The following is a 56,902-nucleotide window of genomic DNA, read 5'->3' as shown; positions in this document are numbered from 1 at the left end:
CGACGGCCTGACCCGAGTCGACGAGTTCGAGGAACGCCACGTGAAAGAGACGCTCGCACAACTCGTCGCGCGTTCCTCGGCCATCGCCGAGCGGGTGGCCGCGGGCACGGTGGGCATCGCGGGCGTCACCTATCACCTCGCTGACGGCAAGGCGGCGCTGGTCGACCATGTCGGGGATATCGGCGAATAACCGCCGGATTCGAGACCGCCGGCGTTTAGTGTGCGCTGGCGCTGAAGTGCCTCGGCGTGTCGTCGCCCCGGCCGCATGCGCAAGGCCCAGGGCGCACGCTGAAAGGCGCCCACTAGCACGGCGGTCGGCCAGCAAACATCGCGACACGCCGGGCCGGATATAACAAATCGGCGTGACCTGGGCCTACGGTGTGATCGTGCTGGATCTGGAACCGCGTGGCCCGCTACCCACCGAGATCTATTGGCGGCGCAGGGGCCTGGCCCTGGGCATCGCGGTCGTCGTGATCGGGGTCGTGGTCGCCACGATCATCGCCTTCATGAGCCACAGCACCGGCGCCAAACCCGCCAGCGTGGGCAAGCCCGGCACCGCCGAGAGCAAGCCGGCCGCGCCGCCGGCCCAGGCCCCTCCGCCGGCGGGGCAGGAGGGCGTCACCCCGGTGGCGCCGCCGGGACAGAACCCCGAGTCGCCGACGCCCACCGCCGCGGTCCAGCCGCCGCCGGTGCTGAAGGAGGGCGATGACTGCCCCGACTCGACGCTGGCCGTTAAGGGCCTGACCAACGCGCCCCAGTACTTCATCGGCGACCAGCCGAAGTTCACCATGGTCGTCACCAACATCGGCCTGGTCGCCTGCAAGCGTGACGTCGGGGCCGCGGTGCTGGCGGCCTACGTGTACTCGCTGGACAACAAGCGGCTGTGGTCGAACCTCGACTGTGCGCCGTCCAACGAGACCCTGGTGAAGACCTTCACGCCGGGCGAGCAGGTGACGACGGCGGTGACGTGGACGGGCATGGGGTCGGCGCCGCACTGCCCGCTGCCGCGACCCGCGATCGGGGCGGGCACCTACAACCTCGTCGTGCAGCTGGGCAACCTGCGCTCGATGCCGGTGCCGTTCATCCTGAATCAGCCGCCACCGCCGCCGGGGCCGGTGCCGGGTCAGCCGGGTCAGCCGGCCATGGCGCCGCCGCCGGAGGGACCGCCGGGGGCCGCCCCGGGCCCGTCTCCCGCGGGCTGACCGAGCTCAGGTGAGCGGGTCGGCGATCGTCGACTCCGCCAGTTGCGACAACCCCTCCCGCACGTGGCGGGCCCACATCGTGCCGATGCCGTCGACCGATTGCAGGTCGTTGGCGCTGGCCGCCAGCAGGCCCTGCAGCGTTCCGAAGGTCCGGACCAGCAAGTCCGCGTGGGCGAACTGCAGCCGCGGGATCCCCGCCATGGCGCGGTACCCGCGCGGGCTGAGCGCCGAGTCCTGCGCCTCGGTCGTCGTCGGGTAGCCGAAAACCTTTGCCAGCGAAGTGAAGTCGAGCAGTTCGGTATCCGACAGCGCGTCCAGCTCATCCAGGGTCGCGGTCATCTGCGCCTCGGAAAGCGGCTCGGGGCTGGCGTGGTAGTCGCGCACGATCAGCTCACGGGCCAGGTCGTTGCCGCCCAACAGCTCCTCGAGCTGCAGCCGCAGTTGGCGCCCGTCGGTGCCGAGCTCGACGCAGTCGTAGTCGATCACCAGCCCGATGCGCCGGACCAACTCGAGCCGCTGCACCACCGTCATCACGTCGCGCAGGGTGACGAAGTCCTCGATCTCCATCCGGGACAGCTGCCTGCTGACCTCGTCGAGCCGGGTCTTGTACCGCTCCAGCGTCGCGATGGCCTGGTTGGCCCGCGACAGGATGGTCGCCGAATCGGCCACCACGTGGCGCTCGCCGTCGACGTAGACGGTGACGATGTTCATCGAGTGGCTGACCGAGATCACCGGGTAGCCGGTCTGGATCGCGGCCCGCTCCGCCGAGCGGTGCCGGGTTCCCGATTCGTCGGTCGGTATCGACGGGTCCGGAACCAGCTGCACGTTGGCCCGGACGATGCGGCTGCCGTCGGTGGACAGCACGACGGCGCCGTCCATCTTGGACAGCTCGCGCAGCCGCGTCGGCGCGTACCGGACGTCGAGGGCGAAGCCGCCGTCGCAGATGGCCTCGACGTTGTCGTCGTTGCCCAGCACGATCAGCGCGCCGGTGCGGCCGCGCAGGATGCGCTCCAGGCCGTCGCGCAGCCCGGTGCCCGGCGCCAGGCGGGCGACGGTCTCACGCAGTGTCGGACGGGTCACAGCGTGTCATTGTGCGGCCCCACTGCGTTATGCGTCCAGCCAGTGCCGCGCTCGGCGATGGCTTTCATGTGTCGCAGCGCCGCGTCGATGGTGGGTGCCCGCAGCGCTCGCATCCCGCCCGGCACTATCTCGCGGCGCGGATCGTCGCCGTCGGGGATGAGCGCGATGCTGAATCCCTGACGCACGGCCTCACTTAGCCGTCGCTCCATGCCGCTGACCCGCCGCAGGTCGCCCGCCAGCCCCACCTCACCGATCATCACCGCCGTCGTCGGCAAGGGCAGGTCGGAATACGCCGAGGCCAGCGCCATCGCGACGGCGAGATCCGAGGACGGGTCGGTCAACCGCATGCCGCCCACGGTGGACAGGTAGATGTCGTTCATGGCGACGGCCAACCTGCCGTGCTTCTCCAGCACGGCGGTGATCATCGCGGCGCGGGAGTGGTCGATGCCGCTGACGGCTCGGCGCGGCGAGCCGCCGCCGGGCGTCGCCAGCAGCGCCTGGACCTCGCCGATCAGCGGCCGCTTGCCGTCCAGCGTCACCGTGATCGCGGTGCCGGCGACCGGCGCCGGCCGCTGATCCAAAAAGAGGTGCGACGGGTCGGCGACGCCCTCGATTCCGTTGTCGTGCAGCGTGAAGCAGCCCACCTCGTCGGCCGCGCCGAACCGGTTCTTGATGCCCCGGATCATCCGCAGCGTGCCGCTGCGGTCGCCCTCGAAGTGCAGCACCACGTCGACGAGGTGTTCCAGGGAGCGCGGCCCGGCGATGGCGCCGTCCTTGGTGACGTGGCCGACCAGGATCATCGCGACGCCGTTGGCCTTGGCGGCCGCGGTGAGCGCCGCGGTCACCGCGCGCACCTGCGTGACCCCGCCGGGGACGCCATCGGCCTCGGTGGTGGACATGGTCTGCACCGAGTCCACGATCACCAGCGCGGGCCGGACCGTGGCGATGTGTTCGAGCACCGTGTGCACGTCGGACTCGGCGGCCAGGTATACCTCGTCACCGCCGCAGTCGATCCGGTCGGCGCGCAGCCGGATCTGGCCGGCGGACTCCTCACCGGAGATGTACAGCGCGCGCCGGCCCGACTGGGCCCAGCGGTGGGCGACCTTGAGCAACAGCGTCGACTTGCCCACGCCGGGATCACCGGCCAGCAGCGTGACGGAGCCGGGCACCACGCCGCCGCCGAGCACGCGGTCGAGTTCTCCTATGCCGGTCGAGCGGTGGTGGCTGGCGGTCGGCTCGATGGAACTGATCGGAACGGCCCGCGAAGCCGCCCCCGCGGGACGCCGGGCGCGTCCACCCACCGCGGCGAGCGCGGGCACCTCGTCGACGGTGCCCCAGGTGCCGCACTCGAGGCAGCGGCCCACCCATTTGGCGGTGACGTGCTGGCATTCCGAGCAGCGATATTGGGAGCGCGCATGTGCCACGTCATGACGGTATCGGGCCGGTGTGACAAGCCCCGGAAAGACAGGCCGAGTCAGGCGGGTTGTGCGCCCACTCCCGCCGAAATCGGGACCAGCAAGGTGGCCGGCCCGGCCTTCTCGAAGTTGAAGGTGAAGCTGTAGGTCAGGCCGTTGCTGATGGGCTTGGCCAGGGCCACCGTCGCCTTGACCGCGTTGTTGATGGGGCCCGGCGCCACCTTCGGGCCGTCGGGCGTGCCGATGAACAGCGTGCCGCCCGCGGGCAGCCGGCCGTCGCCGCCGATCGTCACGGCGCCGACGTCACTGGTGATGCTGACCAGCCGGTCCGGGACGTCGGGCGACTGGTTGACGGCGACCGCCACCAGGTCCACCGTCTTGCCCGGCTGCAGGAAGTCGCCGGTCTGGACGGCTTGCATCCGGACGTCGCGCAGCGCCACGTTGTTGACCGTGACCTTGTTGCCGTTGACCGCCGGTTCCTGGGTGGCCATTTGGGAGATCTGACCGGCTCCGCAACCGCTGAGCAGGGCGGCGACCAGGGCGACCAGACCGACGACGGCGAAGCGGTTCACTCAAAGCCTCCTGCTCGGCTGACCCACCATGTCAGTGGTTCGACTATGCAACTATGCACAGTAGTAGGAAGGTCTTCGCGACGGTAGCGCAGGGCACCGGACCAGCGCGGCAGGGCCCCGCAGGGGTGGCTGCTCGGGCCCGATCGGGACCGGCGTAGTGTGACCCCTTGCACGTCCCGCTCCGCCTGTCAACCCCTAATCCGCCCGTGTTGTGCCCCTGACCTGCACCGTTGTTCCGCACGCCTAGGGCCGCCGTGCTAGCATGAAGTAACGAAAGGGGCTCGAATCAGATGATCTTCAAGGTCGGCGACACCGTTGTCTATCCACATCACGGTGCTGCGTTAGTCGAGGCGATTGAAACCCGGACCATCAAAGGGGAGCAAAAAGAGTATCTCGTCTTGAAAGTCGCGCAGGGTGACCTGACCGTTCGAGTACCCGCCGAAAACGCCGAGTACGTCGGTGTTCGCGACGTTGTTGGCCAGGAGGGCCTGGACAAGGTCTTCCAGGTTTTGCGCGCTCCCCACACGGAAGAGCCCACCAACTGGTCCCGCCGCTATAAGGCCAACCTGGAAAAGCTCGCCTCCGGCGACGTGAACAAGGTGGCCGAGGTGGTGCGCGACCTGTGGCGCCGCGACCAGGAGCGCGGACTGTCCGCGGGCGAGAAGCGCATGCTGGCCAAGGCCCGCCAGATTCTGGTCGGTGAGCTGGCGCTAGCCGAGAGCACCGACGACGCCAAGGCGGAGACCATCCTCGACGAGGTTCTGGCCGCCGCTTCCTGAAGGCCCTGACGCTCTGGTGGCCGACGAAACCGGCGTCCCGGGCAAAGTAGTTGCAATCGTCCCGGCCGCCGGGTCGGGTCAGCGGCTGGCCGCCGGCATCCCGAAAGCGTTCTGTGAACTCGACGGGCGCACCCTGCTGGAGTGCGCCGTCTCCGGGCTGCTGGATTCCGGCGCCGTCGACCACGTCGTGGTGGCCGTGCCCGCCGACCGTATCGACCAGGCCGGGCAGCTGCTGGGTGACCGGGCCGCCGTCGTCGCCGGCGGCGCCGACCGCACCGAATCGGTGCGCCTGGCGCTGTCCGCCCTGCCCACGTCCGCGGAGTTCGTCCTCGTGCACGACGCCGCCCGGGCGTTGACGCCGCCCGGGCTGATCGTGCGGGTGGTCGACGCGTTGCGGTCCGGCCACGCGGCCGTCGTGCCCGCGCTGCCGTTGTCTGACACCATCAAGGCCGTGGATGCCAACGGGGTGGTCCTGGGCACGCCGGAGCGGGCCGGCCTGCGCACCGTGCAGACGCCGCAGGGCTTCGCCACCGATCTGCTGCTGCGCGCCTACGAGCGCGCGGGGACCGCCGATTTCACCGACGACGCGTCGCTGGTCGAACACGTCGGCGGCCAGGTGCAGGTGGTCGACGGCGACCCGCTCGCCTTCAAGATCACCACCCGGCTGGATCTGTTGTTGGCGCAAACGGTCGTGCGGCGGTGACCGAGCTGCCGCGGGTCGGCGTGGGCACCGACGTGCACCCGATCGAACCCGGGCGGCCGTGCTGGCTGCTGGGGCTGCTGTTTCCCGACGACGACGGCTGCGCCGGCCACTCCGACGGCGACGTCGGCGCGCACGCGCTGTGCGACGCGCTGTTGTCGGCCGCCGGGTTGGGCGATGTAGGGGCGGTGTTCGGCGTCGATGACCCGCGCGTCAAAGGCATCACCGGCGCCGACATGCTGCGGCACGTCGTCGCGCTCGTCTCCCGCCAGGGCTATCGGGTCGGCAACGCCGCCGTGCAGGTGATCGGCAACCGCCCCAAGGTAGGCCCGCGGCGCGCCGAGGCGCAGGAGGTCCTGTCGCGTTTGGTGGGGGCGCCGGTCTCGGTGTCGGCGACGACGACGGACGGGCTGGGTCTGACGGGGCGCGGCGAAGGCTTGGCCGCGATCGCGACCGCGCTCGTCGTGCGCAATCGAGTGAGCGTCCTGTAGGCCACGCGCTCGGCCGGGCGCCCCGAAGTACCCGGTAAGCTGGCACGTCGTGACCGATCGCCCCAATTTGCGGCTTCACGACACGGCAGCCGGTGCCGTGCGTGATTTCGTTCCGCTGCGCGACGGGCACGTCTCCATCTACCTCTGCGGCGCAACGGTTCAGGGCCTGCCGCACATCGGGCACGTCCGCAGCGGGGTGGCCTTCGACATCCTGCGCCGCTGGCTGATCGCCCGCGGCTACGACGTGGCGTTCATCCGCAACGTGACCGACATCGAGGACAAGATCCTGGCCAAGGCCGCCGCGGCCGGCCGGCCGTGGTGGGAGTGGGCGGCCACCTACGAACGGGCCTTTAGCGCCGCCTACGACGCCCTGGACGTCATGCCGCCGTCGGCGGAGCCGCGGGCCACCGGGCACATCACCCAGATGGTCGAATTAATGGAACGCCTGATCGAAACCGGCCACGCGTACGCGGCCTGCGGGGACGTGTACTTCGACGTGCTCAGCTACCCGGAGTACGGCGCGTTGTCCGGGCACCGGGTCGACGACGTCCACCAGGGCGAGGGCGTCGCGACCGGCAAGCGCGACCAGCGCGACTTCACCCTGTGGAAGGGCGAAAAGCCCGGCGAGCCGTCCTGGCCCTCGCCGTGGGGCCGGGGGCGTCCCGGCTGGCATTTGGAATGCTCGGCGATGGCGCGTACCTACCTCGGGCCGGAATTCGACATCCACTGCGGCGGGATGGACCTGATCTTCCCGCACCACGAGAACGAGATCGCACAGAGCCGCGCCGCCGGGGACGGCTTCGCTCGCTACTGGCTGCACAACGGCTGGGTGACCATGGGCGGCGAGAAGATGAGCAAATCGCTGGGCAACGTGCTGGCCATCCCGGCGATGTTGCAGCGGGTGCGCCCGGCCGAACTGCGTTACTACCTGGGCAGCGCCCACTACCGGTCGATGCTGGAATTTTCCGAAACCGCCCTGCAGGACGCCGTGAAAGCCTATGTGGGAGTGGAGGAGTTCCTGCACCGAGTGCGCAGCCGCGTCGGCGCCTTCGAGCCGGGCGAGTGGACGCCCAAGTTCGCCGCGGCCCTCGACGACGACCTGGCGGTGCCGATCGCGCTGGCCGAGGTGCACCACGCCCGCGCCGAAGGCAACCGGGCGCTGGATTCGGGCGATCACGAGGGCGCGCTCAAGCACGCCGGCGCCATCCGCGCGATGATGGGCATCCTGGGTTGCGACCCCCTCGACGAACGCTGGGAGACTCGCGACGAGACGTCGGCCGCGCTGGCCGCCGTCGACGTGCTGGTGGCGGCCGAGATCGAAAACCGGGAAAAGGCTCGCCAGCAACGCAATTGGGCGCTCGCCGACGAGATCCGGGATCGGCTCAAGAACGCCGGCATCGAGGTCACCGACACCGCCGACGGCCCGCAGTGGGAACTGCAGGGCGGTCCAGAAAAGTGACAGTCAAGTAGATGGCCGGCAACTCGCGGCGCCGCGGGGCGGTACGCAAATCCGGCACCAAGAAGGGCGCAGTCGTCGGCTCGGGCGGCCAGCGCCGCCGGGGGCTGGAGGGCCGGGGTCCCACCCCGCCGGCGCACCTGCGCCCCAACCACCCCGCCGCCAGGCGCGCCCAATCGGCGCCCCGCCGGCCCGCCAAGCGCACCGACGAGACCGAAACGGTGCTGGGCCGCAACCCGGTGCTGGAGTGTCTGCGCGCCGGCGTCCCCGCGACCGCGCTCTACGTGGCGCTGGGCACCGAGGCCGACGAGCGGCTCACCGAATCCGTTTCCCGCGCAGCGGATTTGGGGATCGCGATCCTCGAGGTGCCGCGCACCGACCTGGACCGGATGACCACGAATCACCTGCATCAGGGCATCGCGCTGCAGGTGCCGCCGTACGACTACGCCCACCCCGACGACCTGCTCGCGGCCGCGGCCGGATCGCCGCCCGCGCTGCTGGTCGCGCTGGACAACATCTCCGATCCCCGCAACCTCGGCGCCATCGTCCGTTCGGTCGCGGCGTTCGGCGGTCACGGCGTGCTGATCCCGCAGCGGCGATCGGCGTCGGTGACGGCGGTGGCCTGGCGTACCAGCGCCGGGGCGGCGGCGCGGTTGCGGGTGGCGCGGGCACCGAATCTGACTCGGGCGCTTAAGGGTTGGGCCGACAGCGGGTTGCGCGTCATCGGGCTGGACGCCGACGGTGACACCGCGCTCGACGATCTGGACGGCACCGACCCGCTGGTGGTGGTCGTCGGCTCGGAGGGCAAGGGGCTGTCCCGGTTGGTGCGGCAGACCTGCGACGAGGTGGTCTCGATTCCCATGGCGGGCCGAACCGAATCGCTGAATGCCTCGGTGGCCGCCGGGGTGGTGTTGGCCGAAATCGCCCGCCAGCGCAGGGGCTGAGTCCTCTGGCCGAGCAGACAGAAAAGCCCCCGACACGCCGAAGAGTTGGGGGCTTTTGTGTCTGCTCGCGGATGTGGGCCGTGGCGCTGCTGGTGTTGGCGGTGCTGCTTTCCGGGCCGGCGTCCGCGGAAACTCCCGAATTCGACCTGCAGGCCCACCGCGGCGGGCGGGGCGAGACGACCGAGGAATCGCTGCGGGCATTCGCCAAATCGCTCGAACTCGGCGTCAGCACACTGGAACTCGACATCGTCCTATCGAAGGACAGCCAGCCGCTGGTGTGGCACGACCCGACGATCCAGGCGGACAAGTGCGCCGACACCGCGCCGGCGTTCGCCGGCGACCCGGCCTACCCCTACGTCGGTAAGTTGGTGCACGAGCTCACCCTGGTGCAGATTCGCACGCTCGATTGCGGCAAGCGGCTCGCCGAGTTCCCTGACGCGGAGGTGGTGCGCGGCAACAAGATCGCGACGCTGCCGGAGGTCTTCGCGCTCGCCGACTCGTACCGGGCCGGCGTGCGCTACAACGTCGAAACCAAGGTGGAGGCCGACCACCCGGGAGCGTCGGCCGAACCGCAGGAATTCGTCGACGTGATACTGGCCGCGGTTCGGGCGGGCGGCAAGGTCGATCGCGTGGAAATTCAGAGCTTCGACTGGCGAACCCTGCCCATGGTGCACCGGGCCGAGCCGTCAATCCCGTTGGTGGCCTTGTATAACGAGGAGACCTGGTCCCCGGGCTCGCCATGGCTGAACGGCATCGACGCCGGTGCCGTCGGCGACCCGACGCTCGGGGCGCTGCTGGTCGGCGCCAACGCCGTCTCGCCAAACTATGCGCTGGTCACCGGAAAGCCCTACGTCGATCGCGCGCATTCGTTGGGGCTCAAGGTGATTCCGTGGACGGTCAACGACGCCGACGCCATGCGCCAGCAGATCGCCTACGGCGTGGACGGCATCATCACCGACTTCCCGACCCGGGCCCGCGCCGTCATGGCCGCGCTCGGCATGCCGCTGCCGCCGGCCTACCGCCGGGGCTAGTGCGCCACGCTGTTTGCCAAAACCCCGGCTGCCGTGTCCATCTCGTCGCTGCCCTGGCGGCGGGCACGGACGGCTCGCCAGATCATCCCCGGGCGCAGCAGCTTGGTCGCGGGGTCGACCAGCGAGGTCACCCGGACGAACTGATCCACCACGGCGACGTCGGTTTCGGCCGCCTTGAGAACGCGATCCAGGTACCCGTTCAGCAGCCGCGCGGACAGCGGCGCGGTGCCCTCGATCTCGGGCAGCGCAAGGTCGGGGTTGGTTGACAGCTGCCAGGCCTGGCGGATCGGCACCGCCGCCGCGCGGAAGAACCGCCGCGCCAAATCGTCTGTGCCGCTTGACAAGCAGTCGTGCAGCGCCAGCGCCTCGAGTGCGGCCACGGTCATGCCCTGGCCATAGACCGGGTTGAAGCTGCACACTGCGTCGCCGGTGACCAGCAGGCCCTCCGGGAAGCGGCGCAATTTGTCGTAACGGCGCCATTGGCTGCACGGCATCTTGTGGCGCACCGGCTCGCCGATCGGTTCGGCACGCCGCACCGCGTCCAGCAGGTGGCCGGGCGCGCAATCGGCCACGAAATCGCACATCGCCGCAAGGTCGCCACCCTCGGGCTCGTGACCGGCGATGCCGATCACCGTGAAGATCCACGTGTCGTTCTCGCAGTGCAGCAAGCCGACGCCTCTGGGGGTGCCCGGCACGATGCCGACCAGGAAACCCAGTTCGTGCGGCGTATCCGCGGCCATGCGCAGGCGCTGGCTCGCGTAGGTCAAGTGCACCACCACACGGTCCTCGGACGGGCGGTCGTATCCCAGACCCTCCAGCCACCCCGGGGTGTGCGCGGCACGGCCGGTGGCGTCGACCACCAAATCGGCCTTCAGCACGGCGCATTCGCCGGTGCGGCGGCTGACCACCCGCGCCCCCGTGACGCGACGGCGATCGGGGGTCGCGGTCAGGCCGACGATGTTGTGCTCGTCCAGCACCACGACGTTGGGGATCTCGCGCACCCGCCGACGGACGTGACCCTCCACGAAGGGCCGCGTCGCGCAGTAGGCCGTAAAAGACGTGGCGCTGCCGCTTTGCGCCAACAGGTGCCCGCCGACGTTGTAGTGGAGCCGCGACAGATCGCGCCCGTCGAAGTACTGCGCGCCGTCGAGAACCAACTCGTCGAGCACGCCGGGGAAGAATTCCTCGATCACCTGGGCGCCGCGGGGCAACAGGGCGTGCAGGTGCCGCCCCTGGGGAACGCCCCGTCGACCGGCGTGGTCGTCGGGCAGCGGGTCGCGCTCCACCACCGTCACCGTGTCGAAGAAATCGGCGAGCGACCGCGCGGTCAGCAGACCGGCCATGCTCGCTCCCAGTACCACCGCGTTACTGCCGATCTTGATCATGCTTACCGCCTTCGCCGAGCCGCCAGCTGACAAAAGCGATGCTCACAGCAAACCGTGGGCGCCGATAGCGTAGTCGGCTACGCCACTTCGCCGCCGGCGTCGCCGATCCGGCACCGAAACGCGGATGAAATGGCCTGTTAGGCGCGGAGACAACCGGTTATAGTCGCCGAGTGATCAGCGGTAAACCGCTGACCGGGCGGGACAGCGAACTGGCGCTCGTCCGTCGCGCCCTGGGCGGGGCTGGCAACCACTCCGGCGTATTGATCGCCGGAGCGGCCGGTGTGGGCAAAACCTGGTTGGCCCGCGAAGCGCTGCGGCGCGCCGAGGCTTCCGGTGAGCGCACGCAGTGGATCGTCGGCACCGAATCCGCACGTGCGCTGCCGCTCGGGGCGTTCATCGGCCTGCTGGGCGAGGCGATGTCGGACCCGCTGACCAACGTGCGGCGGGTGATCAATTCGTTTGTCGCACAACAGCGACGCGGTCGCGTCGTGGTCGGGGTTGACGACGCGCACCTGCTGGACGGCTTGTCCGCCCTCGTCGTCCACGAGCTGGCCCAGTCGGGCGGGGTGCGGCTGGTGGTCACGATCCGCACCGGCAGTGACGAACCGGATGCCGTGACGGCGTTGTGGAAGGAGGGATTGCTCGCTCGCCTGGACCTCGAACCGCTTTCGGCCGCGGCCACGCGCGAGGTGATCGAGAGCACGCTGGGCGGTCCCATCGACGCGCGTTGCGCGACCCGGTTCCGGAAGCTGACCGGCGGAAACACGCTGTTCCTCCGGCAGTTGCTGTCCGATCAGGTCGCGGCGGGCCAGATGCGGCAGGTCGCCGGGGTGTGGATATGGGACGGCGATGTCGCGGTGTCGCCGAGCCTGTCCGACACGGTGGGCCGCCAGCTGGGTCGGCTGAGCCCAAAGCCGGCGCTGGTGATCGACATGCTGTCGCAGTGCGAGCCGCTCGCCGTCGATGTGCTGTGCGACTTGGTGCCCCGCCGGGATTTGGCGGTCGCCGAAAGCATGGGCCTGGTGAGCGTCGAACGCACCGCCGGCGGGTTGATGGCCCGGCTGGCACATCCCCTGTTCGGCGAGCTGCGCCGCGCGAGCGCCGGCGAGATGTACTTGTCGTCGCTCCGGGGCAAGCTCGCTTGCCGACTGGCCAAAAACGCCGACACCGACATGCAGGCCACCGTTCGCCGCGCGCTGCTGCACCTCGAATCGGATCTCGAGCCCGAACCCGACCTGTATCTGGAAGCGGCGCGGCATGCCATGACGCTGCTGGATCTGGACCTGGCCGACCGGTTCGCGACGGCCGCCGCGCGGGCCGGGGCGCCCGGGGCGGCCGGCGTGCGGGCGATGAACCTGGTGCTGCTCGGACGCGGCGAGCAGGCCGAGGCGGCGCTGCGCGATTTGGTCGACGGCCCCGACGGTCACCACTGGGCGACGATCCGGGCGATCAACCTGATGTGGATCCTCAGCAAGCCCGCCGATGCGGGCGTGATCTTGGACGGACTTGCTGCGGGTGCCGAGACCGAGGCGCAGGTCGCCGAACGCCTGGCGGTGCAGGCGTGCCTGGACGCGATATCGGCGCGCTGTGAGCCGGCGGCCGAAAGGGCGCGGAGCGCCTTGGCCTTCGCTGCGCTGCCGGATCTGCACGCGTTGCTGGCCGCGCTCGCGTTGATCATGGCGATGGGCGCACTCGGTGAGGTTGACGGCCTCTCTGGCGTCGCCGAGCAGGCGCTGCGGCGCGCGACCACGTCGTTTCAGGCGTCGCAGTTGCGGTTCTGGTTCGGCGCGGTGTACGGCCGGGCCTGTCGACTGACCGGACGCATCGACGAATTCGTCGGCACCGCAAAGCAATTGGCCGATTCGGCCCGGGACGTCCCCGGCCTGGCCTACGCGAACCTGGCCCTGTTGCTCGGCAACGCCGACCTGGTCCGCGGCGCCGTCACCGACGCGGCCCGATTGCTGCACGAGGCGGTTGCCAGAGTGCAAATGCACTCCGTCACGACGGGTTTGCGCGCGGCCAGCTACTTTGCGCTGGCCGAGGCGCACGCCAAACTCGGCCAGGCCGCCGAAGCGAACGACGCGGCGGCCGGGGCGCGCGCGGCGGTGCCGGCCGACTACCTGTTCATGCACACCGGCTTGTCGCTGGCCGACGGGTGGGCGATGGCGGCGAGCGGTCGCCTCGGCGAGGCCGTCGCCGCCGTGCGGGAAGCGGCACAACTTGCCCGCGACCGCGGCCAGCCCACCCACGAGTTGGCGTGCATCCAGGCCGCGGCGCAGTGGGGCGACGCGTTTGGGGCGGCCCGCGCGGCGGAGCTGGCCGAGGCGTTGTCACTGCCGCTGGCAGACGCGATCGCGCTGCATGCGAAGGCTCTGCTCGGCGGCGACGGCGACGGCCTGCTAGCCGCCTCGGCGGCCTACCGGTCAATCGGTGACAAGGCCGTGGCCGCCGACGCCGCGGCGCAGGCCTCCGTCGCATTCGCCGGAAGCCAGCAGCACAAGCGCGCGCTGTACGCCGCCGCGCTGGCGAGGGAACTGGCTGACGAGTGCGGCGGCCTTTGCACACCGGCCCTGCGAACCCCGGAGGGAATCAAGCTGTCGGGTCGCCAGCGCGACGTCGTCGAACTCGTCGTCGCCGGTCTGTCCAACCGCCAGATCGCCGAGAAGCTGGTGATGTCGGTGCGCACCGTGGAGGGCCACATCTACCGGGCCTGCCAGCGGGTGGGCGCCCAATCGCGCGAGGAGCTGGCCTCGATCGTGCGATCGGGACCGGGCGGCGGGTAGCCGCGGCGGGCCGCGACTGAAATTCGAGTACTCGGCTACTCGTTCGCGCGCCTCAGGTCGGCCGTAGCGTGCCTGCAGAGCCCAGTTGGCCCGACCAGAAAAGGAGTGAGCGATGAAGTACGTAGTGTCTTGGACTTACCGCCTGAACGGCACGGCCGCGGAGAACGACGAAAGCTTGCGACGGGGGTTGGCCGCCTACTCGAAGTGGTCGCCGCCGCAGAGCACCACGTATCACCAGTTTGTCGGGCGCGTCGACGGCGGTGGCGGATTCGCCGTGGTCGAGACCGACAATCCGGCCGACTTGGTCGAGACCACAAGCCAATTCGCCACCATCCTGGATTACCAGATCTATCCCGTCCTCGACATCGCCGACTCCGTGCAGGCGCTGCAGCAGGGCGTGGCGTTCAGGGAGGCGGTCGGCTGAACCACGCGCCTCACACGCCCAGCAACCGCGTGGACGCCCACAGCGCGACCACGGCGACCACCAGCGCGGGGGGCACCGTGCACAACCCGAGGCGGGTGTACTCGCCGACGCCGGCATCGACTTCGTGCCTGCGAAGCACGCGGCGCCACAACAGGTTCGACAGCGAACCCACATAGGTCAGGTTGGGGCCGACGTTCACCCCGATCAGCACCGCCAGAATCGCCACCGGACCGCTGGGCGCGACCAGGGGGAGCAGCACCAGCGTGGCGGGCAGGTTGTTGACGACGTTGGCCAGCACGGCGGCGATCGCGGCGATTGCGAGCAGCGCGGGCAGTGTCGAACCGGACGGGAGCACGGCGGACATGGCCTTGTCCATGCCGTTGAGCATGACCGCCCGGACCACGACTCCCAGTGCCAGCACGAACACCAGGAACGAGACGTGCGCCGAACGCGCGATCTCGGCCACGGACGTGCGCCGGCGGCTCAGGCTGCGCACCGCGAGCACCGCCGCACCCGCGAGCGCCACCCACGCCGGGGCGACCCCGACGGACTGGCCGACCGCGAACCCGGCCAGGGTCAGTCCCACGACCACCAACACGAACACCGGCGGCCGCGGCGCCGGGCCGATCTCCTCGGCGTCGGGCTGGACGCGCAGGTCGCCGGCGAAAAACCAGCGAAAGATCGCGTAGATCACCGCGATCGCGCCCAGCCACGGCAACGCCATCAGCACGGTGAACCGGGTGAACGAGAGGTTCGCGGTGTGGAACGCCAGCAGGTTGGTCAGGTTCGACACCGGCAGCAGCAGGGAGGCGCCGTTGGCCAGGTGAGCGGTGGCATAGGCGTAGGGCCGCGGTGGGGTGCGCAGCCGGCGGACGGCGGCCAGGACCACCGGGGTCAGGAGCACCACGGCGGCGTCCAGGCTCAGCACGGCGGTGATCAGGGAGGCGACGACGAACACCCGCCGCAGCAGGCCGCCCGACGAGACGCGCCCCCGCGCTATCGCCGCGCCCGCCGCTTCGAACAGCCCCTCGTCGTCGCACAGCTTGGCCAGCACCAGGACCGCGCCGAGGAAGGCGACCACTCCCGAGAGCCCGGCCACCTCCTGGGCCGCCTGACGCACCGATATCGCGCCGACCGCGATCACGATGAGCGCCGCCGGAACCGCCGCCACCGCCTCCGGCCAACCCCTCGGGCGGACGACCGCGAACACGAGCACGGCAGCAAGCAACAACAGCGCGGCGGTCAGTCCCATCAAGTTGCTGGCCTAAACCGCTTCACGCCCAGGGGTTTTCGCGTCGCCACACGGTCGGCATGTGCAGCGCGACACCGTCGCTCGCCGCCAGCTCGTCCAGGACCCCGATCGACACGTCCAGGTCGTCGCCCGCATACGGCAAGGCCCGCAACGGCTTTGACAGCGGGCTGAAGAAGTCGTCCCAATGGATCAGGATCACCCGGCGCGCCCCCACGGCGCGCACGGTCTCGGCCCAGTAGTCGAGGATGTAGGACCGTGGCCGCAGGCCCAGCTGTCCGACGGACAGATAGACGGCTTCGGCGCGCCGGCCGTCCAGCGCACCCTTGACGAAACCGGCGCTGCCCTGGATCAGCAGCCGCCGGTCCGACGCGCGATGGTGCACCAGCGTCGACCAGGCCTCACCGCAGCGGTAGGCTGACGCCCGTACCGGTGGGGTCAGCGGCTCGTCGATGGTCCCGGGAAACCGGTCCGGCGGGCAGTGATGGGATTGCACCAGCGTTACGTCGAAGGCGCCCAGGCGAATCGGCTCACCTGGCGTCGCGACGACGATGCGGTCCTCGGGCAGCCCGTATCCGCGGCCGACGTTGGCGGCCGACTCTCCGCCGACCAGCCGCGCGCCGGTGCGGTCGGCGACCAGCGCGGAGTCCAGCACGTGGTCGATGTGGGTGTGCACCGGGATGACCGCCTCCAGCCGGGAGACCTTGGCGCGGGCCAGGCAGCCGTCCACGCGCGCCGGTGACGGCGACACCTTGCCGGCGGCCACCCGCGCCAGGCTGGGGCGCGAGAAGTAGCCGTCGGTCAGTAGCGCCGACGACCCGTCGTCGAGCAGCAGCGTCGCCACACCCATCCAGGTCGCCGCGAGCGCCGCATCGGGTCCCGCCAATGGCACGTCGAACCGGTCCGCGTACCGCGCCAGGTCGGGGCGGCCGAGCTTGGCCCGCATCAGCAGAACGCCCCGATCTCGGCGCCGGCCGCCTCCAGCCGATCGCGCACCACGGTCGCGATCCGCACCGCGCCGGGCGAATCACCATGCACGCAAACCGATTCCACGCTGATGCCGACCTGCGTGCCGTCGGTCGCGGTTACCCGCCCCGAGGCCACCATGGCCAGCACGCGCTCGGCGATCGCCGCCGGATCGTGCAGCACCGCGCCGGGTTCGCGACGCGAGACCAATTGGCCGTCGGGCCGGTACGCGCGGTCCGCGAACGCCTCGCCCACCGTGCGTAAGCCAAGGCGGCCGGCCTCCTCGAAAAACGCCGAACCCGCCATGCCCAGCACCGGCAGCGCCGCGTCCACCAGGTGCACCGCCGCCGCGACAGCCGCCGCCTGTTCTCGGTTGGTCACGATCGTGTTGTACAGCGCGCCATGGGGTTTGACGTAGGACACCGCCGAGCCGGACGCCCGCGCGATCGCCTGCAACGCGCCGATCTGATACACCACGTCGGCGACTAGGTCGTCGGGGGCGACGTCGATGAAGCGTCGGCCGAACCCGGCCAGGTCGCGGTAGCTCACCTGAGCGCCGATGCGCACGCCGCGCTCGGCGGCCGACCGGCACACCCGCAACAGGCCGGCGGGGTCCCCGGCATGGAATCCGCACGCCACGTTGGCGCTGCTGACGATCCCGAGCATGGCGTCGTCGTCGCCGAGGCGCCAGACGCCGAAGCCCTCGCCCAGGTCGGCGTTGAGGTCGATAGCGGCCACCCGCCCAGCTTATGGGGGACGTCAGGCGGGGACCTCGCGGCGTCGCCCGAGGAGCCAACAAAACAGGTAGATGACAAAGGAAATCGCCGCGACGAACACCGACACCGGCACGCCCGGGGCCAGCGAAAGCACGATGCCCCCGACGGCCGCGACCTCGGCGAAGGCCACCGAGGCCACGATCGCCGCCGCCGGCGACGCGATCACCCGCGCCGCAGCGGCCGCCGGTGTGATGAGCAACGACATCACCAGCAGCGCCCCGACGATCTGCACGGCCTGGGCGGCAACCACGCCGACCAGCGCGGCGAACACGATGCCCAGCACGCGGACCGGGACACCGCGCGCGGCCGCGACGTCGGGGTCGACGGTGGCGAACAACAGCGGGCGGTAGCACGTGCCGAGCACGGCGACGACGAGCAGGCAGACCAGCGCCAGCATGGTCAGGCCGGTGTAGCCGACGCCGACGATCTGGCCGGTCAGCAGCGCGAAAGCGGTCCCGGTCCGCCCGGGATAGAGGTGGATGAACAGCACCGCCAGGCCCATCCCGAAGGCCAGGACCACGCCGATCACCGAGTCGCGCTCGCGGGCCCGCTGGCCGAGAACCCCGAACAGCGCCGCCGCCAGGGCGCTGCCGATCAGCGCCCCGGCCCCCACCTCGAACCCGACCAGCAACGCGAAAGCCGCTCCCGTCAGCGACAATTCGCTGGACCCGTGCACCGCGAACGACATCTGGCGCATCACGATGAACGGCCCGATCAGCCCGGCCACCAGACCCAGCAGCGCGCCCGCGGCCACCGCCTGCTGGACGAAGTCGTGGCGGAGCAGGTCGGCGGTGAGGTCAAAGGAGAACAGGTGGTGCAGCATGTCGGCGAGCCGGCGGTTCATCCACCGCACCCGTCGTCCGGCTCACCGACCACCACGTAGCGGTCCCGCACCTTCACCACCTGAATGTCGGCGCGGTACAGCGCCGAGAGCGTCTCGCTGGTCATCACCTGCTCGACGGTGCCGACCTCGAAGCGGCCGTTGACGAGATAGAGCACGCGGTCCACGTACGGCAGGATCGTGTTGATCTCGTGGGTGACGACGATGACGGTGGTTCCGGCCTCGCGGCGGCGCCGGTCGATCAGCGCCGACACCAGCTTCGCGTTCGCCGGGTCCAGGGTCAGCAGCGGTTCGTCGCACAGCAGCAGCATCGGGTCGCTCACCAGCGCCTGGGCGATCCGCACCCGCTGCAGCTCGCCGCCCGACATGACGCCCACCCGGACGCCGGCCAGCTGTTCGCCGTTGACCTGACGCAGCGCCTCGGACACGGCCGCACGGCGGCGGCCCCGCTCGGCGGATCGCAGCGGCGCCGCGCCCCACCGCTGCCCGTCGATGCCCAGCCGCACCAGGTCGCGCCCGCGCAGCATCACCTCGCGGTCGATCGGGCGGTGTTGCGGGACATAGCCGATGCTGCCGCGGCCGGAGGTGATCGGCCGGCCGTCGACCAACGCGACGCCCCCGCTCAGGGGCAGCTGCCCGAGCAGGACCTTGAGCAGCGACGTCTTGCCGCTGCCGTTGGGTCCCAGCACGGCGATGAACTCGCCGGGCCGCACCGACAGGTCGAGGTGGTCCCACAGGACCCGGTCGCCGAACGCCAGCCGGGCGCCGGACAGCGAGACGGTGTGGGCATGGCCGTGGACGGCGGGGACCGCTTCGACAGTCACGGCGGTGCTTATCGGCTCGACCGCAGCGCGGCCAGCAGTTGGTTGACGGTGTCGCGCTGCCAGGTCAGGTAGTCGGTGCCGTCGGGCAGCGTCTCGCTCACCTGGGTGACCGGCACCCCCGCGCGCCGCGCGGCGTCCTGAAGCCCGTTCACCGCGGAGCTGGACGTCTGCGGGTTGATCAGCAGCGCGGCGACCTGCCGGCGTTTGATCATGTCGAGCACCTTGGCCATGTCGGCCGGCGACGGGTCGGTTTCGTTCTCGCTGGCGGCGGCGAACGCGGCCGGGGTGCGGTTCACCAGGCCCGACGCGGCCAGCAGGTACTCCACGTCTGGCTCGGTCGCGATCACTCCGGCGTCGGGATACGCGCCCGCGATGGCGTGCTCGGAGTTCGCGATCGCGTCGGCGGCGCGGCAGAACGCGGCGGCGTTGGCCCGGTAGTCGGCGGCGTTGGCCGGGTCGATGACGGCCATCCGGTCGGCGATCGAGGAGGCGACCGACTTGGCGACGCCCAGGTCGTAAAAGACGTGCTCGTTCGGCGGCTCCCCGTCGGCCGCGGCATGGACGAACGAGTAGGCGTCGACCGATTTGACCCGCGGATGCCTGGTGAGGACCTGGTCCACCCAGGGGTCGTAACCGCCGCCGTTGTAGACGACCAGGGCGGCGTCGGTGAGCGCGGCGGCGTCCGACGGGCTGGCGGTGTACGAGTGCGGATCGGTATCGGAGCCGGTCAGGATGGACTTGACCGCGACGTGGTGGCCGGTGACGGCGCTGGCCACGCTGCCCCACACGTCGGTGGACGCCACCACGGTGGCCGCCTGCGCGCGCGTCGAACCGGCGCAGCCGGTGAGTGCAATCAAGCCGGTCAGGGCAATCAGGACGGCCGAAAGCCGACGCCCCATATTGACTGCCATCCCTGTCCTCTCGCGCCCGCGGCCGACCCATAATACTAATGAAAATCGTTTCCATTAGAAAGTGGCGCAGCGCCGCCTCGTGTGCGCCGACAGCGAACCGCTGTAGCGTCACCGAGCGTGAGTCCCACTCCGCGTCGGCGTGCGACTCTGGCGTCTTTGGCCGACGAACTGAAGGTTTCGCGCACGACGATCTCGAACGCCTTCAACCGGCCGGATCAGCTGTCCGCCGACCTACGTGAACGGGTCCTCGCGACGGCCAAGCGGCTGGGTTATGCGGGACCCGACCCGGTGGCGCGATCGCTACGGACCCGCAAGGCCGGCGCGGTGGGCCTGGTGATGGCCGAACCGTTGACCTATTTCTTCTCCGACCCGGCGGCGCGGGATTTCGTGGCGGGGGTCGCGCAGTCGTGCGAGGAACTCGGTCAGGGCCTGCTGCTGGTCGCCGTCGGCGCGAGCCGCAGCCTCGAGGACGGCACGGCTGCGGTGCTGGGGGCCGGGGTCGACGGCTTCGTGGTGTATTCGGCCTGCAACGACGACCCCTACCTGGAGGTGGTGCTGCAGCGGCGCGTGCCCGTCGTGGTGGTCGACCAGCCCAAGGGCCTAGCCGGAGTGTCCCGGGTGGGCATCGACGACCGGGCGGCCATGCGTGAGCTGGCCGACTACGTGCTCGGGCTCGGACACCGCGAGATCGGTTTGCTGACCATGCGGCTGGGCCGGGAGCGCCGGCAGGGCCTGGTGGACGCCGACCGGTTGCGGTCACCGGCCTTCGACGTGCAACGCGAACGCATCGTCGGCGTGTGGGAGGCGATGACCGCCGCCGGCGTCGACCCGGATTCGCTGACCGTCGTGGAAAGCTACGAGCACCTACCCGAATCGGGAGGCGCCGCCGCCAAGGCGGCGCTGGAGGCCAACCCGCGGATCACGGCGCTGATGTGTACCGCTGACATACTCGCGCTTTCGGCGATGGATTATCTTCGCGCCCATGGCATTTACGTGCCCGGCCAGATGAGCGTCACCGGTTTCGACGGCGTGCCCGAGGCGATCGGGCGCGGCTTGACCACCGTTGCGCAGCCCAGCTTGCAGAAGGGCCATCGGGCGGGCGAACTGCTGATGAGGCCGCCACGCACGGGCCTGCCGGTCGTCGAACTCCTGGACACCGAGCTGATCCGGGGCCGCACCGCCGGACCGCCGGCCTAGCTGGGCTGGTGTTCGCCCAGCAGCAACCGCACGGCCAGGTCCAGCCGTTTGCTGACGTCGGTTGCCGAGGCGCGGCGGGTAAGCCACGCGAGCAGGTTGGACAGCCACACGTCCGAGATCACCCGGGCGATGTGGTACTGGTCCTCGGTCGGTTCGCCGTCGGACATCGCCCGCGCGAACATGCTGTCGATGAGCTTCTCGACCTGGTCGACCTCGCTAGCCGCCGAGGCGTCGGCGAACACGTAGGCCCGCGTCATGGCCTCGGTGAGCAGCGGGTTGCGCTGCATCGCGCGGTTCAGCTTGCCGACCATGAAGTTCAGCCGCTGAAACGGGGTGCCCCCGGCGACCGCGGAGCGGTCGGTTTTCGCATCGATGCGGCTGAACTCCCGGCCCAGCGCCGACACCAGCAAGTGCACCTTCGACGGGAAATACCGGTACAGCGTGCCCACCGCAACGTCGGCCCGGTCGGCGACGGCGCGCATCTGGACCGCCTCGTAGCCGCCCTTGGACGCGATGGCCATGGTGGCGTCCAGGATGCGCTTGCGGCGTTCCCGTTGCGCCTCCGAGCCGAGCTCGGACTCGGCGAGGACCGCCACGTTCATGACCTCGCGTGGCTGCGAGTCAGGCACGTCGGCCGCGTTCGGGTTGGCTGACGACATTTGAGGGCGTGCTCCTTCTCGAGGTGGCTCGTTCGCAAACGATACGCATGCTGGGCGTAAATTTCCCACCTCCCCGCAGCAGGGACAACGACGTGTACTGCTGTAATGGCGTTCGACTTGACGCTCGATCGCTGGCACTATTAGAACACGTTCTAGTGGGCTTTCAAGTAGTCAGAGTGCCCCGTCATCCCAAACCAAGCGCGCGGAGGACCAGAGGGTGGTAGCGACCGTCACCGACGAGCAGTTCGCCGCGCGTGCGCTGGTGCGCGACTGGGCGCGAAGCTCATCAACGAGTGAGGCCGTACGCGAGGTCGAGCAGGGCAACCCCGACGCGTGGCGGCCGGTCTTCGCGGGCCTGGCCGACCTGGGGCTGTTCGGGGTCGCGATCCCGGAGGACCGCGGCGGGGCGGGCGGCAGCATCGAGGATCTGTGCGCGATGGTCGAGGAAGCGGCAAAGGCGCTGGTCGCCGGGCCGGTTGCCACCACCGCCCTGGCCACCCTTGTCGTCGAGGAGCCCGAATTGCTGGCCGCCCTGGCCGCCGGGGAACGCTTCGCCGGGTTGGCGCTGGAAGGCGAGGTGCGGTTCGACAGCCAGACCTCACGCGCGTCGGGCACGCTGCCGTGGGCGCTGGGCGCGGCGGAAGGCGCCGTCGTGCTCCTGCCCGCCGACGGGAAGTGGCTGCTCGTCGACAGCGGCGGCGAGGGTGTGGAGCTCGAGCCGCTGCCGGCCGCCGACTTCTCCCGGCCGCTGGCCCGGGTGGTGCTGACGTCGGCGCCGGTCACGGTCGTCGCGGATTCGGCGCAACGGGTCGAGGAGCTGGCCGCGACCGTCCTGGCGGCCGAGGCCGCCGGCATCACCCGGTGGTCGCTGGACACCGCGGTCGCGTACGCCAAGGTGCGCGAGCAGTTCGGCAAGCCGATCGGCAGCTTCCAGGCCGTCAAGCACCTGTGTGCGGAGATGCTGTGCCGCGCCGAGCAGGCCGGGGTGGCGGCCGCCGACGCCGCCCGGGCCGCGGCCGAGGCCGATCCGGCCCAGTTCTCGATCGCCGCGGCCCTGGCCGCGAGCACAGGCATCGCCGCCGCGAAGGCCAACGTGAAGGACTGCATTCAGGTGCTCGGCGGCATCGGCTGCACCTGGGAGCACGACGCGCACCTGTACCTGCGCCGGGCGCATGCCATCGGGCGGTTCTTGGGTGGCGCCGAGCGTTGGTTGCGCCGCATCACCGAGCTGACGCAGGCGGGGGTGCGACGCCGCCTGGGAATCGACCTCTCCGAGGTCGAGGGGCTGCGACCCGAGATCGCGGCGGCCGTCGCCGAGGTCGCTGCGCTGCCCGAAGAAAAGCGGCAGGTGGCGTTGGCCGAGGCCGGCCTGCAGGCGCCGCACTGGCCGCCGCCGTACGGGCGCGGCGCCTCCCCGGCCGAGCAGCTGTTGATCGACCAGGAGATGGCGGCGGCCGGCGTGGTGCGCCCCGACCTGGTGATCGGCTGGTGGGCGGCGCCCACCATCCTCGAGCACGGCACGCCCGAACAGGTCGAGCGCTTCGTCCCGGCCACCCTGCGCGGCGAATTCCTTTGGTGCCAACTGTTTTCCGAGCCGGGGGCCGGCTCCGACCTGGCGTCGCTGCGCACCAAGGCGGTCCGTGGCGAGGGCGGCTGGCTGCTCACCGGGCAGAAGGTGTGGACGTCCGCCGCCCACAAGGCGCGGTGGGGCGTGTGCCTGGCGCGCACCGACCCCGACGCCCCGAAGCACAAGGGCATCACCTACTTCCTGGTGGACATGAAATCGCCGGGCCTCGAGATCCGGCCGCTGCGTGAGATCACCGGCGACTCGCTGTTCAACGAGGTTTTCCTGGACAACGTGTTCGTCCCCGACGAAATGGTGGTCGGCGCGGTGAACGACGGCTGGCGGCTGGCCCGCACCACCCTGGCCAACGAGCGGATCGCGATGGCCTCCGGAACCGCGCTGGGCAACCCGATGGAAGAACTGCTCAGGGTGCTGGCGGAGATCGACCTGGACGTGTCTCAGCAAGACAAGCTTGGCCGTTTACTCGCCACTGCCGCGGTCGGCGCGCTGCTGGACCAGCGCATCGCCCAGCTCGCCGTCGGCGGCCGGGACCCGGGCGCGCAGTCCAGCGTGCGCAAGCTCATCGGCGTCCGCTACCGGCAGGCGTTGGCCGAATACGCGATGGACGTCGCGGAGGGCGGCGGCCTGGTCCGCAACCAAGCGGTCTTCGACTTCCTCAACACCCGCTGCCTCACCATCGCCGGCGGGACCGAGCAGATCCTGCTCACCGTCGCCGCGGAGCGGCTTCTCGGCCTGCCGCGGTAGGCGCCCGCTTCGCCGAGCCTGTAATTCTGCAGGCCGCTACTCGGGCTTTGTCTGCAGATTTACAGGCTCGGCGATGGGGAACCTACGAAAACGTCGTCTGCGCGCAGGTGCTGGGCGAGGTGATGTTGACCCCGCCGTAGACCACCTGGATGTGGGTGCAGAGGATCACGCTGATATCGGTCTTGGACTGGCCCGTCTGCCAGTCGGCGGAGTCGATGCGGCCGGACGTCTGGTACTTGTCCGGCGGCCCCTCCCCGAAGTAGACGGTGGTGATCTCGTCGGAGCCCATCGCCTTGTGAACCCTTTCGAATTGGCCGTTGGCGTGGGTGTCCAGGTAGGCCAGCCGGTTCGGTGACCGAACCTCGGTGGTCTGGCGGGCCCACAGGCCCGGCGGGAAGCCGGTCACGCCGTCGGGCGTGCGGGTATCCGCGCCGACGGTGAAGTCGCAGTGGCCGTCGGCCCTGATGCAGTTGAGGAAGGCGTGCGTCTCGAGCTGGTTGGGCCCGTCCAGCGGGAACAGGCTGGTGGCCTCGTTGCTCGCGGCGAACGCAACGGGACTGGGCAGCAACGCCAGCATGGCCCCGACGACCGCAAAGCCCGGTAATAGCCGCTTCATCGGCGCCCCCTTCCGGTTCGCTACGCGCCTATTCGTCGTAGGTGACTTCCACCGAATCAGATTCGGGGCGAGATTGACAGGCCAAAATCAGGCCGTCGTCGAGGTCCTGTTGCTCCAGGACGTCGTTGACCTCCATGTTGACCTTGCCGCTGCGCAGGGTGCAGGCGCACGCGCCGCAGTGCCCCTCCCGGCACGAAAAAGGGGCGTCGAGACCCTTGGCGAGCAGGACGTCGAGCAGCTTGGCGTGGCGCGGCCACGACACGGTGTGCGTCTCGCCGTCCAGCTCCACCACCGCGGTGGCCGGGGGCTGGTCGCCTTCGGCGGTGTCGGAGATCTTGACCGCCGCGAACGGATCGGACTCCAGCGACTTGAACACCTCGATATGCACCTGCGCCGCAGGCACTTTCAGCCCCTCCAGCGCGACGCGCGCCGCATCCATGAAAGGGCCTGGCCCACAGATGAATACGGGCCGGTCGGTGTAGGGCGCGGCCAGCTTCGCGAGCGACGTCGCACCGGGCAGGCCCTGCAACGATTCCAACCAGTGCAGAACGGTGAGCCGCTCGGGGTACTTCGCCGACAGCTCGCGCAGCGCCTCGGCGAAGATCACCGAGCGGTCGTCGCGGTTGGCGTAGAGCAGCGTCACCTGACCGCTGCCCTCGGCGAGCGCCGACTTGCAGATCGAGATGATCGGGGTGATCCCGCTGCCGGCGGCCATCAGCAGGAAGTCGTCGTCGAGCGTCTTGGGCACGAAGTTGCCCGACGGCGCCAGCACGTGGATGCGCATGCCCGCCTGCGCGTGCTCGCACAGCCAGTTCGACGCGTACCCGTCCGCGGTGCGCTTGACCGTGACCGTGAGCGCGTCGTCGGTGAACGGCGAGCTGCACAGCGAGTAGCAACGCGCCACCGACCCGGTGCGCTCGCTCGGAACCCGCAGCGTCAGGAACTGGCCCGGCGCGTAGCGCAGCCGCTCCGGCGGGATGCCCGGATCGCCGGGTGCGTCCGGCACGGCGAACACCAGCGACCGCGCCTCGTCGGTCTCCGCGATCACCTCGGCGATCTGCAGTTCGAGGACGTGGTCACCCAGCGGTTCGTCGGGAATCGCTTCCGTCAAGCCCCGTCCCTTCCTTTCGACACAACTAGAACATGTTACAGAAAAGCGGATATATACCGCTACCAGCCGCAGGAATACCCTGCTCGACACGAATCGGAACGTGTTCTAGTCTTCTGTGTTAAGTCCGTACTCTCGGGAGGCAACGTAAGTGACGTCCATTCAACAGCGTGACGCGCAGTCGGTGTTAACGGCCATCGATGATCTGCTGCCGCGGATTCGGGAGCGCGCCCAGGCGACGGAGGACCTGCGCCGGCTGCCCGACGAGACGGTCCAGGAGCTCGAGGACATCGGTTTCTTCACCCTGTTGCAGCCCGAGCAGTGGGGTGGTCTGCAGTGCGACCCCACGCTCTTCTACGAGGCCGTGCGCCGGCTCGCGAGCGCGTGTGGGTCGACCGGCTGGGTGAGCTCGATCATCGGCGTGCACAACTGGCACCTGGCGCTGTTCGACCAGCAGGCCCAGGAGGAGGTCTGGGGCGAGGACACCAAGACGCGGATCTCGTCGTCTTACGCCCCGATGGGCGCCGGCGTCGTCACCGACGGCGGCTACCTGGTGAACGGCTCGTGGAACTGGTCGTCGGGCTGCGATCACGCGACGTGGACGTTCGTCGGTGGGCCGGTCATCAAGGACGGCCGGCCGGTGGACTTCGGCAGCTTCCTCATCCCGCGCAGCGAGTACCGCATCGACGACGTGTGGCACGTCGTCGGGCTGAAGGGCACCGGCAGCAACACCCTGGTGGTCAAGGACGTCTTCGTGCCCCGGCACCGGTTCCTGTCCTACAAGGCGATGAACGACGGCACCGCAGGGGGATATGCGACCAACACCGCCCCTGTTTACAAGATGCCTTGGGGCACAATGCATCCCACCACCATCTCGGCGCCGATCGTCGGCATGGCCTATGGCGCGTACGACGCGCACGTCGAGCACCAGGGCAAGCGGGTGCGCGCGGCGTTCGCCGGGGAGAAGGCCAAGGACGACCCGTTCGCCAAGGTCCGCATCGCCGAGGCGGCAAGCGACATCGACGCGGCGTGGCGCCAGCTGTCCGGCAACGTCGCCGACGAGTACGCGCTGCTGGCCGCGGGCAAGGAGATCCCGTTCGAGCTGCGGGCCCGCGCCCGCCGCGACCAGGTGCGCGCCACCGGGCGCTCGATCGCCGCGATCGACCGGCTGTTCGAGGCGTCCGGCGCCACCGCGCTGGCCAACGACCAACCGGTGCAACGATTCTGGCGCGACGCGCACGCCGGCCGGGTGCACGCCGCCAACGACCCCGAGCGCGCCTACGTGATCTTCGGGAACAACGAGTTCGGGTTGCCGCCCGGCGACACGATGGTCTGATGACCACTGCCACGGGGGAGCTCACGTTCGAGTCCACCTCGCGCTTCGCCGAGGTGGACGTCGACGGGCCGCTGAAGCTGCACTACCACGAGGCCGGAACCGGCAACGATCAGACGGTGGTGCTGCTACACGGCGGCGGTCCGGGCGCGTCGAGCTGGACCAACTTCGCACGCAACATCGCGGTGCTGGCCGAGCATTTCCACGTGCTGGCCGTTGATCAGCCCGGCTACGGGCACTCCGACAAACGCGCCGAGCACGGGCAGTTCAACCGTTACGCCGCGCGGGCGCTCAACGGGCTCTTCGACCAGCTGGGCCTGGGACGCGTTCCGCTGGTGGGCAATTCGCTGGGCGGCGGCACCGCGGTACGGTTCGCCCTCGACTACCCCGACCGCGCCGGGCGGCTGGTGCTGATGGGCCCCGGCGGGTTGAGCGTGAACCTGTTCGCGCCCGACCCCACCGAGGGAGTCAAACGGCTGGGCAAGTTCTCCGTCGAACCCACCCGGGAGAACCTGGAGGCCTTCCTGCGGGTGATGGTCTACGACCAGAAGCTGATCACCCCCGAGCTGATCGATCAGCGCTTCGCGTTGGCCAGCACGCCGGAATCGCTGACCGCGACCCGCGCGATGGGAATGTCTTTCGCCGGGGCCGACTTTGAGCTCGGCATGATGTGGCGCGAGGTGTATCAGCTGCGCCAGCCGGTGCTGCTGATCTGGGGGCGCGAGGACCGGGTCAACCCGCTGGACGGCGCGCTGGTCGCGCTGAAGACGATTCCGCGTGCGCAGCTCCACGTTTTCGGGCAATGTGGGCACTGGGCGCAGGTGGAGAAGTTCGACGAATTCAACAAGCTGACCATTGATTTCCTGGGAGGCGGACGATGAGTATCCGGTCGTTGGGCTATCTGCGCATCGAGGCCACCGACATGGCCGCCTGGCGCGAGTATGGCCTGAAGGTGCTGGGCATGCTCGAGGGGAAGGGCAGCACCGAGGGCGCGCTCTACCTGCGCATGGACGATTTCCCGGCGCGGCTGGTCATCGTGCCCGGGGAGCACGACCGGCTCTCGGAGGCCGGCTGGGAATGCGCCAACGCCGAAGGGCTGCAAGAGATCCGGAACCGGCTCGACGTGGAGGGCACGCCGTATAAGGAGGCCACAGCTGCCGAACTCGCGGACCGCCGGGTGGACGAGATGATCCGCTTCTCCGACCCGTCGGGCAACTGCCTCGAGGTGTTCCACGGAGCCGCGCTGGAACACCGCCGCGTGGTCAGCCCATACGGGCACAAGTTCGTCACCGGGGAGCAGGGCCTGGGGCACGTGGTGCTGACCACCCGCGACGACGACGAGACGTTGCACTTCTACCGCGACGTGCTGGGTTTCAAGCTGCGCGACTCCATGCGCCTGCCGCCGCAGGTGGTCGGCCGGCCCGCGGACGGGGCGCCGGTCTGGCTGCGGTTCTTGGGCTGCAACCCGCGCCACCACAGCCTCGCCTTCATGCCCGGGCAGACCCCCAGCGGCATCGTGCACCTGATGGTGGAGGTGGAAAACGCCGACGACGTGGGCCTGTGCCTGGACCGGGCGCTACGCCGCAAGGTGCCGATGTCGGCCACGCTGGGCCGCCACGTCAACGACCTGATGTTGTCGTTCTACATGAAGACGCCCGGCGGGTTCGACGTCGAATTCGGCTGCGAGGGGCGGCAAGTGGCGGACGACGACTGGATCGCCCGGGAGAGCACCGCCGTGAGCCTGTGGGGCCACGACTTCACGGTTGGCTTCCGAGCCTAGCCCGAGGCAACCATGTCGGCACAGATCGATCCGCGGGCCTTCCGGCAGGTGCTGGGTCAGTTCTGCACCGGGATCACCATCATCACCACCGTGCATGACGACGTGCCGATCGGCTTCGCCTGCCAGTCCTTCGCGGCGCTGTCCCTGGACCCGCCGCTGGTGCTGTTCTGCCCGACGAAGGTGTCGCGGTCCTGGAAGGCCATCGAGGCCAGCGGCCGGTTCTGCGTCAACGTGCTGACCGAAAAGCAGAAGGACGTCTCGGCCCGGTTCGGCTCGAAGGAGCCCGACAAGTTCGCCGGGATCGACTGGCACCCTTCGGAATTGGGTTCGCCGATCATCGACCGGTCGCTGGCCTACATCGATTGCACGGTGGCGTCCGTGCACGACGGCGGGGACCACTTCGTGGTGTTCGGTGCCGTGCAGTCGCTCTCGGAGGCTCCCAAGATCAAGCCGCGGCCGCTGCTGTTCTATCGCGGTGACTACACCGGCATCGAACCGGACAAGACGACGCCCGCCCAATGGCGCGACGACCTGGAAGCGTTCCTCACCACGACCACCCAGGACACCTGGCTCTAGTTCTTTCGCCGCGACCCTAACCACACTGCGAAATTTCGGCCGCGTTTGCGCAGTGTGGTTAGGCTCGCGAACCGACAAACCGCATGTTTGGCGCCCGCCGCCTTGCGGGCATCCGGTGGGGTATGCGCTCATCAGCCACCCGAGCGTTGACCGATTATCTCAACGCCCAAATCGACGAGATAGAAAACGGCGACGAGGAGTTGCGTCACGGCGGTGGCGAAGACCCCGTGCACGACACCCGCGTGGCGATCCGGCGGTTGCGGAGCACCCTGCGCGTCTTCGCCAAACTGCTGGACCGCCAAAGGGTCGGCGACGCCGACGGCGAACTCAAATGGTTCGCGGCGCTAGTCGGCGACGTTCGCGATTGCGAGGTCCAGGAGCGCCGATTCGCCAAGGCGCTGGATCGCATACCCGACGAGCTGATCCTCGGTCCCGTCCGGTCGCGAATCCGCAACGACCTGCGAGCGATCGAGCTCCCCGCCCGCGCCAGGCTGGACGAGGCCATGGATTCCGACCGTTACCGCGCGCTGCTGACCGTGCTGCGCGACTGGCGCTACGAACCGCCCGTCGCACAACAGATCTCGGCCGCGGCACTGCGCAAGCGAGCCCGGCGAGCGGAGCGCAAGGCGGATCGGCGGCTTGCCGAAGCGCTCGGATCCGACGACAACGAACTGCTGCATCGAGCGCGCAAGGCCGCCAAGCGCGCCCGCTACGCCGCCGAACTGCGCAATCCCCTGGACAAGCGAGCCAAGCGGACTGTCAAGCACTACAAGCGGATTCAAAGCCTGCTCGGCGACCACCAAGACACCGTCGTCGCGACTCAGAGACTTCGGCAGATGGCGTTGGCCGCGGGAACGGCCTTGGGGGAGAACGGCTTCAGCTACGGCATGCTGTACGCGCGCGAACAGCAACTCGCCGGCCAATGCCGGGAAGACGCCCTACAACTGGTGTAGACGACCGCGCCCGGTGGCCCGCTGAGGGGGCGGGCCACCGGGACTGGCCGGCCGGCCCGGGGCTTAGGCGCGGTGTTGCCTGGTCGCTTCCGCGTTGGTCTCCCGTGACGTGTCATGCCGCGCTTCGTCGCGGCCGTCGGCGGGCGTCTCACGCGTGTCGGTGCGCGTCTGCGGGTCGATCTTCTCGGCGCGCTTCAACTGGTCCTCGAGTTCCTCGCGCGACGTCGCCGCGTCGTTCTGATGGCTGGCGGCGCGTTCCTGCAACCTGGCGGCTTCGGCGGCCTTGGCTTCGGCCTCCGCCTGCGCGGCCCGCGCCTTGGCGGCCGTTTCATCGGCAAGGGCTTGCCGCCGCTCGGCCCTGCTCGTCGTGACCCTGGCCTGTTCGCGAATCTCCTCGGCCTGCCGCACCCGCCGGCGGCGCGCCGCCGCCCTCGCGGCAAAGATCGCGGCGGCGATCACGAGAACCGCCGCGACCACGGCGATCACAATCCACATGGTGCTCGTATTCATAGGGGGCTCCGTCGGTTCGTCTGGGTAGCTGCTGCAGCCCGTCCGTACCGGGGTCCCCATATTTGACAGGAATAAAACAACCGGGCGTTTGGCCAGGCAGGCGTCGTGGCTACCGGAAGTCGAGCGCCTCGACCGTCGCGATGGGGCCCTCGTGGGTCGGCCGATTCGCCCCGCCGATGCAGTAGACGGTGTTGCTGACCGTCGCCACCACCTCGGCGTGACGCGGCGTCGGCATGGGGGCCAACGTGGTCCATTTGCCGTCGGCAATCTCGTACATCTCGACCACGTTCAGCACCATCGTCGGTTCCTCGCCACCGACCACCACGATGCGCCCGTCGATGTACGTGGCGCCGTAGCTTCCGCGCGGCGTCGGCATGCCCACCAATCTCTTCCACGACCCGGATACCGGATCGAAGCGTTCCAGCGCCGCGGAGTTCTTGTCGGAGGAAAGGAACCTGCCCCCGATGGCGTACACGTAGGTGCCGTCCGACACCGCGGCCAGGTGTTCGCGCGCGGTGGGCATGTCGGGGGCATCGGTCCACGAACTTCCGTCGAAGACCTCGGTTTGCGGGACCAGCTGTTTGGCGTTCTGCCCGCCGACGACGACGAGCTTGTCGCCGGCCACCGCCGCGGCCGGCGCGGCCCGGGCGTGCGTGAGGCTGGGCAGTTCCACCCAGTTGCCGCCGCGCAGCGCGAAGACCCGGTTGGACCCGTCCGCGATGTTGTCGCTGGCACCTCCGAGCACCACAACCTCACCGCGGTAGGTCGCCGCGGCCGCGTGGTGCAGCGGGATGGGCAACGGGGGCCCGGTCTCCCAGGCGCCGGTGCGCGGCTCGTAGCTCTCGACGGTCGTGAGGGCGACGCCGTCCCGCAGGCCGCCCATGATCCAGATCTTGTCGCCCAGCACGGTCCACGCCATCATCAGCCGCGGGGTCGGCGCGTCGGGCAGGGAACGCCATTGAGACGCGGGCTGGATCTCGCGGGGCGGCAGCTTCAGCGCTTCGGCCTCCGAAATCACCTGGCTGTCCCCAACGGCCGTCGACCCGCCGATCGCGTACACGGACTTCTCCACCGCGGCGACGGCCATCCCGTGTCGCGCCGTCGCCATGTCCGGCAGGGCGTCCCAGTGCCTCGTCATGAGGTCGAACACCGAGACGCTCTTGAGAACCCGTCCTCCCGACACGCCCCCGACGGCGACCAGCCGCCCGTCGGCGATGGCCACGCCGAGGTCGCTGCGGGATTGGGGAAGCGCCGGCATCGTCGTCCAGGTTTTCGCGGCCGGGTCGTATGCCTCGACCATCGTCAGGTCGGAGTCGCCGGTGGTTCCCCCGACCGCATACACCAGCCTTCCGTCCGACGCCGCGGCCAGCATCTGGCGCGGGGTCGGTATGGGGGCGCCCAGGCTCCAGGTGTTGCCGTCGAAGACCTCGGTGGTGCTCAGCAGGGCCCCGCCGGCGTCGACTCCGCCGGTGACGACGAGGCGGTCTCCGACCACCGCCGCGGCCGCGGCGGCCCTGGGCGCCAACAGGTGTGGCAGTTCGACCCAGCGGCTGTTGACCACCCGCCAAACCTGGTCGCTGGCAACCTTTTTGCCGTTGACGGTCTTCCAGCCGCCGAGGACGACCGGGTTGCCCTGCCAGGTGACGGCCGACGCGTGTTGCAGCGCCACCGGCAGGTCGTCGCCGCCCTTCCATTCGTCGATGGCGGGGTCGTAGCCCTCGTGCTTGGTCGTGGGGTTGCCGTCGCCTCGGATGCCGCCGAAGACCCAGATCGTGCCGTCGGCCTGGGTGGTGGCGACCGCATCGCGCGCGACGCGGGCGTTGGTGATCGGCTTCCAGGCGAGGGGCGCCTGGGTCGGTGGGCCGGCGGTCTTGTGCGTGCCGTCGTCGGGCCGCAGCCACAGGAACACGGCGCCCACGACCAACAGCACCACGACGGCCGCCGCCAGGGCGATGCGACTGCGCCTCTTGCCCGGTTGGGCGAACCACTCCCGGATGCGCAGCGCTACGGGCTTGCGCCAGGGGGGCGGCGCCGGAGGCTGTTCGGGACCGCTCGGCGCGCTCGGCGGGCCGCCGGACGACGCCTGCGGCTGCGTTTCCGCGGCGTGCCCGCTGCGCAGGACGCTGGCCGCGGCGGAAAACTCATCATGACCGGAGGGGCCCGACGGGGTGGGGGGCGTGGCCGCGATTGCGTCGTCCCGGGCGACCGGCGCCCCGATCGGCGAAGTCGGCCGCGTTTCCCCGCCGTTGGAGGAGGGGGCGGCGTCGACGGCCGCTCGACCCAGCCCGCCGATCGCCATCGCGTCGGGTTTGAGGCCGTTGACGCGCTGCGCGGCCTGCAACTCGCGGCCGAATTCTTCGGCCGAGGCGGGCCGGTCGGCCGGGTCGAGCGACATCGCCCTCTCGATCGCCGAGCACACGGCGTCCGGGATGCCCTCGGGGCGCAGGTCCGGGACCCCGGTTGTGCTGATCCGCAGGTACTGCGCGATCAGGTCCTCGCCCTTCCGGCGCTCGTGGGGCGCGTTGCCGACGATGAGCGCATAGATGGTGGCGCCCAGCGAGTACATGTCGGCCGCGACCGTCGCCGGGCTGCCGGTCATCACCTCCGGCGCCGTGTAGTCGATGGTGCCGGAGAAGAACCCGGTCGCCGTCTCGTAACCGCCTTCGATGTGGGCGATGCCGAAATCGCTCAACTGCGGCTCGCCGTAGTCGTTGATCAATATGTTGGCCGGCTTGATGTCGCGGTGCAGCGTTCCGGTCCGGTGCGCGGTTTCCAGTGCGCCGCAGAGCTTTACACCGATGCGCAGGGCGTCGGGCCAGGATAGCGGTCCCTCGCGGCGCAACCGGACCGCCAGCGAATCCGCGGCGTGGTAGGGCATGACGATGTACGGCCGGTTGCTGGTGGTCACCCCGACCCGCAGGATGTTGACTATGTTCGGGTGCCCGGACAGCCCGCCCATCGCGTAGCCCTCGCGCAGGAACCGTTCCCGGCTCTCCTCGTCCATGTGCGACGGCAGCAGCTTCACCGCGACGTTTCGGCCCAGCGCCGTCTCGTAACAGCGGTAGATCACCCCGGCCCCACCCCGCGCGACCTGCTGCGCATCCTCGAATCCGGCGGCCGCCAGCTCCGCGGCGATCCCGCCGGATACCGACGCCACGCCGTCGGACTTGGGTTCTTCGGGCATTCCTGGGCGCTTAACCTCCCGTACATACAGCTCAGAGAGCTCAAGAGTATCGCCCGTGACCTCGCGGGAGTATCTTTCGGCGACCATCGTTATCAAGCCAAAACGTGGCGGCCGACCGCCCGAGGATGCAACGGGTTTGGCACGAGCCTTCGAGGGGATGCTCGGGCCAGAATGGCGATATGACGTTGGATCTGAAGGAATATTTCGAACGCATCGATTTTCACGGCGTTGCCGAGCCGACGCTCGACGCGCTGCAGGCGCTGGTGAGCGCTCACACGCGCGCGATCCCGTTCGAGAACCTCGATCCGCTGATGGGAACGCCAGTCGATGACCTCTCCCCAGATGCCCTGACGGACAAGCTGGTTCACCGCCGCCGCGGCGGCTATTGCTACGAGCAGAACGGGCTGATGGGTTATGTGCTCTCGGAGCTCGGCTTTCGGGTGCGGCGACTGGCGGGTCGGGTGATCTGGATGCTCCCGCCCGACGCCCCGTTTCCGGCGCAGACCCATACCGTGCTGGCGGTGACGTTCCCCGGCTCCCAGGGGTCTTACCTCGTCGACGTCGGCTTCGGCGGGCAGACACCGACCTCCCCGATCCGGATCGAGACCGGCAACGTCCAACAAACCACGCTCGAGCCGTACCGACTGGAGGACCGCGGCGACGGGCTGGTGCTGCAGGCGCAGATCCGCGGCGAATGGGCGCCGCTGTATGAGTTCGCGACCCGCACCGCACCGGCGATCGACCTGAAGGTCGGCAGCTGGTTCGTCTCGACCCACCCGTCGTCACATTTCGTGACCGGCCTGACGGCCGCGCGGGTCACCGACGACGCACGATGGAACCTGGCCGGGCGCCACCTGACCGTCCACCGCGCCGACGGCAGCGAGAAAACCCTGCTGGCCGACGCCGCCGCCGTCGTCGAAATCCTCGGCGAGCGGTTCGGTATAAATGTTGCCGATCTGGGTGATCGTGGCGCGCTCGAGGCCCGCCTCGACAAGGTCCTCGGGCCCTGACGTCGATTTCCAAGTGATCCGCGGCGCGCCCATTGTTCGACGTGACGACCGCCATACCCCCGCAAATGCGGCGAATAATAAGAGCGTCTATTAACCTGTCCCAACGTGAGTCGGGATCACGGGTCGGCCGGTGTTGTCGGGGCTGCCTCGGGCAGTGTCGGCGCTGACGCTGTCCCGGGCGGCGGGATTGTGGTGCCCGAGGGTGTCACCTTGACCTCGAATTTCGACCATAACCGAGCCTTGTTGGGTGACAGTCCGGCCTACCGCTTCATCGACTATTCGCAGGACCAGGACGGGCGAATCCAGGAACTCAGCTGGAACGAGCTGTGGTCGCGCGTCTGCGCCATTGGCGCCCGGTTGCAGCAGGTCACCCAGCCCGGGGACCGGGTGGCAATCCTGGCGCCCCAGGGCCTGGACTACGTGGCGGGTTTCTTCGCCGCCGTCCACGCGGGCAATGTCGCGATTCCCCTCTTCGCGCCGACGTTGGCGGGGCACGGCGAGCGGTTGGCCGCGGTGCTGGCCGACGGCCGGCCCGCCGCGGTCCTGACCACCACCGCGGCCGCCGAATCGGTGCGGACGTTTATCCGGACTCTGCCCGCGAACGAGCGGCCGCGGATGATCGCGGTCGACGCGGTACCCGCCAGCCTCGCCGAGACCTTCACCGATCCAGTTCGGGATACCGACGACCTCGCCTATCTGCAGTACACGTCGGGTTCGACCCGCACGCCGGCCGGGGTGGAGATCACCCACCGCGCCGTCTACACCAACGCGATGCAGATGATCCTGCACGGCGGGCTGAACACCGACGTCCAATGCGTGAGCTGGCTACCGCTGTATCACGACATGGGACTGATGATGATCGTGTTCACGGCGTATTTCGGGGCGCACGTCGCGCTGATGGATCCGATGGCTTTCCTTCGCCGGCCCTACCGCTGGATCAAGCAACTGGGCATCGCGGCGACGCGCGGCCGGACGATGGCGGCGGCACCGAACTTCGCCTTCGAGTTGACGGCCCAGCGGGGACTGCCCCCGGAGGGTGAAGACCTCGACCTCAGCAACGTGGTGTGCCTGCTCAACGGGTCCGAGCCCGTGAGCATGTCGGCCATCGAGCAGTTCACCAACGCCTTCGCCCCGTACGGCCTGCCCGCGTCGGTGGTCAAGCCGTCCTACGGGATGGCGGAAGCGACCCTGTCGGTCGCCAGCATCGCCCCGGACGCCGCGGCCAGCGCCGTCTTCCTGGACCGCGAGCAGCTCGGCGCCGGCCGCGCGGTGGTCGTCGACCCGACGGCATCCGATGCGCTTTCCCTTGTCTCCTGCGGCCAGCCGATCCTCGATGAGTGGGCGGTGATCGCCGACCCGGACGGCGCCGAGGTACCCGACGGCACCGTGGGCGAAATCTGGCTGCACGGCAACAACGTCGGCCGCGGATATTTCGGCCGGGAAGAAGAAACGCGACGAGTGTTCGGCAACAAGCTGCAGTCCCGGCTCGAGGTGGGCAGCCACGCCGAGGGCGCTCCGGACAACGGGTCCTGGCTGGCCACCGGAGATCTCGGCGTCTACATCGACGGCGAGCTGTACCTGACGGGCCGGATCAAGGACCTCATCATCATCGACGGCCGCAACCACTACCCGCACGACATCGAAACCACCGTGAGCGAAGCTTCGCCGGCGATCCGCACCGGCTACGTCGCCGCGTTTTCCGTTCCGGCCGAGGCGGTTTCAACTCTCACCGGAAGCGGCGGATCGGGCGAGCAGGTGGTCGTCGTCGCCGAGCGCGCTCCCGGCGCGGGCCGCGATTTGGGGCCCATCGCCGACACGGTGCGGGCGGCGATCTCGCGGCATCACCAGATTCGCGTCGCCGACGTGCGCCTCGTGGCCGCCGGGGGCATCCCACGCACGACGAGCGGCAAGCTCGCCCGTAACGCCTGCCGGGCCGAATACCTCGCCGGGCGGTTCAACCGCTGACGGGCAGCCAGGGGCCGATTCGGTTGAGGGCCTCTTCGATGTCGCTGGTGGGTCCGGCGAACGACAACCGGACGAACGAATTCCCGCGCGCGGTGTCGAAGTCGATGCCCGGCGCGATCGCAACGCCGGTGTCGGCCAACAGCTTTGAGCAGAAACCGAGCGAGTCGTCGGTGAAGTCCGAGACGTCGGCGTACACGTAGAACGCGCCGTCGGTGGGCGCCAACCGGTCGACGCCGATTCGGCGCAGGCCGTCGAGCAGCAGCGAGCGGTTGATCGCGTAGTGCGCCAGGTTGCCGTCGGCTTCGGCCGTCGCCTCCGGGGTGAACGCGGCAACCGCGGCGAGCTGCGACAGCACCGGCGGGCAGATGGTGAAGTTTCCGGTCAGGCAGTCCACCGCGCGTCGCAGCTCCGTCGGCAGCAGCAGCCACCCCAGTCGCCAGCCGGTCATCGCGTAGTACTTGGAAAAGCTGTTGACCACCACCGCGTCTCGTGAGGTCTGCCAGGCGCAGCTGGTCTGCGGCGCCCCCTCGTAGACCAGCCCGTGGTAGACCTCGTCGCTGATCAGCCGCACCCCGGAGGCCTCGCACCACGACGCGATGGCGGCGAGCTCGGCCGGCGGGATGACCGTGCCGGTGGGATTGGCAGGGCTGGCGACGATCACGCCCTTGATCGGCGGGTCGAGTTCGGCGAGGATCTGCGCGGTCGGCTGAAACCGCGTCTCCGGCCCGCAGGCGATGTCCACGACCTCACATCCCAACGCGGACAGGATGTTTCGATAGCAGGGATAGCCGGGGCTGGCCAGCGCCACCCGATCTCCCACGTCGAAGCACACCAAAAATGCCAGCAGGAAGCCACCGGAGGAGCCCGTGGTCACGACGACCGCGTCGGCCTCGACGTCGAGCCCGTATTTGCGTTGGTAGTCCGCCGCTATCGCGGCGCGCAGCTCCGGAATGCCCAGCGCGACGGTGTAACCCAGCTGGTTGAGGTGCAGCGCCGACGCCGCGGCCGCGCGCACCGGCTCGGGAGCGCCGACGCTCGGCTGGCCCGCAGACAGGTTGACCAGGTCGCCGTGGCTGCGCTGGCGCTCCGCGGCGGCCAGCCAGACATCCATCACGTAGAACGGCGGGATGCCGGCGCGCAGCGCGACGTGGTCAATCACGTTGGCAGGACTTCAGATTCCAGCTTGCGCAGCAGCTCTCGCGGCGAGTCGAGCAGGTGCGCGCTGCCATGGGCGCGTTTGAAGTACAGGTGCATGTCGTGCTCCCAGGTGATCGCGATGCCCCCGTGCAGCTGAATCCCTTCAGCCGCAACGGCTTTCAGGGCTTCCGTCGCGGCCAGGCGAGCGGTGGCCGCGTTGCTGGGATTGGGGTCGTCACACGCGTCGGACACGACGGCCTTCGCCGCGGCGACGGTGACATATAGGTCGGCCATCCGATGCTTGAGCGCCTGGAAGCTGCCGATCGGGCGGCCGAATTGCACCCGGTTCTTGGTGTATTCGACCGTCAGTTCCAGGCAGCGCTCGGCGGCGCCGATCTGCTCGGCCGCCAGCAGGATGGCGGCGATGTCCGCGATGCCCGGGTCGTCGCCGATGGTTTCGCTCTCCTCCGGTTGCACTCGGGCCAGGCGTCGGGTGGGGTCCATGGTGGCGACGGGCTGCGCGCTGAAGCGGGTCCACCTGCTCAGCCCGCCCTCGGCGGCCGCGACGACGACGTCGGCGACGTCCCCATTGACCACGAAGTCGGGATCAAGCACCAGCGCGCCGATCGAACTGCCCTCGGCGAGGCCTTCGAGTGTCTTCGCGTCCGGTTCGGCCGCCGCGAGCAACGCCAGCTCCGCCAGCGTCGTGCCCAGCAGGGGAGAGGGAACCAGGCCCCGGCCCAGCTCCTGCAGAACGACTGCGGCGTCGGCCAATTCGCCGCCCGCGCCACCCAGCTCCTCGGGGATCACCAGCGCCGCGGCGCCGACCTGTTCACACAACAGTTGCCACAGCGCCTCGTCGTAGCCGCGGTCCGACTCCGTCGCGGCCCGCACCGCCGCCGGGTCCGCGTGCTTGGCGACCAGGGCGGCCACGGTCTCCCGCAGCAGCTGCCGTTCTTCAGTCATGCTCATAGCGCCTCCAGCACTCTGCGGCGATGTGCCTCGGGAGTACCCCAGGCCGAGCGTAGTGCCTGCACCCGCAGCAGCCACAGCGACAGGTCGTGCTCCTGGGTGAACCCGATGGCGCCGTGGGTTTGCAACGACGCGCGCGCCGCGAGCAGGGCCGCGTCGGATGCGGCCGCCTTCGCCGCACTGACGTCGCGTGGTTCCAGGGTGAGCGCCGCGCCGTACAGCAGGGGTCGGGCCAGTTCGATCGCGATGTGCACGTCGGCCAGCTTGTGCTTGATCGCCTGATACGAACCGATCACCCGCCCGAACTGGCTGCGTTGCTTGGCGTAGTCGACGGCGCCGTTCAGCAACGCCTCGGCGGCGCCGACCAGCTGCGCCGCGGTGGCCAGCGCCCCGAACTCATAGGCGCGCTTGACATCCGCGTGCCAGGTATCGCCGCTCGGCGTGACGTCATAGAGGCGACGGCTGGGGTCGACGGACTGATGCGCCTTTCCCGCTTGGGCTGCGGTGACTCCCTCGCCGGTGGCGAGCAGAACCAGCCCGGCGGTATCGGCGTCGACCGCGCGCGGCGCGTCGGGGGGGAGCGCGACGGTGGCGATGAGTTCACCGGAAGCCAGGCCCGCGCAGCGCTCGTCGACCGCGAGCAGAATCGGTGCGACCGCGATGGATTCGGTTACCGGGCCGGGCACGCACCAACGCCCGAGGCGTTCGATCGCGACCACCAGGTCGACGGGATGGGCCTCGATGCCGTCGAATTTCTCCGGCACGGCCAGCGCGGTGACGCCGAGGTTGGCCAGCTGCTCCCACACCTTGCGGCCGGGCGCGGTGTCGCCGGCCGACCATGCGCGGATTGCGCCCGGCAGGTCCGCGGCGCCCAGCGCCGCGTCGATGCTGGCGGCGAAGTCGCGCTGCTGTTCGTCTAGTGCGAAGTCCATTACCTTTTCTCCCGGGGTAGACCCAGCAGACGTTCGGAGATGATGTTGCGCTGAATCTCGTTGGTGCCGGCGTAGATCGGGCCGCCCAGCGCGAACAGCAGCCCGTCGGTCCAGGGTCCGGCCAGCTCGCCGTCGGCGCCGAGGATGTCGAGCGCGGTCTGATGTATCGCCACGTCGAGGTCCGACCAGAACACCTTGGTCACTGACGACTCGGCGCCGAGCTCACCGCCGGCGGCCAGCCTGGTCACGGTGCCGAAGGTCTGCAGGCGGTAGGCCTGCGCGTTGATCCACGCTTGGGCGACCCGGTCGGCGAAGCCCGGAGGACTGCCGCGGTCCTTCCACAGCTGCACCAATCGCTCCGCCGCCGCAAGGAAGCGGGCCGGGCTGCGCAGCGACATGCCGCGCTCGTTGCTTGACGTGCTCATGGCCGCGCGCCAGCCGTCGTTCGGGGTGCCGATCACGTCCTCGTCGGGAACGAAGACGTCGTCGAGGAAGATCTCCCCGAAGCCGGTGTCGCCCCCGAGCTGGACGATGGGGCGCACGGTGACGCCCTGGGACTTCAGGTCGAACATGAGGTAGGTGAGGCCGTTGTGCCGCTCGGCCGCCGGGTCGGAGCGGAACAGGCCGAATCCCATCTCGGCGAACGGTGCCCGCGAGCTCCAGATCTTTTGGCCGTTGAGCAGCCAGCCGCCGTCGGTCTTGGTGGCGGTGGACCGCAACGAGGCCAGGTCACTGCCGGACTCGGGCTCCGACCAGGCCTGTGCCCAGATCTGTTCGCCGCTGGCCATTTTCGGCAGGATGCGGTCGAGTTGCTCCTCGGTGCCGTGGGTGAACAGCGTCGGGGCCAGCATCGAGGTTCCGTTGGCGCTGGCCCGGCCCGGCGCCCCGGCGCGGAAGTATTCCTCCTCGAACACCACCCAATGCAGCAGCGGCGCGTCGCGGCCCCCGTACTTCTCCGGCCAGGTGATCACCGACAGGCCGGCGTCGAAGAGCACGCGATCCCAAAGCCGGTGCTGCGCGAAGCCTTCGGCGTTGTCGTAGGACTTCGTCGGGATCTTCTCGGCGTTGGCCACCAGGAAGTCCCGCACCTCGGCTTGGAAGGCCAGCGTCTCGTCGTCTAATTGCAGATCCAATTCAGGCCAACTCTCGCAGTTGTGGTTTGAGCACCTTGCCGCCCGCGTTGCGCGGTAACTCGTCGACGAACCGCACCGACCGCGGCGCCTTGAAGTTGGCCAAATGCTCACGGGTGTAAGCGATCACCGATTGCTCGTCCAGGTCGGAATCGGGCCGCGGCACCAGGAACGCGCGCCCCACCTCGCCCAGCCGCTCGTCGGGAACCCCGATCACCGCGGCGTCGGCCACCCCGTCCATCCGGGCCAAGACCTGCTCGACCTCGGCGGGGTAGACGTTGAACCCGCCACAGATATACATGTCCTTGAGCCGGTCGGTGATGCGCAGGTTGCCCGCGTCGTCGACCGCGCCGATGTCGCCGGTGTGCAGCCAGCCGTCGTCGTCGATTGCCGCGGCCGTCGCCGCGGGGTCGTCGAGGTAGCCGAGCATCACGTTGGGCCCGCGCAGCAGGACTTCGCCTGTTTCGCCGCCGTCCGGCGCGCTGATGCGTATTCGAAGTCGGCGAACGGACGCCCGCAGGTGGTGGCGACGGTGACCGCGTCGTCGTCGGCGCTCGGCGGACGTGAAGGACCGCTCCTCGGTGATCAGCGCGTCGTGGTCGGGCAGTTGGTGTGCCAAGCGATCCAGCGCCGCGGGCACGGTGCGGGGATCGGTGGACACTGGAACTCCTTAACAAAGCAAGTGCTTGGTAGGTTAGCCTACAGGGCATGCAGGACGTCGAGGAGTTCCGGGCGGAGGTCCGCCAGTGGCTCGCCGACAATCTGGTCGGCGAATTCGCAGCTCTCAAGGGCCTTGGCGGCCCCGGGCGCGAGCACGAGGCGTTCGAAGAACGCCGGGCCTGGAACCAGCACCTCGCCGAGGCCGGGCTGACCTGCCTGGGCTGGCCGGTGGAGCACGGCGGCCGAGGGCTTTCGACCGCGCACCGGGTGGCCTTCTACGAGGAGTACGCCAAGGCGGATGCGCCGGACAAGGTCAACCACTTCGGCGAGGAGCTGTTGGGTCCGACGCTGATCGCGTTCGGCACCGCCGAGCAACAGCAGCGCTTCCTGCCGCGCATCCTGGACGTCACCGAGCTGTGGTGCCAGGGCTACTCCGAACCCGGCGCCGGCAGCGACCTGGCCAACGTCTCGACCACCGCCGAACTCGACGGCGACCAGTGGGTGATCAACGGCCAGAAGGTGTGGACGTCGCTGGCGCACTGGGCGCAGTGGTGCTTCGTGGTGGCGCGTACCGAGAAGGGCTCGAAGCGGCACGCCGGGTTGTCGTACCTGCTGGTGCCGCTGGACCAACCGGGGGTACAGGTCCGCCCAATCATTCAGTTGACGGGCGACTCGGAATTCAACGAGGTGTTCTTCGACGACGCCCGCACCGACGCGTCGTTGGTGGTGGGCCAGCCAGGCGACGGGTGGCGCGTCGCGATGGGAACGCTGACCTTCGAGCGCGGCGTCTCCACCCTTGGGCAGCAAATCCGCTATGCCCGTGAGCTTTCCAACCTGGCCGAGCTCGCGCAGCGCAACGGTGCCGCCGACGACCCGTTCATCCGCGAGCGGCTGACGCGCGCCTGGACGGGCCTGCGGGCCATGCGGTCGTACGCATTGGCCACCATGGATGTCGAGCAGCCCGGCCAGGACAACGTGTCGAAGTTGTTGTGGGCCAACTGGCATCGCGATCTGGGCGAGCTGGCGATGGACGTGATCGGCCGGACTTCAATGGCGTTGTCCGACGGGGAATTCGACGAGTGGCAGCGGCTGTTTCTGTTTACCCGCGCCGACACCATCTATGGCGGGTCCAACGAGATCCAGCGCAACATCATCGCCGAGCGGGTGCTCGGCCTACCGCGAGAGGTTAAGGGATGACGCTCTCCGAAGCGCCCAAAGAGATCGCCGGACACGGGCTTCTGCAAGGGAAGGTGGTCGTGGTGACCGCGGCCGCCGGAACCGGCATCGGCTCGGCGACCGCCCGCCGTGCGCTGGCCGAAGGGGCCGACGTGGTGGTGTCGGACCACCACGAACGGCGGCTGGGGGAGACCGCCGACGAGCTCGCCGCGCTAGGGCTGGGCCGGGTGGAGAAGGTTGTGTGCGACGTGACGTCCACGGCCCAGGTCGACGCCCTGATCGACTCGACCACCGCGCGCATGGGCCGCCTCGACGTTCTGGTCAACAACGCCGGGCTGGGCGGGCAGACCCCGGTGGTCGACATGACCGACGACGAATGGGACCGCGTCCTGGACGTGACGCTGACGTCGGTGTTCCGGGCCACCCGCGCGGCGCTGCGGTATTTCCGCGAGGCGTCGCACGGCGGTGTGATCGTGAACAACGCCAGTGTGCTGGGCTGGCGCGCCCAGCACTCGCAGTCGCACTACGCCGCCGCCAAGGCCGGCGTGATGGCGTTAACCCGTTGCAGCGCAATCGAAGCCGCCGAGTACGACGTCCGCATCAACGCCGTCTCGCCCAGCATCGCCCGGCACAAGTTCCTGGACAAGACGACCTCGGCCCAGTTGCTCGACCGGCTGTCGGCGCAGGAGGCGTTCGGCCGTGCGGCTGAGCCGTGGGAAATCGCTTCCACCATAGCCTTTTTGGCCAGTGATTACTCGAGTTACCTGACCGGAGAAGTGATTTCGGTATCCAACCAGCACGCGTGATCGGGCGATGACAGATGGCCTGAATCAACTGCCCGGGCTGAACTCGGGTGACCACAATACTGCCCAAATCCGGGCTTTAACGCTGGCATGGGCAGTTTCGACCATGCACTCTGTCTGGCGACTAGTCGAGCTGCCTGACCGAAGAAGTGATTTGGTCTCAAGCCAGCGCCTGCAAATTACGGCAACCGGCTGAGGTCAAACAAGCCCGAAACCGCTGTGCCGACATTGAAGAAGCCCGAGTCGTAGCCGCTGACGGCGGACAAGAAGATGTTTTGGCTGTCCGGGATGGCGTGGTTCCCGATGCCCGAAACGTGGTAGCTGGCGAAAGCGCCGCCCGTGGCCGAGTTGAAAAAGCCCGAGATGAAACCGTTGAAGCCTGGGCCGCTTGCCGTATTGAAGAAGCCCGAGACATCGTCACCGGTGTTACCGAAGCCCGAGGTGCTCAGGCCGGTGTTGGTGGTGATCCCGAAGCCCGTGTTCGCATCGCCCGAGTTCCAGTAGCCGGTGTTGACGAAGCCCGAGTTCCCATCGCCCGTGTTGAGGTTCCCGGAATTCGAGCTGCCAGTGTTGTCGGTGCCCGCGTTACCGAAGCCGGTGTTCTGGGCGCCGGAGTTCCCGAAGCCGGTGTTGGACTCCCACGCATTCCCGATGCCGGTGTTGCCGATGCCCGAGTTACCCAAGCCGACGTTGTTGCTGCCTGAGTTCCCGAAGCCGAAGTTGTTGAAGTGGTTTAGCGGCGTCAGTGTGTTGCTTCCCGTATTGAAGGCCCCGATGTTGCCGTCGCCGGAGTTGAAGAAGCCGATGTTGTTGGTGCCGGAGTTTCCGAATCCGATGTTGCCGGTGCCCGAGTTCAGCCCGCCGAAGCTGAACTGGTTGGTCGCGGTATTGAAATAAGTGTTCCCGATACCGATCTCATTGTTGCCGGTGAGGCCGAAGCCGATGTCATTGTTGCCGGTGTTACCCCCGCCGATGTTCCCCTTGCCGATGTTTCCGCCACCGTAGTTCCCGTTGCCGGCGTTGCCGAAGCCGAAGTTGTTGTTGCCGATATTGCCCATGCCGATGTTCTGGCCGGAGGTGCTGCTGGCGCCGGTGTTTCCAAAGCCGATGTTGCCGACGCCCGCGTTCCCGGAGCCGAAGTTGTTGTTTCCGGTGTTCCCCGCGCCGACGTTGGAGTTGCCGATGTTGCCGCCGCCCAGGTTTTGGTTGCCCGTGTTGCCGGTGCCGGCGTTCTGGCTGCCTGTGTTGCCGGTGCCGAGGTTGGCGTTGCCGAGGTTGCCGATCCCGAGGTTGGGGAGGTTGGCCAGCAGGTCTTGCAGCGTCGCCGCGGGCGCCAACTGCGCGGCCGCCACCGACGCCCCGCCGTGGTAGCTCACCATCGCGGAGACGTCCTGGGCCCACATCTCCTCGTACTCGCCCTCGAGCTGGGCGATCGCCGGTGCGTTGAGGCCTAGCCAGTTCGACATCACCAGCTGCACAAACGAATTGCGGTTGAGCTCGACCATCAGCGGGTGCACCGTCGCAGCCTGCGCCGCCTCGAAGACGCTGGCCACCGCGCGGGCCTGAGCCGCCGCGCCTGACGCTTGCGTCGCCGCCTGACCGAGCCACCCCGCGTACGGTGTCGCCGCGGCCGCCATCGCCTGGGATGCTGCACCGTGCCAAGCCTGGCCGGTCAAGCCTGAGGTGATGGACGAGAACGACGACGTCGCCGATCCCAACTCCGAAGCCAGGCCGTCCCAAGCCGCCGCCGCGTCCAGCATTGGCGCCGACCCGGCGCCACTGAACATCAGCAGAGAATTGATTTCCGGCGGCAACACCGCAAAGTTCACCATTGACGACCTACCTCCCACGCGTTCGCTCGTTGGTTGCTGGACGCTGTAGTACAGCCGGTCCGATGCGCTACCGATCCCAACAAAGCGCTCGACGCACGACGTGGGGACAGCGTGCGCCCGCCGCGATGCTCACAGCATCGGGAAATTTCCCTATTTTTGGGGCGGTGGGCGCTCGTGTGGGTCAGCGATGTCGGGTCGCGTCACGATGTTCGAGCCGGGACGGCCAACAACGTCACCGCGCGGCCGGCGACATCGCTAATCCGGCCCGCCTTAACCCGCCAACAGTCGAGCGAGGCTGAAGAGGCCCCCGAACTGGGTGCCCGTATTGAAGAATCCGGATAGCGAGCCGCTGAAGGTCGGGTTGAAGGTGGGAACCCCGGTGTTGCCGATACCCGACATCGCGCCACCGTTGATGACGGTGTTGAAGAAGCCCGAGGCGAACCCGTCGGTGGCCGTGTTGTCGAAGCCCGAGACATTTGTGCCGGAGTTGTTGAAGCCCGAGTGGCCGGCCCCGGTGTTGGTGGTGATTCCGAATCCCGTGTTGGCCACGCCCGAATTCCACGCGCCGGTGTTGACGTTGCCCGAGTTCCCCCAGCCGGTGTTCGTGGCACCCGAATTCCACCACCCGGTATCGAAACCGCCGCCGTTCCCGAAACCGGTGTCAAGGCCGCCCGAGTTCCCGAAGCCCGTGTTGACGTTGCTCGAATTCCCGAAGCCGAAGTTCCAGTCGCCCGCGTTTCCGAAGCCGATGTTGCCGGCGCCCGCGTTCCCGAAGCCAAAGCTGTTGAGGTGACCGGGAAAATGGGTGTTGGTGCCCGTGGAGAAGAAGCCGACGTTGCCGTTGCCGGAGTTGAAGAAGCCGATGTTGCCGGACCCGGAGTTCCCGATGCCGATGTTTCCGGCACCCGAGTTCAGCCCGCCGAAGCTGAACTGGTTGGTGGCGGTGTTGAAATAGGTGTTCCCGATGCCGATTTCGTTGCTGCCGGTGAGCCCAAAGCCGATGTTGTTGTTGCCGCTGTTCCCGCCGCCGATGTTGTTGTTGCCGGCGTTGCCGCCCCCGATATTGTTGTTCCCGGCGTTTCCAAGCCCCCGGTTCCCGTCCCCGGCGTTGCCCAAGCCCCAGTTGTTGCTGCCCGCGTTGCCGAAGCCCACATTGTGGCCGGCATCGGTGCCCAGGGCCGGGTTGGAGCCGTTGCCGGAACCGATGTTTCCGTCGCCGTGATTCCCGAAGCCGATATTCCCATTGGCCGTCACACCGGCAAAGCCGTTGCCGCCGCCGATGTTGTTGTTGCCGGTGTTTCCGCTGCCGAGGTTGGCGATGCCGGTGTTGCCGGGGCCCACGTTGGCGTTGCCCTTATTGCCGATGCCCAGGTTCGGCAGGTTGGCGAGAATATCCTGCAGCGTCTGCGCGGGCACCAATTGTGCGGCCGCCGCCGAAACACCGCCGTGATACCCGACCATCGCCGCCACGTCTTGGGCCCACATCGCCTCGTAGTCGCCTTCCAGTTCGGCGATCGCTGGCGCGTTGAGCCCAAACCAATTCGACATCACCGCCTGCACAAAGGAGTTCCGGTTGGCCGCCACCGCCAGCGGATGGATCGTTGCCGCCTGCGCCGCCTCGAATGCACTGGCCACCGCCTGCGCCTGTCCGGCTGCGCCCGCAGCCTGGGCGGAGGCCGAGCTGAGCCAACTCGCGTATGGACCCGCTGCAGCCGTCATTGCCTGCGAGGCCGGCCCCTGCCATGCCTGACCCGTCAGCCCCGAGATCACCGACGAAAATGAATCCGCTGCCGCTCCTAGCTCATCGGCGAGTCCGTTCCATGCAGCAGCGGCCTCCAACATCGGCGCCGATCCGGCACCGCAAAATATCCGTAAGGAATTGATTTCTGGGGGTAACACCAAGAAACTCATGACCGTTGACCTCCACGCTTCGACCCATTTACGGCGTCGGGCTGGCCCGAATGTCGGTGAGATTACGACGCTGCCGGGGGTTTCTCCCGGTTTTGGCTGAAATTCCCCTCAGCTCGAAACCCGCGAATTTCCCGTTACCGTGGCGCGGAAACGCGAGGTACCGAGGCCGCGTCGGTGACGGATGGCCAACCGGCGGCCTCGCTGGCCGAGCAAGCGCTTGGTTGATACCCTGATCGGGTGGACCGAGTGACCGGTCAGGCTAACAGCCGGCGAGACGAGTTGCTTGCGCTCGCCGCGACCATGTTCGCCGAGCGCGGTCTGCGCGCCACCACCGTGCGCGACATCGCCGACGGCGCGGGCATCCTGTCCGGCAGCCTGTACCACCATTTCTCCTCCAAAGAGGAGATGGTCGACGAGTTGCTCCGCGACTTCCTGGAGTGGCTGTTCACCCGCTACCGCGAAATCATCGACAGCGAGCCCAATCCGCTGGAGCGGCTCAAGGGGCTGTTCATGGCGTCGTTCGAGGCGATCGAGGATCGCCACGCGCAGGTCGTCATCTACCAGGACGAGGCCAAACGGCTGCTGTCGCAGGCCCGGTTCTCCTACATCGAGGACATGAACCGCCAACAACGCAAGATGTGGGTCGAGGTGCTCAATCAAGGCATCGACGAGGGCTGCTTTCGGCCCGACCTCAATGTCGACCTGGTCTACCGATTTATCCGTGACACCACCTGGGTGTCGGTGCGCTGGTATCAACCCGGCGGACCGCTCACCGCACATCAGGTGGGTCAGCAATATCTCGCCATTGTCCTTGGCGGCATTACCAAAGAAGGAGTCTGAAACATGGCTGAGGCGTACGTCATCGATGCTGTGCGTACCGCGGTTGGCAAGCGTAACGGCGCACTGGCCGGGATACATCCGGTCGACCTGGGCGCTTATGCGTGGCGCGGACTGCTCGACCGAGTCGACGTCGACCCCGCCGCCGTTGAGGACGTGATCGCCGGGTGCGTCGATGCGATCGGCGGGCAGGCCGGCAACATCGCCCGGCTCTCGTGGCTGGCCGCCGGCTATCCCGAAGAGGTGCCCGGCGTGACCGTGGATCGGCAGTGCGGTTCCAGCCAGCAGGCTATTTCATTTGGCGCGCAGGCGATCATGTCCGGAACGGCCGACCTCATTGTGGCCGGCGGCGTGCAGAACATGAGCCAGATCCCGATCTCGTCGGCGATGACCGTTGGCGAGCAGTTCGGGTTCACCTCGCCCACAAGCGAATCCAAGCAGTGGCTGCACCGCTACGGTGACCAGGAGATCTCCCAGTTCCGCGGTTCGGAGATGATCGCCGAGAAGTGGAACCTGTCCCGCGAAGAGATGGAGCGGTACTCGCTCACCAGCCACGAGCGCGCGTTCGCCGCGATCCGCGGCGGGCACTTCGACAACGAAATCATCACTGTCGAAACGGAATCCGGACCGTTCCGGGTCGACGAAGGCCCGCGTGAGTCGTCGCTGGAGAAGATGGCCGGCCTGAAGACCCTCGTCGAGGGCGGTCGGCTGACGGCGGCGATGGCCAGCCAGATCTCCGACGGCGCCAGCGCGGTGCTGCTCGCCTCCGAGCAGGCGGTCAAAGACCACGGGTTGAAGCCCCGGGCCCGCATCCACCACATCAGTGCCCGCGCCGCCGACCCGGTGTTCATGCTCACCGGCCCCATCCCGGCCACCCGCTACGCACTGGAAAAGACCGGGCTGTCAATCGAAGACATCGACACCGTCGAGATCAACGAGGCGTTCGCGCCGGTGGTTCTGGCGTGGCTCAAGGAGATCAAGGCCGACCCCGAGAAGGTCAACCCCAACGGCGGCGCGATCGCCCTGGGTCATCCGCTCGGCGCGACCGGGGCCAAGCTGTTCACCACCATGCTCAACGAGCTCGAGCGCATCGGCGGCCGCTACGGTCTGCAGACGATGTGCGAGGGTGGCGGCACGGCCAACGTCACGATCATCGAGCGGCTCTAGCCCGTTCCCTTAGCGCCGAGTGTGAAACTCACGACGCTTCAACGGCGTGTCGCGTCGTAAATCGCACACTCGCGCAGGGTGTTCCGCCGGCCGCGGCCGCGATCACCGGGCGGCCAGCACCAGCGCGATACCGCCCAGGGCAATGAGCCAGCTGGTGAAGCTCCCCACCAGGAAGTACTCGGTGACCTCGTCGATTCCGACGTCACCGTTGCGGTTCTTTTGGGCGCTAAGCTCGGGAAAGCGGATGATGCCCTTGGCGGCTACGACGGCGCTGGCCGCGGCCACCTGCCCGCCGACGCCCAGGCTCAGGATCAGCAGGCGTTCCATCGGACCCAGCAGCCGGCCGCCCTTGAGCCGGTCGGATGGCTGCGGCTCACCGGCCGGACGCACCGCACCCACCGAGCCGAGCACGAGGCGCACCAACTGATTTCCGGTGGCGAACTGCACCAGCACCACCGCGACGATCATCAGCAGCCGGGTCGGCGTCACGTTGCTCAGCGGCAGTTGTACCCAGCTGGACCACCGCGCGATCAGGCCGTGCACGGGAGACGACCAGCCGGACAACCCGATCAGCAGTACCAGCGCGGCGGCGAACACGGCCAACGGGGCTGCCTGTCGTTTGCCGCTGCGTTCCGCGCGCAGGCATAGCCACTCCCACACGACGGCTGCGGTGGCCGCCAGCACGAGCAGCGGTATATCGCCGCGATGCCACAGCGCACCCAGCGCCGCACAGCCCGCCACCACGATCGGCGCGATCGCCACGGGCAGCCACGCCGCGCGGACCGCCCGCCGACACAGATCGGCGATCCCGAGCGCGATCAGCAGCACCGCGACGGCGCTCATGGCAGACTCCGAAGATATTGGGAGGCACGGACAATCAGGTCCAGACCGTCACGGGCGGCCCGTTGGGACACCGCGGAAGGGCTGATGCCCTCGGCCGCGGCGAGTTCCTTCTTGGTCCGGCCCGCCATCAAGCCCCTCACAATCCGTAACGATCTTTCATCGAGCGATCCAAGCAGATGGTCCCGACAAATCAGGGCGGCGTTGACGGCGGCGACGTCGGTGCGCGCGTCCTCGTCCGCCCGGAATGTGGTGCGCACCAGCGTGAAGCCGGGCTGCCGCTGGGACTCCGCCGTCTGCTGGATGGCCTCCCGGGCGGTCCACCAGCCCGGGCCGTCCTGGATCCGGGCGTCGGCGTCGAGGATGGCGACGGTGCCCCAGCCGATGCCGAACCGGACGTCCGTCTCGGGGGCAAGCAGCAGGCGCACCGTCAGTGCGGCGTCGATGGCGGCGCCCAGGGTGGGGTAGCTGCCCTGGAATTCATCTCCGACGGTGAAGGCGGGCGGGTCGAGGGCTCCGTCGGCCACCTCCCGCAGCGCGGTGGCGACCCGCCGATGCAGTGCCGGCCGGTCGCGCGCGCGCCGGGACCCGACGACGTCGCCGATCATCGTCGCGCGCAGTGAAGGTCTGGCCTTCACCATTGGCATATGAAGATTATAGCTTCATCTGTGCCGAATTTAGAAGATGACTTAATCAAGCCCCGGGGCTTCAGTTCGTTGCTTGGTCCGTGAGCTTGAGGTATCCGTCGATGCCGACCCGCTCGAAAGTGCGCCGACGCGAGGCCGACAGCATGGGCAGCGCCGTCGCCGCGTCGATGATCTCGGGCTGCCCCACTTCATAGTCGTGGCCTTGGGACGCGATCGTCGCCCGCCCCGCCGCACGGACGTTCTGCAACCAATCCACGTCGGTGCCGTAGGGCAGCGGTATGACGAAGCCGTCGGCGATGCGCTCGGCCACGACCGGCGTGGTGTACTGCTTGCCGGAGCGCCGCCCGGTGTGTTTGATCGCGGCCGCGTACCAGTGCTTGTGGCCGGCCAGTTGCACCATCAGCGGGTTGAGCAGGTATTTGTTCGAGGCGCGAACGGCGTTCAAGAGCGGAGTGGGCCAGGATCCCGGTGCCAGCGTCATCATGCATCCAGGATGACGCCGCGCCCCGCGTCGCGGCCAGGGTCCTTAGTCCACCGCTGACGGTTCTTCGACCAACGCCGTCGCGGCCTTCAAGTGGGCGATCGCGTCGCGGACGATCGATTCGATCAGCTCGGCGCACGACGGCAGGTCGTCCAGGATGCCGGCCACCTGACCGGACGCCAGCACGCCGGCGTCGGTGTTGCCCTCGACCAGCCCCGCCTTGAGCAGCATCGGGGTGTTCGCCGCCATCACCACCTGCGACCAGGTCAGCTCCTTGCCGTGACGCATCGCCAGGCCGTCGCGGATCAGCGAGGCCCACGTCATCTGCGACATGTTCTTGAACTTCGCCGCGTTGCGCACCGCGGCCGCCAAACCCCTTACCGGCGAGCCGCTTTCCAGCTTCTCGACCAGCCCGGTCCGCAGCACCCGGTGCGGCATGCCGTCGACTCGCGTGGTGACGACCGTGCCGTCCAGCGCGGCCTCGAGGTAACGCCGTTTGACCGCATCGGGCACCGTGGAATCCGAGGTGAGCAGGAACCTGGTGCCCATCGCCACACCGGCGGCGCCGTAGGACAACGCCGCCGCGAGGCCGCGCCCGTCGAAGAATCCGCCCGCCGCGATCACTGGGATCCCGCTGCCCTGCACGGCGTCCAATACCGACGGCAACAGCAGCGTCGTCGCGACGGGCCCGGTGTGCCCGCCGCCCTCGCCGCCCTGCACGATCATCGCGTCGGCGCCCCACCCCGCGACCTTGCGCGCGTGTTTGGCCGCACCGATCGACGGAATGACCACCGCCCCAGCGTCTTTGAGCCGGGCGATCAGCTCCTGCTTGGGCGCCAATGCGAACGACGCCACCTTGACGCCCTCGCGGATCATCAACTCGACGCGGTCACCCGCGTCGGCGGCGTCGGCGCGGATGTTTACGCCGAACGGCTTGTCGGTCGCCGCCTTGACCTTGGCGATGGCGGTCGCCAACTCGTCCAGGGTCATGGTCGCCGAGGCGAGGATGCCCAGCCCGCCCGCGTTGGCCGTGGCGGAAACCAGCCGCGCACCGGCCACCCAGCCCATGCCCGTTTGCACCACCGGATGCTCGACCCCGACCAGCTCGGTGAGCGGCGTGCGCAGCCTCATCAGCGGATCTCTCTGTCGCGCAGCGCTTTCGGATCGATGACGTCACGGATCAGGCGCAGCTCGTCGTCGGTCGGAAGTCGGGTCTCCTCCGCCTCGTCGAGACCGTCTACCTCGAACGACGTGTTCTCCCGGACCTCGTCGGGCGACACACCGGGGTGCAGGGACACCGCCCGCATCGTCCTGCCGGGCCCGTTGAAGTCGAACACCCCGAGGTTGGAAACCACGCGGTACGGGTTGGCGAATCGGAACGCCGGGTTGTCCGGATCGATCTTGTCCCAGCCGATGCCGCACACCACGTCGACCGCCTCGCAGAACACCCGCTTGGAATGGTTGCCCACCCAGTAGCTGGTCGAGTGGTTGATCGCATTGCCGGGCGCGCCGCGCAGGCCGAACATCTGCCGGGTGGGGTGCTGCAGCGGGCCGAACGCCGAGATGTTCTGGTTGCCAAAGCGATCCACCTGATTGGCGCCCATCACCACGTGCCGGCGCCCCCAGGCCAGCGTCTCGAACACGCGGCCGAACGGCATCCAGCCTTCGATCGCGCCGGTCTTGCCCAGCGCCGGGGTGTCCGCCAGCAGCTGCGCCTCGCCGTCGGTCAGCAGGATGTCCGGCGAGAACGTCAGCCGGGCCAGCCGTGCACCGACGGACGCCATGTTCGTCATCGGGCTGATCATGATTTCGCCCGCGTCCCTGAACAACTCGGCGCAGGCGACCGCGCAGACCTCCGCTCGGGTGCTCACTTCGCGGCCTCCTCTGCAAATGCGCGAACCGCCGCCTGGTAGTCGTCCTCGCCGCCCGAGAGGTAGGTCTGGACGAAAGCCTGCCAGCCCTCGTCGGTGGAGGCCGCCTCGGCGTAGTGGCGCTGAAACTTCTCGTCGCGGCCGTAATCCGGTGCTGCGGTGGTGAAGTGGGCCCCGCCGGGCGCCTCCACGACCGCGTCGACCATCATGCGGTTCACCAGCAGCGCCTGGGGCGGGACCGCCTTGACCAGTTCCTCGGTCGACACGACGCGCTCCACCGACAGGTAGCGCTTGTCGGCCGCCATCAGGAAGAGGTCGTCAAAGTAGGGGTCGATGCCGCTGTAGGCCGCATTGCCTTGGCTGTCACCGAGATTGAGGTGCACGAAGGCGGCGTCCAGGCGCAGGGCGGGCATCGCGAGCAGCGTCTCGTGCCCGCCGCCGGGCGCCGGGTAGGGGCTGGTGACCGTCCGCAGCTCGCCCTCCCAGAAGTCGGGAACCGAACTGCCCAGCCCCGCGCGAATCGGCAGGAACGGCAGGCGCTGCGCCGCCGCCTGCAACCCGCAGCGCAGCATGCCCTCGTCCATCTCGCGCGCTTCGATGGCGCCGCTGGTGCGGGCCTTGGCGAACCACGGGTCGTAAAACGGCGCGGAGTCCAGCGACACGAAGCCGTAGTAGACGCGCTTGACCTTGCCCGCCGAGCACAGCAGCCCGAGGTCGGGTCCGCCGTAGGTGACTATCGTCAGGTCCGTGACGTCGGTGCGCAGCATCGCCCGCACGAAGGCCATGGGCTTGCGCCGGGAGCCCCAGCCGCCGATGCCGATCGTCATGCCGCTGCGCAGTTGTGCAACGGCGTCGTCGAGGGTGGTCCGCTTGTCGCTCACGACTTTTCACCCTTCGTCGTGCCGGCGAACGCGTCGCGGTGCTCGTCGGCCACCCCGGCGAGGTTGAGCTCGAACGTAAACCCTTGTTCCATGCGATAACTCGAGTTGACTCGCTGCACGTCGATGAGGTTGAGCGCCTCCTTGGCCGCGCGGATGACGCGGGTGTCCTTGGCGGCGATGTCGCGGGCGACCCGTAAAGCGGCCTCGTCCAACTGATCCCGGGGCACCACCTCATGCACCGAACCGAAGTGATGCAGGGTGGCGGCGTCGACGGTGGCGGCGGTGAAGAACAGCCGCCGCATCAGGTGCTGCGGCACCAGCCGCGACAGGTGCGTCGCCGCACCGAGCGCGCCGCGTTCGACCTCCGGCAGCCCGAACGTGGCGTCGTCGGAGGCCACGATGACGTCGGAGTTGCCCACCAGGCCGATGCCGCCGCCGACGCAGAATCCGTTCACGGCCGCGATCACCGGCACGGCGCATTCGTAGACCGCACGGAAGGCGGCGAAGCAGCCGCGGTTGGCGTCGATCAGCGCGGTGAATCCCTCGGTGCGCTGCATCTCCTTGATGTCCACACCCGCGTTGAAGCCCCGGCCTTCGGCCCGAAGGATCACCGCGTGGGTCTGGGGATTGGCGCCGGCGGCCGTGACCGCGTCGGCCAGTTCGAACCAGCCGCGCGACGGGATGGCGTTGACGGGCGGGTAGTCGACGGTGACCGCGACGATGCCCGGTTCGGTGGTGGTGGTTGTGATGGGCAAGGTGCCACTTCCTCGTGGGGTAACTACCTAAGCAAGCACTTGCTTGGTACGCTAGCACAGTGACTCCCGCCGAAGCAGGCTCGCCCCTTTCGGAAGGCATCAACCTGGGGCTGGCCGGGCGGGTGGTGCTGGTTACGGGCGGCGTGCGCGGCGTCGGAGCGGGCATCAGCTCGGTTTTCGCCAAGCAGGGCGCCACCGTGATCACCTGTGCGCGCCGGCCCGTCGAGGGCTCGCCGTACGAGTTTCACCCGTGCGATGTGCGCGACGAGGAGGCCGTCAAGGCGTTGATCGACTCGATCGTCGACCAGCACGGCCGGTTGGACGTCGTCGTCAACAACGCCGGTGGATCGCCCTACGTGCTGACCGCGGAATCCAGCGCGAAGTTCAACCGGAAGATCATCGAGCTCAACCTCATTGGTGCGCTGCTGGTTTCGCAGTGCGCGAACGACAAGATGCAGGACCAGCCGGGGGGCGGGTCGATCGTCAACATCTGCAGCCTGTCGGGCCGGCGGCCGTCACCGGGCACCGGCGCGTACGGCGCGGCCAAGGCCGGCCTGGAAAGCCTTACGCAGACGCTGGCGGTGGAATGGGGCCCCAGGGTGCGGGTGAACGCCTGCGTGGTCGGGATGGTCGAGACCGAACAGGCCGACCTGTTCTACGGCGACGCCGAGTCGATCGCCGCGATCTCGAAGAACGTGCCACTGGGCCGGCTGGCCAAGCCGGAGGATGTCGGTTGGGCCGCAGCGTTTTTGGCCTCGGACGCGGCGTGCTATATCAGCGGCGCCTCGCTGGAGGTGCACGGCGGCGGGGAGCCGCCGCACTACCTGGCCACCACGAACGCGAACGCGATCAAGTAGAGGAGAAGAACGGATATGGGGCTAGTTGACGGCCGGGTCGTCATCGTCACAGGAGCGGGCGGCGGTATCGGTCGCGCGCATGCGCTCGCCTTTGCGGCCGAAGGCGCACGCGTGGTGGTCAACGACATCGGCGTGGGCCTGGACGGCTCGCCCGCGGGCGGCGGCAGCGCCGCCCAGGGCGTGGTGGACGAGATCACCGCGGCCGGCGGCGAGGCCGTCGCTGACGGATCCAACATCGCCGACTGGAACCAAGCCGCCGGGCTCATTCAAAGAGCCGTCGAAACCTTCGGTGGCCTAGACGTTTTGGTGAACAACGCCGGCATCGTCCGCGACCGGATGATGGCCAACACCAGCGAGGAGGAGTTCGACGCCGTCATCGCCGTGCACCTGAAGGGGCACTTCGCCACCATGCGGCATGCGGCCTCGTATTGGCGCGGGCTCTCCAAAGAGGGCAAAACCGTCGACGCACGCATCATCAACACCAGCTCCGGTGCGGGCCTGCAGGGCAGCGTCGGGCAGGGTAACTACAGCGCCGCCAAGGCGGGCATCGCGGCGATGACGCTCGTCGGCGCCGCCGAGATGGGCCGGTACGGCGTGACGGTCAACGCCATTGCGCCGTCGGCCCGCACCCGCATGACCGAGACCGTCTTCGCCGAGATGATGGCCACGCAGGACCAGGATTTCGACGCGATGGCGCCGGAGAACATCTCCCCGTTGGTCGTCTGGCTGGGCAGCGCCGAATCCCGCGACGTCACCGGCAAGGTGTTCGAGGTCGAGGGAGGCAAGATCCGGGTCGCCGAGGGCTGGGCGCACGGCCCGCAGATCGACAAGGGCGCCCGGTGGGATCCGGCCGAGCTCGGACCCGTCGTCGCCGACCTGCTCGCCAAGGCTCGTCCGCCGGTCCCGGTCTACGGGGCGTAGCGCGGCTCGCCCGCGCCGAACGTGCACTCAGCGCGACATTCTC

Annotated in this window: 53 protein-coding genes and 1 pseudogene (1 of these 54 only partly in view); 25 read left to right on the top strand and 29 right to left on the bottom strand. The window is 68.9% G+C overall.

What is annotated here, in order from left to right:
- Both A5712_RS13685 and A5712_RS13680 read left to right on the top strand, forming a co-directional pair.
- Positions 1 to 190: the 3' portion of a carbonic anhydrase gene (locus tag A5712_RS13685; RefSeq protein WP_068105726.1), read on the top strand. 428 nt of this gene lie to the left of the window's left edge; the window shows 190 of its 618 coding nt (coding positions 429–618); its start codon lies beyond the left edge, outside the window; its stop codon occupies positions 188 to 190.
- Positions 191 to 386: 196 nt separating this feature from the next.
- A complete protein-coding gene (locus A5712_RS13680) occupies positions 387 to 1,202 on the top strand; it encodes a hypothetical protein (RefSeq protein WP_156766556.1) in 816 nt (271 codons plus the stop codon).
- A 6-nt stretch (positions 1,203 to 1,208) separates the two neighbouring features.
- Here the strand turns inward: A5712_RS13680 and disA are convergent, their stop codons facing one another.
- The 3 genes from disA to A5712_RS13665 are packed head-to-tail and all read right to left on the bottom strand — an operon-like array spanning position 1,209 to position 4,269.
- The gene (disA, locus tag A5712_RS13675) at positions 1,209 to 2,282 is read right to left on the bottom strand and encodes a DNA integrity scanning diadenylate cyclase DisA (protein WP_067011390.1); all 1,074 of its coding nucleotides are present in this window, start codon (positions 2,280 to 2,282) and stop codon (positions 1,209 to 1,211) included.
- Positions 2,279 to 3,706, bottom strand: coding sequence for a DNA repair protein RadA (gene radA / locus A5712_RS13670; protein WP_068105719.1), 1,428 nt, complete (start codon positions 3,704 to 3,706; stop codon positions 2,279 to 2,281). The genes disA and radA overlap by 4 nt, the downstream gene beginning before the upstream one ends.
- Before the next feature lie 50 nt (positions 3,707 to 3,756).
- The gene (locus A5712_RS13665) at positions 3,757 to 4,269 is read right to left on the bottom strand and encodes a hypothetical protein (RefSeq protein ID WP_068105716.1); all 513 of its coding nucleotides are present in this window, start codon (positions 4,267 to 4,269) and stop codon (positions 3,757 to 3,759) included.
- A 290-nt stretch (positions 4,270 to 4,559) separates the two neighbouring features.
- Between A5712_RS13665 and carD the strand changes: the two genes are divergently transcribed.
- The 6 genes from carD (at position 4,560) to A5712_RS13635 (ending at position 9,670) form a co-directional block, all read left to right on the top strand.
- On the top strand, positions 4,560 to 5,048 hold the full coding sequence (gene carD / locus A5712_RS13660) for an RNA polymerase-binding transcription factor CarD (protein ID WP_003419482.1): 489 nt from the start codon (positions 4,560 to 4,562) through the stop codon (positions 5,046 to 5,048).
- A gap of 16 nt (positions 5,049 to 5,064) precedes the next feature.
- Positions 5,065 to 5,751 carry a 2-C-methyl-D-erythritol 4-phosphate cytidylyltransferase gene (ispD, locus tag A5712_RS13655; RefSeq protein WP_068105712.1) on the top strand — a complete coding sequence of 229 codons (687 nt, stop codon included), beginning with the start codon at positions 5,065 to 5,067 and terminating at the stop codon, positions 5,749 to 5,751.
- Positions 5,748 to 6,239, top strand: a complete 492-nt coding sequence (gene ispF / locus A5712_RS13650) for a 2-C-methyl-D-erythritol 2,4-cyclodiphosphate synthase (protein ID WP_068105709.1) — start codon at positions 5,748 to 5,750, stop codon at positions 6,237 to 6,239. Before ispD ends, ispF begins: the two co-directional genes overlap by 4 nt.
- Positions 6,240 to 6,288: 49 nt before the next feature.
- Positions 6,289 to 7,698 (top strand): cysteine--tRNA ligase, encoded by a 1,410-nt coding sequence (gene cysS, locus A5712_RS13645; RefSeq protein ID WP_068105704.1) that lies wholly within the window; start codon positions 6,289 to 6,291, stop codon positions 7,696 to 7,698.
- 11 nt (positions 7,699 to 7,709) lie between these two features.
- The gene (rlmB, locus tag A5712_RS13640) at positions 7,710 to 8,639 is read left to right on the top strand and encodes a 23S rRNA (guanosine(2251)-2'-O)-methyltransferase RlmB (protein WP_068105701.1); all 930 of its coding nucleotides are present in this window, start codon (positions 7,710 to 7,712) and stop codon (positions 8,637 to 8,639) included.
- A 71-nt stretch (positions 8,640 to 8,710) separates the two neighbouring features.
- Positions 8,711 to 9,670, top strand: coding sequence for a glycerophosphodiester phosphodiesterase (locus A5712_RS13635; protein ID WP_068105697.1), 960 nt, complete (start codon positions 8,711 to 8,713; stop codon positions 9,668 to 9,670).
- On the opposite strand, the gene A5712_RS13630 is transcribed toward A5712_RS13635, so the two are convergent.
- Positions 9,667 to 11,055 (bottom strand): NAD(P)/FAD-dependent oxidoreductase, encoded by a 1,389-nt coding sequence (locus A5712_RS13630; protein WP_068105693.1) that lies wholly within the window; start codon positions 11,053 to 11,055, stop codon positions 9,667 to 9,669. The genes A5712_RS13635 and A5712_RS13630 overlap by 4 nt on opposite strands.
- Before the next feature lie 170 nt (positions 11,056 to 11,225).
- Between A5712_RS13630 and A5712_RS13625 the strand changes: the two genes are divergently transcribed.
- Positions 11,226 to 13,838 (top strand): LuxR family transcriptional regulator, encoded by a 2,613-nt coding sequence (locus A5712_RS13625; protein WP_068105685.1) that lies wholly within the window; start codon positions 11,226 to 11,228, stop codon positions 13,836 to 13,838.
- Positions 13,839 to 13,950: 112 nt separating this feature from the next.
- A complete protein-coding gene (locus A5712_RS13620) occupies positions 13,951 to 14,262 on the top strand; it encodes a DUF3303 domain-containing protein (RefSeq protein ID WP_068105679.1) in 312 nt (103 codons plus the stop codon).
- A gap of 10 nt (positions 14,263 to 14,272) precedes the next feature.
- Here the strand turns inward: A5712_RS13620 and A5712_RS13615 are convergent, their stop codons facing one another.
- From A5712_RS13615 to A5712_RS13590, 6 genes are read right to left on the bottom strand one after another with little or no spacing between them, the layout of a single operon-like run.
- Complete coding sequence (locus A5712_RS13615; RefSeq protein ID WP_068105673.1) at positions 14,273 to 15,514, bottom strand: SLC13 family permease; 1,242 nt, start codon at positions 15,512 to 15,514, stop codon at positions 14,273 to 14,275.
- A gap of 22 nt (positions 15,515 to 15,536) precedes the next feature.
- Positions 15,537 to 16,457, bottom strand: coding sequence for an MBL fold metallo-hydrolase (locus A5712_RS13610; RefSeq protein ID WP_068105670.1), 921 nt, complete (start codon positions 16,455 to 16,457; stop codon positions 15,537 to 15,539).
- Positions 16,457 to 17,215: a LamB/YcsF family protein gene (locus tag A5712_RS13605; protein WP_068105667.1), complete on the bottom strand. Its 759-nt coding sequence runs from the start codon at positions 17,213 to 17,215 to the stop codon at positions 16,457 to 16,459. The genes A5712_RS13610 and A5712_RS13605 overlap by 1 nt, the downstream gene beginning before the upstream one ends.
- Positions 17,216 to 17,236: 21 nt before the next feature.
- Positions 17,237 to 18,097 (bottom strand): metal ABC transporter permease, encoded by an 861-nt coding sequence (locus tag A5712_RS13600; protein ID WP_068105664.1) that lies wholly within the window; start codon positions 18,095 to 18,097, stop codon positions 17,237 to 17,239.
- Entirely contained in the window at positions 18,094 to 18,918 is an 825-nt protein-coding gene (locus tag A5712_RS13595; protein ID WP_068105661.1) for a metal ABC transporter ATP-binding protein, read from the bottom strand. Before A5712_RS13595 ends, A5712_RS13600 begins: the two co-directional genes overlap by 4 nt.
- Before the next feature lie 8 nt (positions 18,919 to 18,926).
- A complete protein-coding gene (locus A5712_RS13590; protein ID WP_068105657.1) occupies positions 18,927 to 19,829 on the bottom strand; it encodes a metal ABC transporter solute-binding protein, Zn/Mn family in 903 nt (300 codons plus the stop codon).
- 117 nt (positions 19,830 to 19,946) lie between these two features.
- Between A5712_RS13590 and A5712_RS13585 the strand changes: the two genes are divergently transcribed.
- Complete coding sequence (locus tag A5712_RS13585) at positions 19,947 to 21,026, top strand: LacI family DNA-binding transcriptional regulator (RefSeq protein WP_068105654.1); 1,080 nt, start codon at positions 19,947 to 19,949, stop codon at positions 21,024 to 21,026.
- On the opposite strand, the gene kstR is transcribed toward A5712_RS13585, so the two are convergent.
- On the bottom strand, positions 21,023 to 21,622 hold the full coding sequence (kstR, locus tag A5712_RS13580; protein WP_197519380.1) for a cholesterol catabolism transcriptional regulator KstR: 600 nt from the start codon (positions 21,620 to 21,622) through the stop codon (positions 21,023 to 21,025). The genes A5712_RS13585 and kstR overlap by 4 nt on opposite strands.
- 280 nt (positions 21,623 to 21,902) lie before the next feature.
- On the opposite strand from kstR, the gene A5712_RS13575 reads away from it, so the two are divergent.
- Positions 21,903 to 24,014 (top strand): acyl-CoA dehydrogenase, encoded by a 2,112-nt coding sequence (locus A5712_RS13575; RefSeq protein ID WP_068105653.1) that lies wholly within the window; start codon positions 21,903 to 21,905, stop codon positions 24,012 to 24,014.
- A gap of 82 nt (positions 24,015 to 24,096) precedes the next feature.
- Here the strand turns inward: A5712_RS13575 and A5712_RS13570 are convergent, their stop codons facing one another.
- Entirely contained in the window at positions 24,097 to 24,630 is a 534-nt protein-coding gene (locus tag A5712_RS13570; RefSeq protein ID WP_068105649.1) for a hypothetical protein, read from the bottom strand.
- Positions 24,631 to 24,658: 28 nt separating this feature from the next.
- Positions 24,659 to 25,741 carry a ferredoxin--NADP reductase gene (locus A5712_RS13565; protein WP_068105646.1) on the bottom strand — a complete coding sequence of 361 codons (1,083 nt, stop codon included), beginning with the start codon at positions 25,739 to 25,741 and terminating at the stop codon, positions 24,659 to 24,661.
- Between the two features lie 148 nt (positions 25,742 to 25,889).
- Here A5712_RS13565 and hsaA point away from each other — a divergent pair, with 148 nt between their 5' ends.
- The 5 genes from hsaA to A5712_RS13540 all read left to right on the top strand — a co-directional run bounded on the left by hsaA (position 25,890) and on the right by A5712_RS13540 (position 30,380).
- Entirely contained in the window at positions 25,890 to 27,074 is a 1,185-nt protein-coding gene (gene hsaA / locus A5712_RS13560; RefSeq protein ID WP_068105642.1) for a 3-hydroxy-9,10-secoandrosta-1,3,5(10)-triene-9,17-dione monooxygenase oxygenase subunit, read from the top strand.
- On the top strand, positions 27,074 to 27,952 hold the full coding sequence (hsaD, locus tag A5712_RS13555; protein WP_068105639.1) for a 4,5:9,10-diseco-3-hydroxy-5,9,17-trioxoandrosta-1(10),2-diene-4-oate hydrolase: 879 nt from the start codon (positions 27,074 to 27,076) through the stop codon (positions 27,950 to 27,952). The genes hsaA and hsaD overlap by 1 nt, the downstream gene beginning before the upstream one ends.
- On the top strand, positions 27,949 to 28,851 hold the full coding sequence (gene hsaC, locus A5712_RS13550) for an iron-dependent extradiol dioxygenase HsaC (protein WP_068105635.1): 903 nt from the start codon (positions 27,949 to 27,951) through the stop codon (positions 28,849 to 28,851). Before hsaD ends, hsaC begins: the two co-directional genes overlap by 4 nt.
- Before the next feature lie 12 nt (positions 28,852 to 28,863).
- Entirely contained in the window at positions 28,864 to 29,427 is a 564-nt protein-coding gene (gene hsaB, locus A5712_RS13545) for a 3-hydroxy-9,10-secoandrosta-1,3,5(10)-triene-9,17-dione monooxygenase reductase subunit (protein WP_067153275.1), read from the top strand.
- A gap of 122 nt (positions 29,428 to 29,549) precedes the next feature.
- Positions 29,550 to 30,380: a CHAD domain-containing protein gene (locus A5712_RS13540; RefSeq protein ID WP_197519378.1), complete on the top strand. Its 831-nt coding sequence runs from the start codon at positions 29,550 to 29,552 to the stop codon at positions 30,378 to 30,380.
- 63 nt (positions 30,381 to 30,443) lie between these two features.
- Here A5712_RS13540 and A5712_RS13535 read toward each other — a convergent pair whose 3' ends face one another.
- Together A5712_RS13535 and A5712_RS13530 are read right to left on the bottom strand one after the other, a co-directional pair.
- A complete protein-coding gene (locus A5712_RS13535; protein ID WP_068105629.1) occupies positions 30,444 to 30,890 on the bottom strand; it encodes a hypothetical protein in 447 nt (148 codons plus the stop codon).
- A 109-nt stretch (positions 30,891 to 30,999) separates the two neighbouring features.
- Positions 31,000 to 34,074, bottom strand: a complete 3,075-nt coding sequence (locus A5712_RS13530; protein WP_068105620.1) for a serine/threonine-protein kinase — start codon at positions 34,072 to 34,074, stop codon at positions 31,000 to 31,002.
- 179 nt (positions 34,075 to 34,253) lie between these two features.
- Here A5712_RS13530 and A5712_RS13525 point away from each other — a divergent pair, with 179 nt between their 5' ends.
- Together A5712_RS13525 and A5712_RS13520 are read left to right on the top strand one after the other, a co-directional pair.
- Positions 34,254 to 35,084, top strand: a complete 831-nt coding sequence (locus A5712_RS13525) for an arylamine N-acetyltransferase (protein ID WP_068105617.1) — start codon at positions 34,254 to 34,256, stop codon at positions 35,082 to 35,084.
- A gap of 189 nt (positions 35,085 to 35,273) precedes the next feature.
- Positions 35,274 to 37,049, top strand: coding sequence for a fatty acyl-AMP ligase (locus tag A5712_RS13520; protein ID WP_231982119.1), 1,776 nt, complete (start codon positions 35,274 to 35,276; stop codon positions 37,047 to 37,049).
- Here the strand turns inward: A5712_RS13520 and A5712_RS13515 are convergent.
- From A5712_RS13515 to fadD3, 5 genes and pseudogenes are all read right to left on the bottom strand, one after another.
- On the bottom strand, positions 37,039 to 38,208 hold the full coding sequence (locus A5712_RS13515; RefSeq protein WP_068105614.1) for a pyridoxal phosphate-dependent aminotransferase: 1,170 nt from the start codon (positions 38,206 to 38,208) through the stop codon (positions 37,039 to 37,041). The two genes, A5712_RS13520 and A5712_RS13515, sit on opposite strands and share 11 nt — an antisense overlap.
- Positions 38,205 to 39,158: an acyl-CoA dehydrogenase family protein gene (locus A5712_RS13510; RefSeq protein ID WP_156766551.1), complete on the bottom strand. Its 954-nt coding sequence runs from the start codon at positions 39,156 to 39,158 to the stop codon at positions 38,205 to 38,207. Before A5712_RS13510 ends, A5712_RS13515 begins: the two co-directional genes overlap by 4 nt.
- A complete protein-coding gene (locus tag A5712_RS13505; protein ID WP_068105607.1) occupies positions 39,155 to 40,090 on the bottom strand; it encodes an acyl-CoA dehydrogenase family protein in 936 nt (311 codons plus the stop codon). The genes A5712_RS13510 and A5712_RS13505 overlap by 4 nt, the downstream gene beginning before the upstream one ends.
- Positions 40,090 to 41,223 carry an acyl-CoA dehydrogenase family protein gene (locus A5712_RS13500; RefSeq protein ID WP_068105597.1) on the bottom strand — a complete coding sequence of 378 codons (1,134 nt, stop codon included), beginning with the start codon at positions 41,221 to 41,223 and terminating at the stop codon, positions 40,090 to 40,092. Before A5712_RS13500 ends, A5712_RS13505 begins: the two co-directional genes overlap by 1 nt.
- Before the next feature lies 1 nt (position 41,224).
- Positions 41,225 to 41,769: pseudogene (fadD3, locus tag A5712_RS13495) on the bottom strand (3-((3aS,4S,7aS)-7a-methyl-1,5-dioxo-octahydro-1H-inden-4-yl)propanoate--CoA ligase FadD3); the annotation flags it as partial.
- A 159-nt stretch (positions 41,770 to 41,928) separates the two neighbouring features.
- Between fadD3 and ipdE1 the strand changes: the two are divergent.
- Together ipdE1 and ipdF are read left to right on the top strand one after the other, a co-directional pair.
- Complete coding sequence (gene ipdE1 / locus A5712_RS13490) at positions 41,929 to 43,077, top strand: acyl-CoA dehydrogenase IpdE1 (protein ID WP_068105593.1); 1,149 nt, start codon at positions 41,929 to 41,931, stop codon at positions 43,075 to 43,077.
- Positions 43,074 to 43,862 (top strand): (5R,7aS)-5-hydroxy-7a-methyl-1-oxo-2,3,5,6,7,7a-hexahydro-1H-indene-carboxyl-CoA reductase, encoded by a 789-nt coding sequence (ipdF, locus tag A5712_RS13485; RefSeq protein ID WP_068105591.1) that lies wholly within the window; start codon positions 43,074 to 43,076, stop codon positions 43,860 to 43,862. Before ipdE1 ends, ipdF begins: the two co-directional genes overlap by 4 nt.
- Positions 43,863 to 44,038: 176 nt before the next feature.
- Here ipdF and A5712_RS13480 read toward each other — a convergent pair whose 3' ends face one another.
- Both A5712_RS13480 and A5712_RS13475 read right to left on the bottom strand, forming a co-directional pair.
- Positions 44,039 to 45,691, bottom strand: a complete 1,653-nt coding sequence (locus A5712_RS13480; RefSeq protein WP_068105587.1) for a PPE family protein — start codon at positions 45,689 to 45,691, stop codon at positions 44,039 to 44,041.
- A gap of 270 nt (positions 45,692 to 45,961) precedes the next feature.
- Positions 45,962 to 47,602, bottom strand: coding sequence for a PPE family protein (locus A5712_RS13475; protein WP_068105584.1), 1,641 nt, complete (start codon positions 47,600 to 47,602; stop codon positions 45,962 to 45,964).
- Positions 47,603 to 47,839: 237 nt separating this feature from the next.
- Here A5712_RS13475 and kstR2 point away from each other — a divergent pair, with 237 nt between their 5' ends.
- Positions 47,840 to 48,442: a TetR family transcriptional regulator KstR2 gene (gene kstR2, locus A5712_RS13470; protein ID WP_156766550.1), complete on the top strand. Its 603-nt coding sequence runs from the start codon at positions 47,840 to 47,842 to the stop codon at positions 48,440 to 48,442.
- A 3-nt stretch (positions 48,443 to 48,445) separates the two neighbouring features.
- The gene (gene fadA6 / locus A5712_RS13465; RefSeq protein ID WP_068105579.1) at positions 48,446 to 49,606 is read left to right on the top strand and encodes a steroid 3-ketoacyl-CoA thiolase FadA6; all 1,161 of its coding nucleotides are present in this window, start codon (positions 48,446 to 48,448) and stop codon (positions 49,604 to 49,606) included.
- Between the two features lie 102 nt (positions 49,607 to 49,708).
- On the opposite strand, the gene A5712_RS13460 is transcribed toward fadA6, so the two are convergent.
- From A5712_RS13460 to echA20, 7 genes are all read right to left on the bottom strand, one after another.
- On the bottom strand, positions 49,709 to 50,449 hold the full coding sequence (locus A5712_RS13460; RefSeq protein ID WP_068105571.1) for a hypothetical protein: 741 nt from the start codon (positions 50,447 to 50,449) through the stop codon (positions 49,709 to 49,711).
- Positions 50,446 to 51,093: a SatD family protein gene (locus A5712_RS13455; protein ID WP_068105549.1), complete on the bottom strand. Its 648-nt coding sequence runs from the start codon at positions 51,091 to 51,093 to the stop codon at positions 50,446 to 50,448. The genes A5712_RS13460 and A5712_RS13455 overlap by 4 nt, the downstream gene beginning before the upstream one ends.
- A 61-nt stretch (positions 51,094 to 51,154) precedes the next feature.
- Positions 51,155 to 51,577 carry a nitroreductase gene (locus tag A5712_RS13450; RefSeq protein WP_082973424.1) on the bottom strand — a complete coding sequence of 141 codons (423 nt, stop codon included), beginning with the start codon at positions 51,575 to 51,577 and terminating at the stop codon, positions 51,155 to 51,157.
- A 42-nt stretch (positions 51,578 to 51,619) separates the two neighbouring features.
- Complete coding sequence (gene ipdC, locus A5712_RS13445) at positions 51,620 to 52,705, bottom strand: (3aS,4S,5R,7aS)-5-hydroxy-7a-methyl-1-oxo-octahydro-1H-indene-4-carboxyl-CoA dehydrogenase (RefSeq protein ID WP_068105547.1); 1,086 nt, start codon at positions 52,703 to 52,705, stop codon at positions 51,620 to 51,622.
- Positions 52,705 to 53,445, bottom strand: a complete 741-nt coding sequence (gene ipdB, locus A5712_RS13440; protein WP_068105545.1) for a cholesterol ring-cleaving hydrolase subunit IpdB — start codon at positions 53,443 to 53,445, stop codon at positions 52,705 to 52,707. The genes ipdC and ipdB overlap by 1 nt, the downstream gene beginning before the upstream one ends.
- Entirely contained in the window at positions 53,442 to 54,326 is an 885-nt protein-coding gene (gene ipdA, locus A5712_RS13435; protein WP_068105543.1) for a cholesterol ring-cleaving hydrolase subunit IpdA, read from the bottom strand. The genes ipdB and ipdA overlap by 4 nt, the downstream gene beginning before the upstream one ends.
- Positions 54,323 to 55,081, bottom strand: a complete 759-nt coding sequence (echA20, locus tag A5712_RS13430; RefSeq protein ID WP_068105541.1) for a (7aS)-7a-methyl-1,5-dioxo-2,3,5,6,7,7a-hexahydro-1H-indene-carboxyl-CoA hydrolase — start codon at positions 55,079 to 55,081, stop codon at positions 54,323 to 54,325. The genes ipdA and echA20 overlap by 4 nt, the downstream gene beginning before the upstream one ends.
- A 98-nt stretch (positions 55,082 to 55,179) precedes the next feature.
- Here echA20 and A5712_RS13425 point away from each other — a divergent pair, with 98 nt between their 5' ends.
- The gene (locus tag A5712_RS13425; protein ID WP_068105789.1) at positions 55,180 to 55,938 is read left to right on the top strand and encodes an SDR family oxidoreductase; all 759 of its coding nucleotides are present in this window, start codon (positions 55,180 to 55,182) and stop codon (positions 55,936 to 55,938) included.
- 15 nt (positions 55,939 to 55,953) lie between these two features.
- On the top strand, positions 55,954 to 56,859 hold the full coding sequence (locus tag A5712_RS13420; protein WP_068105539.1) for an SDR family oxidoreductase: 906 nt from the start codon (positions 55,954 to 55,956) through the stop codon (positions 56,857 to 56,859).
- Positions 56,860 to 56,902 lie beyond the last annotated feature (43 nt).

It is taken from the genome of Mycobacterium sp. E2327 (assembly GCF_001672675.1).
Classification (GTDB): Bacteria; Actinomycetota; Actinomycetes; order Mycobacteriales; family Mycobacteriaceae; genus Mycobacterium.
Note: the sequence above shows the minus strand (reverse complement) of the source record. Positions and strands in the feature narration are given on the sequence as shown.

Bases quoted from the DNA above. Each gene is read 5' to 3' on its own strand.
- carD (WP_003419482.1), top strand. From the start codon at position 4,560: ATGATCTTCAAGGTCGGCGACACCGTTGTCTATCCACATCACGGTGCT.
- fadA6 (WP_068105579.1), top strand. From the start codon at position 48,446: ATGGCTGAGGCGTACGTCATCGATGCTGTGCGTACCGCGGTTGGCAAG.
- A5712_RS13600 (WP_068105664.1), bottom strand. From the start codon at position 18,097: ATGAACCGCCGGCTCGCCGACATGCTGCACCACCTGTTCTCCTTTGAC.
- A5712_RS13450 (WP_082973424.1), bottom strand. From the start codon at position 51,577: ATGATGACGCTGGCACCGGGATCCTGGCCCACTCCGCTCTTGAACGCC.
- A5712_RS13510 (WP_156766551.1), bottom strand. From the start codon at position 39,158: ATGAGCATGACTGAAGAACGGCAGCTGCTGCGGGAGACCGTGGCCGCC.
- A5712_RS13505 (WP_068105607.1), bottom strand. From the start codon at position 40,090: ATGGACTTCGCACTAGACGAACAGCAGCGCGACTTCGCCGCCAGCATC.
- A5712_RS13630 (WP_068105693.1), bottom strand. From the start codon at position 11,055: ATGATCAAGATCGGCAGTAACGCGGTGGTACTGGGAGCGAGCATGGCC.
- A5712_RS13420 (WP_068105539.1), top strand. From the start codon at position 55,954: ATGGGGCTAGTTGACGGCCGGGTCGTCATCGTCACAGGAGCGGGCGGC.
- A5712_RS13590 (WP_068105657.1), bottom strand. From the start codon at position 19,829: ATGGCAGTCAATATGGGGCGTCGGCTTTCGGCCGTCCTGATTGCCCTG.
- A5712_RS13635 (WP_068105697.1), top strand. From the start codon at position 8,711: ATGTGGGCCGTGGCGCTGCTGGTGTTGGCGGTGCTGCTTTCCGGGCCG.
- hsaD (WP_068105639.1), top strand. From the start codon at position 27,074: ATGACCACTGCCACGGGGGAGCTCACGTTCGAGTCCACCTCGCGCTTC.
- ipdC (WP_068105547.1), bottom strand. From the start codon at position 52,705: ATGAGGCTGCGCACGCCGCTCACCGAGCTGGTCGGGGTCGAGCATCCG.
- A5712_RS13525 (WP_068105617.1), top strand. From the start codon at position 34,254: ATGACGTTGGATCTGAAGGAATATTTCGAACGCATCGATTTTCACGGC.
- rlmB (WP_068105701.1), top strand. From the start codon at position 7,710: ATGGCCGGCAACTCGCGGCGCCGCGGGGCGGTACGCAAATCCGGCACC.
- hsaC (WP_068105635.1), top strand. From the start codon at position 27,949: ATGAGTATCCGGTCGTTGGGCTATCTGCGCATCGAGGCCACCGACATG.
- A5712_RS13530 (WP_068105620.1), bottom strand. From the start codon at position 34,074: ATGCCCGAAGAACCCAAGTCCGACGGCGTGGCGTCGGTATCCGGCGGG.
- A5712_RS13540 (WP_197519378.1), top strand. From the start codon at position 29,550: ATGCGCTCATCAGCCACCCGAGCGTTGACCGATTATCTCAACGCCCAA.
- A5712_RS13480 (WP_068105587.1), bottom strand. From the start codon at position 45,691: ATGGTGAACTTTGCGGTGTTGCCGCCGGAAATCAATTCTCTGCTGATG.
- A5712_RS13460 (WP_068105571.1), bottom strand. From the start codon at position 50,449: ATGAGCGCCGTCGCGGTGCTGCTGATCGCGCTCGGGATCGCCGATCTG.
- A5712_RS13615 (WP_068105673.1), bottom strand. From the start codon at position 15,514: ATGGGACTGACCGCCGCGCTGTTGTTGCTTGCTGCCGTGCTCGTGTTC.
- A5712_RS13455 (WP_068105549.1), bottom strand. From the start codon at position 51,093: ATGCCAATGGTGAAGGCCAGACCTTCACTGCGCGCGACGATGATCGGC.
- A5712_RS13570 (WP_068105649.1), bottom strand. From the start codon at position 24,630: ATGAAGCGGCTATTACCGGGCTTTGCGGTCGTCGGGGCCATGCTGGCG.
- A5712_RS13620 (WP_068105679.1), top strand. From the start codon at position 13,951: ATGAAGTACGTAGTGTCTTGGACTTACCGCCTGAACGGCACGGCCGCG.
- A5712_RS13535 (WP_068105629.1), bottom strand. From the start codon at position 30,890: ATGAATACGAGCACCATGTGGATTGTGATCGCCGTGGTCGCGGCGGTT.
- ipdF (WP_068105591.1), top strand. From the start codon at position 43,074: ATGACGCTCTCCGAAGCGCCCAAAGAGATCGCCGGACACGGGCTTCTG.
- A5712_RS13475 (WP_068105584.1), bottom strand. From the start codon at position 47,602: ATGAGTTTCTTGGTGTTACCCCCAGAAATCAATTCCTTACGGATATTT.
- hsaB (WP_067153275.1), top strand. From the start codon at position 28,864: ATGTCGGCACAGATCGATCCGCGGGCCTTCCGGCAGGTGCTGGGTCAG.
- A5712_RS13610 (WP_068105670.1), bottom strand. From the start codon at position 16,457: ATGCGGGCCAAGCTCGGCCGCCCCGACCTGGCGCGGTACGCGGACCGG.
- ipdE1 (WP_068105593.1), top strand. From the start codon at position 41,929: ATGCAGGACGTCGAGGAGTTCCGGGCGGAGGTCCGCCAGTGGCTCGCC.